We start from the raw sequence: 55,957 nt of genomic DNA on the forward strand, positions 1-55,957 counted from the left end.
CTGTTTCGCAGGAAAAACTCGATATCGCTTTCCTGCTGCAACAACGCCTTGACCATCGGTAGCAGCCGCGCACCTTCGTCACTGACCGTCAGGCGGCGCCCGCCCCGATAGAACAGCTCAACCGAATACTGGCTTTCCAGATGGCGAATCTGGGTGGTCACCGTGGGCTGGCTCAGGCCTAGCTTTTTCGCCGCCTGGGTAATGCTACCCAGGCGGGCGACCATATAAAACGCCTTCAGCTCAGCACTCAGCACACCACCCTCTCATCGACTATTTGCGCAACAAGCGCAGACCATTGAACACCACCAGCAGGCTCACGCCCATGTCGGCGAATACCGCCATCCACATGGTGGCCATTCCGAGGAAGGTCACCGCGAGGAAGATCGCCTTGATCACCAGCGCCAGGGCGATGTTCTGCTTGAGGATACTCGACGTTTGCCGCGACAGCCGTATGAATGCCGGAATCTTGCGCAGGTCATCGTCCATCAGCGCCACGTCGGCGGTCTCGATGGCGGTGTCGGTACCGGCGGCGGCCATGGCAAAACCGATCTCGGCACGGGCCAGCGCCGGGGCGTCGTTTATACCGTCGCCAACCATGCCGACCCGATAGCCCTTGCCGTAGAGGGCTTCAATCGCTTGCAGTTTATCGGTGGGCAACAGGTCGCCCTGGGCCTGATCGATGCCGACCTGGGCAGCAATCGCCTGGGCGGTGTGGGTATTGTCGCCGGTGAGCATCAGGGTTTTGATACCCAGGTCGTGTAACTGCTGGATCGCTTCGCGGCTGCTGTCCTTGACGGTATCGGCCACAGCGAACAGTGCCAGCGGGCCGGATTTGTCCAGCAGCAGGACCACGGACTTGCCCTGTTTTTCCAGGGCGAAGAGTTTTTCTTCCAGGGCCGGTGAACACAGGCCCAGTTCTTCCACCAGACGGTGGTTGCCCAGATAGTAGACTTCCCCGTTGATTTCGCCGCGTACACCACGACCGGTCAGGGCTTCGAAGTTATCCACAGCATGCACGGGCAGTTTTTTATCCACAGCCGCGTTGGCGATGGCCAGGGACACCGGGTGATCGGAACGACCGGCAAGGCTCGCCGCCAGTGCCGGCGCACTGTCTTCAAGGTTGGGGAACAGCGCCAGGTAATCGGTTTGCACCGGCTTGCCGTGGGTGATGGTGCCGGTCTTGTCCAGGGCCAGGTAGTCGAGTTTGTAACCGCCCTCCAGGTACACACCACCCTTGATCAGGATGCCTTTGCGGGCGGCTGCAGCCAGGCCACTGACGATGGTCACCGGGGTGGAAATCACCAGCGCACACGGGCAAGCCACTACCAGCAACACCAGCGCGCGGTAGATCCAGTCGAACCAGATGCCGCCCATGAACAGCGGTGGAATCACGGCCACACCCAAGGCAAAGAGGAACACTACCGGGGTGTAGATTTTGGAAAAACTATCGACAAAGCGCTGGGTCGGCGCCCGCGCCCCCTGGGCCTGCTCCACGGCGTGGATGATCCGCGCCAGGGTGGAGTTGTTGGCTGCCGCGGTGACTTTATATTCCAGGGAACCCGCCTGGTTGATAGTGCCGGCGAAAACCTTGTCGCCGACGGTTTTCTCGATGGGCAGGCTTTCACCGGTGATGGGCGCCTGGTCGATGGTCGACTGGCCGGACACCACCTCGCCGTCCAGGCCAATGCGCTCGCCGGGACGAACCCGCACGATAGCGTCCAGTTCGATGGTTTTAACGTCTTTTTCAATCCAGCTTCCGTCAGTCTGACGAACCGTGGCCTGCTCCGGAGTCATCTGCATCAAGCCGCTGATGGCGTTGCGCGCGCGGTCCAGGGACTTGGCCTCGATCAACTCGGCCACAGTGAACAGGAACATAACCATGGCCGCTTCCGGCCACTGGCCGATGAGGACCGCGCCAGTCACGGCGATGCTCATCAGGGCGTTGATGTTCAGGTTGAGGTTTTTCAGGGCTATCCAGCCCTTTTTATAGGTGGTGAGGCCGCCGCTGAGGATCGACACCAGCGCCACCAAGGCAATCACCCAAGTCGGTGCGGCGTTGGTGAAGTGCAGCACTTCGGCGCCCAAGGCACCGAGGCCGGACAGCGCCAATGGCCACCAGTGTTTCTTGGCCGGAGGCGCGGCGGCGGCGATACCTTCTTCGATCGGATCGGCCTGCATCCCCAGAGACTTGATGGCCTCGATGATCGGTGCCGTTGTCGGCAAGTCATGGGTCACACCGAGGACGCGGTTGATCAGGTTGAATTCCAGTTGTTGCACGCCAGCGAGCTTGCCCAGTTTGTTCTGGATCAGCGTCTGCTCGGTGGGGCAGTCCATGGCTTCGATGCGGAAGGTGCTCAACCTGGAGCCTGCGGTGGGCGCTTCGCTCAATTGCACCAAGGACGGTGCCGCGGCGCCGGAGCAGCAAGAGCTGCCATGATCATGCTTTTGCACAGGCTGAAGCTTTTCGCCGTGGTCATGATCATGCTTGTGCGGGGTGTGGATAGAGTCGCTCATTGGTCGGGTCCGGAAAGGTGCCTGTTGCCAAGTAAAGACCCTGTAGCCACTATAGGGTCAAGCACCCTTTTGGAGATTGCTGCGATGAAGATCGGTGAATTGGCAAAACTGACGGATTGTCAGGTGGAAACCATCCGTTATTACGAGAAGGAAGGCCTGCTGCCGCCGCCCGCGCGCAGCGAGGGCAATTACCGCTTGTACACCCAGGCCCACACCGAGCGGCTGACCTTTATCCGCAACTGCCGCAGCCTGGACATGACCCTTGAGGAAATTCGCAGCCTGCTGGGTTTGCGAGATAGCCCGCAGGACCAGTGCGAAAACGTCAATGCACTGATCGACGAGCACATCCACCACGTCAAGGCGCGGATCGATGGGTTGTTGGCGTTACAGGAACAGTTACTCGACCTGCGCCAGCGTTGTGGCGAAGGGCCGGATATTGATCAATGTGGGATTTTGAAGCGACTGGAGGTCAGCGGAGGTGTGGCGGCGAGTGAGGCGCAGCATTCCCATGTGGGCAGGAGCCACGGCCACTAAAATCGCCCCTGTGGCGAGCGGACTTGCCCGCTCGCCACAACAAGTCGGCCCTATGTCAGACCGCCATCGGCGCTGTCATCGGCGCATGGTGCTCGTAACCTTCCAGCGAGAAATCGCTCGGTTCGATCTGCTCCAGCCACTCCGGCTGGTACACACCCGTCTTGGCAAACTCCGGCACACGGTCACTGATCACCAGCTTGGGCGCCGCGAACGGCTCGCGCTTGAGCTGTTCGTTGAGCATGTCCAGATGGTTTTCGTAGACGTGGGCGTCACCGATAAAATAGGTGAACCAGCGCGGCGTGTAACCCGTCAGACGGCCGATCAGGCTCAACAGCGCGGCGCCCTCGGTGAGGTTGAACGGCGTGCCCAGGCCTAAATCGTTGGAGCGAATATAGAGCGTCAAGGATATTTCCCTGGTCTCAACGTTGGGATGGAACTGGTACAGCAGGTGGCACGGCGGCAAGGCCATTTCATCGAGCTGGGCGCAGTTCCAACCATGGAACAGGATACGCCGGCTGCCCGGGTCCTTGATGATGGTGTCGACGCACTGGCGAATCTGGTCAATGGCCTTGTACAGCACCACATAGGCCTGACCGTCTTCCTCGCCTTCGGCGATTTGGCGGTAACCCTGGCTTAGGGTCTGCTCGATGGCAGCCTGGTTGCTGACCGGAATCTGCTTGTACGCCGGCCATTTGCGCCATTGCACGCCGTAGATCTCGCCAAGGTCGTCATCGCCCTGGCGGAACGGGTTGGCCAGCCATTGGGCGTTTTCGTTGGCGTTCTGGTCCCAGACCTTGCAACCCAGGGCGCGGAATTCAGCAGCGTTGTTCACCCCACGCAGGAAGCCGACCATCTCGCCAATCGCCGATTTGAAGGCCATTTTTCGGGTGGTGATCGCCGGAAAACCTTCCTGCAGGTCAAAGCGCAGCATCGCACCGGGAAAGCTGATGGTATTCACGCCGGTACGGTTGGCCTGCTTGGTGCCGTTCTTGATGACGTGGGACACCAGATCGAGATATTGCTTCATGTCATTACCTGCATCGTTGAAGCCGAAGCCCTCAGGCCTCGGCGTTCGAATTTAAAGCGCGGTGTTCTTGATCGGTTGCGGGCGATTGTAAGCCCACCACAGCAGACCCAGGCCGGCGAGGATCATCGGGATACTGAGAACCTGACCCATGGTCACCCAACCAAACGCCAGGTAGCCCAGTTGCGCATCCGGTACCCGCACGAACTCGACGATAAAGCGGAAAATCCCGTAGAACAGCGCGAACATCCCCGATACCGCCATGGTAGGCCGCGGTTTGCGAGAGTAAATATAGAGGATCAGGAACAGCGCCACGCCTTCCAGGGCGAACTGGTACAGCTGCGACGGATGGCGCGGCAGTTGCGAAGGGTCGCTGAACGCCGGGAACACCATGGCCCACGGCACATCGGTCGGCTTGCCCCACAATTCGGCGTTGATGAAGTTGCCGATACGCCCGGCGCCCAGGCCAATCGGCACCATCGGTGCAACAAAATCCATCAGCTGGAAGAACGACTTGCCGTTGCGTCGGCCGAACCACCAGGCCGCGAGCATCACACCGATAAAACCGCCGTGGAACGCCATGCCGCCTTTCCACACTTCGAAAATCAGCGTCGGGTTGGCGATGTAGGCACTCAGGTCGTAGAACAGCACATACCCCAGGCGCCCGCCGACGATCACGCCCATCGACATCCAGAACACCATGTCGGAGAGCTTCTCCTTGGTCCAGGTCGGGTCGAAACGGTTCAGACGCCGGGAAGCCAGCAGCCATGCACCGCCGATGCCAATCAGGTACATCAACCCGTACCAGTGGATTTTCAGTGGACCAATGGCCAGAGCCACCGGGTCGATATGCGGGTAAGGCAGCATTGCGACTCCTCGTTAAATCATTCGTTATTGCGCACGGACCATGCCGGGACGCGATTAAGCCTGCGTTACATAAAATAAGCTTCGTTACAGCAGAAAACTTAAACCGACACAAAACAACAGGCCGGCAAACAGCCGCTTGAGCAAGCGCGGCGACAATCGGTGAGCCAGGCGCGCGCCGAAACGGGCGGCTAGCATACTGGTCAGGGCGATACCCAGCAGCGCTGGCAAATACACGAACCCGAGACTATGAGCGGGCAACAGCGGATCGTGCCAGCCCAAAATCATGAAACTTAATGCACTGGCCAGGGCAATCGGCAAGCCGCAGGCCGATGAGGTAGCCACAGCCTGGCGCATCGGCACACTGCGCCAGGTCAGGAACGGCACGGTCAGCGAGCCGCCGCCAATGCCGAAAATCGCTGAAGCCCAGCCGATCACCGTGCCCGCCAGGGTCAGTCCGACCTTGCCCGGAACCGTTCGGCTGGCCTTGGGCTTGACCTCCAGGGCCAATTGCACGGCGACGATCAGCGCGAATACGCCGATGATCTTCTGCAAGTGAGGCCCCGAGATGGCTTCAGCCGTCAACGCGCCAAAACCTGCGCCGATCAAAATACCGACGGTCATCCACACAAAAATCGGCCAACGCACCGCGCCAAGCCGATGGTGCTCACGCACGGCATTGACTGAAGTGAAAATAATGCTCGCCAGCGATGTGCCTACCGCCAGGTGAGTCAATACCTGCGGATCAAAACCCTGCAAAGTGAAACTGAACACTAGCACCGGAACAATAATAATCCCGCCGCCCACGCCAAACAGCCCAGCGAGCACGCCTGCACAGGCGCCCAGCAGCAAATACAGCAGAAATTCCATAGGCACCCTCAAAATCAGACCGGCATGTTAACGGATGCGGGGCGCAAGGCGGAACTGGATGCGATGGATAGCTATGGGTACAGTGGGAAAAACACAAAGGGATCGCCTTATGTGCCTGATTGTTTTTGCCTGGCGGCCGGGCCATGTCCAGCCGCTGATCGTCGCGGCCAACCGTGATGAGTTCTATGCCCGACCCAGCCTGCCGCTGGCCCAGTGGCTCGATGCACCGCAGGTTTACGCGGGGCGTGATCAGGAAGCAGGGGGCACATGGCTGGGGGTTGGCGCGGATGGGCGCTTTGCGGCGCTGACCAATATCCGCGATCCGCACCAGCCACCGGCGCGCAAGTCCCGGGGGGAGCTGGTGTCGCGTTTTCTCAGTGGTTCGCTGCCTATTGACGATTATTTGGCCGACGTTAACGGTAGGTCGATTGAATATGCCGGGTTTAACCTGTTGATCGGAACGCGGGATGAGCTGTGGCATTACAACGCCAATGATTCGGCGTCCACTCAGTTGGCGGCGGGGGTTTATGGGTTATCCAATGCAGGGCTGAATACGCCGTGGCCCAAGTTGCTCAAGGCCAAGGCGGCGCTGACAGAGGTGCTGGACGACCCGCAGCCGGAAGCCTTACTGGGAATTTTGAGCGACCCGCACACAGCGTCTTTCGCCGACTTGCCGGATACCGGCGTGGGATTGGCGACTGAGTATTTGTTGTCGAGTGTGTTTATTGCCAGCCCCAGTTATGGGACGCGAGCGAGTACGGCGCTGATTGTGAATGCCGATGGGACGCGGCACATCGTCGAGCGCAGCTTCGGGCCCTATGGTGGGCAACTGGGAGAAGTCGAGCTGAGGCTTTAGGCAGGCTTTTGTGGCGAGCGGGCTTACCCGCTCGCCACAAAAAAACCACTCGCTGCCAGGTTTAGAGGGTCTTCGCCGAAGCCGGATTGATCATCCGCGCCAACCCAAGGTTCTTCAGCGCCAGCTGCAGCGAGCTGTGGATAACTTGCGGGTTGTCGATGGTCATCAACTCTGCCAGTAGCTCCTTGGCCTTGCTCAGGTTGATCTGACGCAGCATCCATTTCACCTTCGGCAGGTTGGTGGCGTTCATCGAAAGGCTGTCAAAGCCCATCGCCATCAACAGCACTGCCGCCGCCGGATCGCCGGCCATTTCACCGCAAATACTCACCGGCTTGCCTTCGGCATGGGCGTCGCGCACCACGTTCTGCAAGGCTTGCAGCACTGCCGGGTGCAGATAGTCGTAAAGGTCGGCCACCCGTGGGTTGTTGCGGTCCACCGCCAGCAGGTACTGGGTCAGGTCGTTGGAGCCCACCGAAAGGAAGTCCACCTGCCGCGCCAGTTCCTTGGCCTGGTACACCGCCGCCGGAATTTCGATCATCACGCCAATGGGCGGCATCGGCACGTCGGTGCCTTCGTCGCGTACTTCGCCCCAGGCCCGATGGATCAGGTGCAGCGCTTCTTCCAACTCGTGGGTGCCAGAGATCATGGGCAGCAGGATGCGCAGGTTGTTCAGACCTTCGCTGGCCTTGAGCATGGCGCGGGTCTGGACGAGGAAGATTTCAGGATGGTCGAGGGTGACGCGAATGCCGCGCCAGCCGAGGAAGGGGTTGTCTTCTTTGATCGGGAAATACGACAGTGACTTGTCGCCGCCAATGTCCAGGCTGCGCATGGTCACTGGCAACGGATGGAAGGCGGAAAGTTGCTCGCGATAAATCGCCAGTTGCTCCTTTTCGCTGGGGAACCGTTGATTGATCATGAACGGCACTTCGGTGCGGTACAAACCGACCCCTTCAGCGCCACGCTGTTGCGCTCGGGCTACGTCCGCCAGCAAGCCGGTGTTAACCAGCAGCGGCATGCGGTGGCCGTCGAGGGTTATGCACGGCAGTTCCCGCAGGGCATCGAGCCCCTGGGACAACTGGCGCTCTTCTTCCACCACTTCGGCGTATTGCTTGCGCAGCACTTCGCTGGGGTTGGTGTAGACCTCGCCGTGGTAGCCGTCGACGATCATCTGAATGCCGTCGACCTTGGAATACGGCAGGTCCACCAGGCCCATCACCGTGGGGATGCCCATGGCCCGTGCCAGGATCGCCACGTGGGAGTTGCCCGAACCCAAGACCGAAACCAGGCCCACCAGCTTGCCCTCCGGCACTTCGCCGAGCATGGTGGCGGTCAGTTCCTCACTGATGAGAATGGTGTTGTCGGGGTAGACCAGCGTCGTGGAACGTTCTTCCTGCAGGTAAGCCAACAGACGGCGACCGAGGTCCTTCACGTCCGAGGCTCGCTCGCGCAGATAGGCGTCGTCCATCAATTCGAAACGGTTGACGTGATCGGTGACCACCTGGCGCAGTGCGCCCTGGGCCCACTGGCCAGTCTTGATCACGTCCTTGACTTCGCTGCCCAGGGACGCGTCGTCGAGCATCATCAGGTAAACGTCGAACAGTGCCCGCTCTTCGGGGCGCAGTTGGGTCGCCAGCTTGGTCGACAGGGTGCGCATGTCATTGCGCACGCCTTCGAGGGCGGTCTTGAACAGGCCGATCTCGGCCTCGATATCGGTAACCGTCTTGTCCGGTACCACGTCGAGGTCGGCCGGTGGCAACATGACCACGGCGGTGCCAATAGCAGCGCCTGGCGAACCGGGCACGCCGACGAACTTCGCTTCCTGGATGCCTTTGCCCTGACGGCCCAGGCCGCGGATCGAACCGGTGGCCTCGGCGTGGGCAATAACCCCGGCCAATTGCGCGCTCATGGTCACGAGGAAGGCTTCTTCACCTTCGTCGAACTGGCGGCGCTCTTTCTGCTGAATGACCAACACGCCAACAACGCGGCGGTGGTGAATGATCGGTGCACCGAGGAACGAGGCGTAACGCTCTTCGCCAGTTTCGGCAAAGTAGCGATAGCGCGGGTGATCGGCGGCATGTTCGAGGTTCAGGGGTTCTTCACGCGTCCCCACCAGGCCCACCAGACCTTCATTGGGCGCCATGCTGACCTTGCCGATAGAGCGCTTGTTCAAGCCCTCGGTGGCCATCAGGACAAAACGGTTGGTCTCGGGGTCCAGCAGGTAAACCGAGCAGACCTGGCTGCCCATGGCTTCCTTGACGCGCAACACAATAATCCCCAACGCCGCCTTGAGATCCTTGGCGGAGTTAACTTCCTGGACGATCTTGCGCAGCGTATTGAGCATGGCTCGGGGTCGAACTCCGTCGTCAGTCGCGCGCTAAAAGGCGCGGGGCAAGCTCTTTGAGAGCGCGACGATAAACCTCGCGCTTGAATGTCACCACCTGGCCCAACGGATACCAATAACTGACCCAGCGCCAGCCATCGAACTCCGGTTTACCGGTCAAATCCATCCGCACCCGCTGCTCGTTGGAGACCAGGCGCAGGAGAAACCATTTCTGTTTCTGGCCGATGCACAGCGGTTGGCTGTGAGTCCTGACCAGACGTTGCGGCAAACGATAGCGCAACCAGCCCCGGGTACAGGCGAGTATTTGCACATCTTCTCGCTCAAGGCCTACTTCTTCGTTCAACTCACGGTACAAGGCGTCTTCAGGGGTTTCGTCGGGGTTGATTCCGCCTTGAGGAAACTGCCAGGCATCTTGGTTGATACGGCGAGCCCATAGCACCTGTCCGGAATCATTCGTAAGAATAATCCCGACATTAGGACGGAAACCATCGGGGTCGATCACGGCAACAACCTCGCAAACGCATGTCGCCGCATTGTTCCACAAAGGTTGATCCAGCGGCAACGAGGCTGCTTACCTTATGTGCACTCTTGTGAAAAGACCGTATTCTGGACGCCTTTTTACAGACTTTTCAGCGAGTAACCGCAATGCGCCTGGCTTTATTCGACTTGGACAACACGCTTTTGGGCGGCGACAGTGACCACGCCTGGGGTGATTACCTATGTGAACGGGGCATCCTCGATGCCGTCGCCTATAAGGCCCGTAACGACGATTTCTACCAGGATTACCTGGCCGGCAAGCTCGACAACGCCGCCTACCTCAACTTCTGCCTGGAAATTCTCGGCCGCACCGAGATGGCCCAACTGGACGAATGGCACCGCGATTATATGCGCGACTGCATCGAGCCGATCATGTTGCCCCTTGCCGTTGAATTACTGGCCAAACACCACGCTGCTGGCGATAAGTTGGTAATCATTACCGCCACCAACCGTTTTGTCACCGCGCCGATTGCCGCACGCTTGGGCGTTGAGACGCTGATCGCGACGGAATGCGAGATGGCGGATGGCCGCTATACCGGGCGCAGTACCGATATCCCGTGCTTTCGCGAGGGCAAGGTGACGCGCTTGAATCGGTGGCTGGAAGAGACCGGGTACAGCCTGGAAGACAGCTATTTCTACAGTGATTCGATGAATGACTTGCCGTTGCTGGAGCAGGTGACACACCCAGTGGCGGTGGACCCAGACCCAAGTTTGCTGGCCGAAGCCAAGAAACGCGGCTGGCCCGTCATCACCCTGCGTAGCTGAGAACCCACTGTAGGAGTGAGCTTGCTCGCGAAGAACGTTAACGAAAACGCGGGGAATCTGATTCCCCGCTGCGTCCTCAGGTTTTTCGCGAGCAAGCTCGCTCCTACAGTGTCAGACAGGCTTGGCGCCCATCAACCCGGCAATCGCCACGAACCCCACCAGACTGACAACTGCCAGCGCCAAGGTGAAACTCAGGCTGCCTGTCCCTCCCAGTCGCAGTCGATTAAGCCGCGCCACTAACCAGAACCAGCTCAACGCCGCCACGGTGTAGATCACGCTGGAACCCAGGATCCAGGTCTGCCCCAGCGGCCAGCCGATCAGATGCGCCAACCACCAGCCGGTGAACGGCATGCTGACCAGGCAAATCCCCATCAACAACCAGACGAACACCCACGGCCGTTGCACGGTATAGGCAGGCCCTGCGCTGCGTTTGCGCCAGGCCAGCACGGCCAGCCCGATACCACTGAGTAGCAGTAATACGGTGGCTGCTATGTGGATAACTTTGAGGGTAGTCAGCGTTTCCATGTTCTCAATTCCTTAAAGGCCGCCCAATCAGCGTAGTCGTTCAACCGAGGAACAGTTGGTAGGCCGGGTTATCACTTTCATCCCAATACGGGTATCCGATGGCTTCCAGCGCCGCCTGCACCAGGTGACGCTCGCTCGCCGGCACTTGTAAGCCGGCGACCACACGCCCATCGGCCGCGCCGTGGTTGCGATAGTGGAACATCGAAATGTTCCAGCGCCCGCCCAACTTGTTAAGAAAGTTGAACAACGCCCCCGGACGCTCCGGGAATTCGAAGCGAAACACCACTTCATCGCTGACCTTCGCCGCATGGCCGCCGACCATATGACGGATATGCAGCTTGGCCAGTTCGTTTTCCGTCAGGTCCAGCACCGGGAAACCCTGGCTGGTCAGGCTGGAGATCAGGGCGCTGCGCGGGTCGTTTTCCGGGTGGGTCTGCACGCCGACGAAAATGTGCGCTTCGCTGCCGGAATGGTAGCGGTAGTTGAATTCTGTGATCTGGCGCTTGCCCACGGCTTCGCAGAAGGCTTTGAAGCTGCCCGGTTTCTCGGGGATGGTCACGGCAATAATGGCTTCGCGACCTTCACCCAACTCGGCACGCTCGGCCACATGGCGCAAGCGATCGAAGTTGACGTTGGCCCCGGAATCAATGGCGACAAAGGTCTGACCAGTGACGCCACGGGTCTCGACATACTTCTTGATCCCTGCCACGCCCAGGGCGCCGGCGGGCTCGGTGATGGAGCGGGTGTCGTCGTAGATGTCCTTGATCGCCGCGCAGATTTCATCGGTGCTGACGGTGATCACTTCGTCCACATAGTCTTTGCAGATATCGAAGGTGTGCTGGCCGATCTGCGCCACCGCAACGCCGTCGGCGAAGATGCCCACGGTCGGCAGTACCACACGCTCGCCCGCCGCCATGGCGGCTTGCAGGCAGTTGGAGTCGTCAGGCTCGACGCCGATGATCTTGATTTCCGGGCGCAGGTATTTCACGTAGGCCGCGATGCCAGCGATCAGGCCACCACCGCCCACCGGTACAAAAATCGCGTCCAACGGCCCTGGATGCTGGCGCAAAATCTCCATCGCCACGGTGCCCTGCCCGGCAATGGTGTGCGGATCATCGTAAGGGTGAATGTAGACAAAGCCTTTTTCGTCGACCAGTTTCAGCGAGTACGCCAACGCTTCCGGAAAGGAATCACCGTGCAGCACCACTTTGCCGCCACGGGAGCGCACGCCTTCAACCTTGATCTCCGGGGTGGTCTTGGGCATCACGATAGTGGCCTTGACCCCCAGCACCTTGGCCGCCAGGGCCAGGCCCTGGGCATGGTTGCCGGCAGACGCGGTGACAACGCCGCGGGCGCGCTCTTCAGCCGTCAATTGCGTGAGCTTGTTGTAAGCGCCGCGAATCTTGAAGGAAAACACCGGCTGCAAGTCTTCACGCTTGAGCCAGACCTTGTTACCCAGGCGCTCGGAAAGCTGGCGGGCGGTCTGCAATGGGGTTTCTACGGCAACGTCATAAACGCGCGAGGTGAGGATCTTCTTGACGTACTGTTCGAGCATCGGAAAGCATCACTGGGCGGTTTGGGCAGGGCCAAGGAGTCTAACCCAGCGTTTGGCCGGGCGACCACACGAATACAAAGGTTTTGTTGGGTTATACTCGCGTCCCTCTTTACTCCCCGCCCGTTCCGGAGCCCGCATGACCCAGGATCAACTCAAACAGGCAGTGGCCCAGGCCGCCGTCGATTTAATCCTTCCCAAGCTCGACGATAAAAGCATCGTCGGTGTCGGCACCGGCTCCACTGCCAACTGCTTTATCGATGCGCTGGCCCTGCACAAGGGCGCGTTCGACGGCGCCGTCGCCAGCTCCGAAGCGACCGCCGCACGCCTCAAGGGCCACGGAATTCCGGTGTACGAGCTCAACACCGTCAGCGACCTGGAGTTCTACGTGGACGGCGCCGATGAAAGCGACGAACACCTGAACCTGATCAAAGGCGGCGGCGCAGCCCTGACCCGCGAGAAGATCGTCGCAGCCGTGGCCAAGACCTTCATCTGCATCGCCGACGCCAGCAAGCTGGTACCGGTGCTCGGCGCGTTCCCGCTGCCAGTGGAAGTGATCCCCATGGCCCGCAGCCACGTGGCCCGCGAGCTGGTGAAGCTGGGCGGCGACCCGGTGTACCGTGAAGGTGTGCTGACGGATAACGGCAACATCATCATCGACGTGTTCAATATGCAGATCACCAACCCGGTGGAGCTGGAGCGTCAGATCAATGCCATCGTTGGCGTGGTCACCAATGGCTTGTTTGCAGCGCGTCCTGCGGATGTGTTGCTGCTGGGTACTGCCGAAGGCGTGAAGACCCTCAAGGCCTAAGTACACGCAGAACCCATGTGGGAGCGGGCTTGCTCGCGATGGCGGAGTGTCAGTCGATATCTTGATTGACTGATCCACCGCTATCGCGAGCAAGCCCGCTCCCACATTTTTGACCGCGCCTCATCCGATGGACATGTAACAAAAACGCTACTTTTCGCAGCAACCCTCCCCCCCGCCTGCCCCAACTTGTGCGCCAGATCACGGCATCCTCAGCCATATCTGGTATCAAATCCGTTACAACTTATAGCCAGGCGGCCCCCACTTCCAACAACGCGCCAATTCGCGACTGCCCCATGGAATGAGGCGCGCATTGTGCAATCGGTCCCGCCGAGCAACTCCCTCACCCCTTCAAGGAATATACCTTGTGATCAAGCCTCTAGCCCTCGCTATCAGCGTTGCCAGCGCCCTGCTGTCGACCCACACACTGGCCTACGATTACGGCCAACACGCCAACACCACCCTGGAAAAGCTGATCAACGACTACCCCGGTCGTTATCGCGGCACGGCCAATTTCGCCGGGGCAGCCGACTGGATGCAGAGCCAGATGGGCAGCGCCTACAACATCAGCCGTCAGGATTTCTCCTGGAGCGGTGGCAGCCGCGCCTCGCAAAACGTGGTCGCTTATGCCGCCGGCACAAAACCGCAATACGTGGTGATCGGCGCACACTTCGACACCTATTTCGGCCGCCCAACCTTGCAAGGCCTGGACGATAACGGCTCCGGCGCCAGCGTGCTGACGGAAGTGGCGAAGAACCTTGGCGGCCTGCAGCTGGAAAACGGCCTGCAAATCGTCGGCTTTGGCGCCGAGGAAGAAGGTTTGCGCGGCTCCAAGGCGTTCGTCGACTCGCTGAGCGCCAGCCAACGGGCCAACATGTTGGCGATGATCAACCTCGACAGCCTGATAACCGGCGACATGATGTATGCCCACGCCGGCCAGAACAGTACCGCCAACCCGGCCCTGGCTTCCCTGCGCGAACACACCTTACAGATCGCCAAGGAGTTGAACATCAATCTGTTCACCAACCCCGGCCTCGACCCGCAATACCCCGCTGGCACTGGCTGTTGCAGCGACGGGGAAGCCTTTGAAGGGCTGAATATCCCGATCCTCTATATCGAAGCCACCAACTGGGAGTTGGGGGACCTGGACGGCTACACCCAGACCGACAACCCGGCGATCCCCGGTGGCTCGACCTGGCACGATCCCAACGAAGACAACAAGGCCGTGCTGACCAACGCCTTCGGCCAGGAGCGCATCGACCAGCGCTTGCGAGACTATTCACGCCTGCTCAGCCGCCTGGTACTGGAGTTGACCAACGCCGACTTGATGGCATCCACCGCGTCGGGCGGCGCGGTTGCGCGCAATATGCAGGACAATCTGCAACGCCAGCACCAGTCCATGGTGCGTCTGCATGATCGCCGCTGGCTGACACTGCAATCGGCCAGCCGCGAGGTGGGCAGCTTCGATGGCGAGATTGGCATCGACGGCGAGTACAACCCGGACAGCGGTTTCGACACTGCGCCCAACCCCGAAGCCCGGCACTTGGGGCTGCACGCCTTGGGTGACTACCAGTTGAGTTCAAATCTGAATATCGGCGCCAGCCTCAGCTACCTCAACGGGCGCGACAAGCTGGAACATCGCGGCAAACTGGAAAGCGACACGTGGCAAGCAGCGGTCTACGCCCTGCTGAACGATGGCGGCCCGGCCTGGCTGGCGGGCGACCTGAGCGTCGGCCACAGCAGCTTCGATTCCCAGCGCAACCTGGTGATCCAGGCCAATGGCGGGCCAGTGCTACTCAATCAGCACCTGACCGGCGAAACCGATGCCTTGTCCCTGGGCACGCGGGTGCTCGGCGGCTACGACTTCGACTTCGGCGCCATCAAGAGTGGGCCGTTTGCCGGGCTGGACTACAGCCACTACCGCATCGATAAATTCCACGAGAAGCAGAACCTGCGAACTGCCCTTGAGTATCAGGAACAGTCCTTCGATTCCCTGGAAGCCAGCCTTGGCTGGCGCGTGCGTGGCGCAGTTGCCCTGCCCTATGGCTTGAGCCTGATGCCTTACGGCGATATCGCCTGGGTCAAGGAGCTGGCGGATGGTCGACTGGACGATCTTGACTTGATCGCCCGCGCCGATGGCCAGGCACGTACAGCCAAACTCGGTTCAGTGGACAAGACCTTTGGCCGGGCGCAAGTCGGCAGCCAACTGGCAATCACCCCGCAGCTTGGGGTGTACGCCGAAGTAAATGGCCGCCTGGGCCACGCCGAGGGCAGCCAGACCGGCTACTCATTAGGCGTGCAATGGATGTTTTGATTGAGGTGGCCCCTGCAGGGGCGAGGCGGGTTCGTTGGGTTCAGGGTGCCGGTTTCTTGAACACATAGAACAGGTTCGGCTCACTGACCATATAGAGCGTGCCGTGGTCGTCCATGGCAATCCCTTCGGCTTGGGGTACACGTTTTTTCAAACCATGGCGTCCCTTGAGCAGCGACAAACTGCTCAAGGGACGACCGTCGATATCCAGCTCCAGCACCAGAAACGACTCATCGGACAGCGCCAGCAAATGGCCGCTGCGCTCATCGTATTGCAGGCTGGACAGGTCGCGCACAAACAGCCCTGCATCGCGCTTGGGGTTGTTGATGACGTGTACCGAATAGGTTTTTTCTGGTTTGAAATGGGGAAAGCCGTGCACTTCGTAGATCAGCATCGGATCCTTTTCCTTGGCGACAAACAGCCGTTTGCCCACCGAGTCGTAGGCCAGGCCTTCAAAGCCCTTGTTGCTACCCAGGTGCAAACCCAAGGTCATTTGTTCGGCATCGGCGGCATCGAGAAACTGGGTATCGTCCTCCAGGTGAACCTTGATCAATCGTTGCTGGTCTTCGTCGCTGATGACGTAGGTGTTCTCGCTGATAAATTCCACCGCCTCGGCATCGCCAAAGCCCACCAAATGAATACGCCGCACAATCTTGCCGCCCAGGGACAGCTCGATCAGTTCGGCGTTTTTATTGGTGACAGTGAACAGACTGTTGCGCACCGGATCGTAGGTCAGCGCCGAGACGTCATCGTCCAGGCCGTCGATGACCTGGGCCTCCACAGCGACTTGGTAGCCCGCCAGGCCAATGGAGCGCTCGTCGGCAGGCTGGCGCCAGGACTGCCAGTTGAACCAGGCACGTTCAAACAGGCGGAACTGCTGAGCGAGCACCCCCACGGCAACGAGGGTGATCAGCAACAGGATAAAAAAAGCGGGCTTGGGGCGGGCAAGTCGACGCATGGGAGCGGGCTCAAAGTAAAAGCTGGCGAATGAATATCACGGCCGCCTGAATTTAAGCTTAAACGCACCTGACAGTCTGGTGAATGCCGCTGACAGAGAAGAGTCCGACGTAATCAGTCTGCTATTTCTGCTTCTCGAAACGATAGAACAGATTTGGCTCACTGACCATGTACAGGGTGCCGTTCTCGTCCATGGTCACACCTTCAGCACGGGGAATGGTGTTCTTCAAGCCGTTGAAGCCGCCGAGCAAGGTCATGAAGCTGACTTGCTCGCCTGTTTCATCCAACTCCAGCAGCAGGTGGGAATCGGCCGACAGCGCCAACATATGGCCGGTGCGCGGGTCGATGCTCAGGGCCGAAAGGTTGCGTATGTCCAATTCGGTGCTGGGATGCTTCTGTTTGTCGCCAACCAGGGCCTGGCTGCCGTCGCTTTTCCAGGTGAACAAGGCCGGTGGGCGCTCCTCACCCAGTACGAGCTGCTGGTTGCGTTTGTCCCAGGTGATGGCTTCGAACGCTTTGTTCTGGTCCTTGGACGGGCCAAGGTCATAGGTCGGGAAGTCGGCGAAGGTCAGTTGGCGGGTGTCTGCATCGACCTTGACCAGGGTCAGGGTGTGCATGCGCTCATCGACAATGGCCAGCACGCCGTTCTCCATCACGGTCACACCTTCCGCGTTGTTCCAGCCAAGCAGCGGCATCTTGCGCAGCACATCGCCTTGCAGGCTCAGCTCGACCAGGAACGGGTTCTTGCCCATGACCGAGAACAGCGTTTTGGTTTGCGGGTTGTAGGCCAGGTCCGAAGCTTCGTCCTTTTCCATCCCCGGCAGTAGCTTGGCGTCGATCACCGCGTGATAGTCCGGAAGCCAGACGCTTTCCTGGCGTTCTACCGGGCTTTCGAAGCGCTCCAGCACCCATAACACACCACGGTCGTCCCAGTGCATCGCCCAGGAGACGCCATAGATGATCGCCCCGGCCAGGAACAGCCAGGAATACCAGCGCATGGCGAAGCGGGAACGGCGAGAGAGGTTTACCGACGGAAGAGGCACGGCCATTGAGAACTTTCCAGAAAGTCAGCTATAGGTGATAGCACAGGATCGACAGGCCCGCGTACCGCAGGCTAGGGATTATCCAGATGAGGTGTGAAAAAAATGCAATAAGCCAACGCTGGGCAACCTGGGAGCGGGCTTGTCGTGGCGAGCGGGCAAGCCCGCTCGCCACAAGTGTTTAGCGAACGCTGCTTTCGAAGCGACTGATGCCCGGCAATTCCAGCACCAGTTCATCACCGGCATTCAACGGCCCCACGCCGGCAGGCGTACCGGTGAGGATTACATCACCCGCCTGCAGCGAAAAGCAGCCAGCCATGTGCTGGATCATTGGGATTATCGGATTGAGCATGCTGGCGCTATTACCATCCTGGCGCACCTCACCATTGATGGTCAGGCGAATGCCGATGTCGGCGATGTCCGCAAAACTGCTGCCCACTACAAACGGTGCAATCACCGCGGCGCCGTCGAAGGACTTGGCGATTTCCCACGGCAGCCCCTTGGCTTTGAGCTCTGCCTGTTTGTCGCGCAGGGTCAGATCCAGGGCCGGAGCGAAGCCAGAGATGGCGTCCAGCACTTCTTCACGGCTGGGCTTGGTCGACAAAGGTTTGCCGATCAGTACCGCAATTTCCGCTTCGTAGTGCACCGAACCACGCTCGGCAGGGATGGTGAAACCGCCTTCCAGCGCCACAACGCAACTGCCCGGCTTGATAAACAGCAGGGGCTCGGTGGGTACCGGGTTATCCAGTTCCTTGGCGTGTTCGGCGTAGTTGCGCCCGATACACACCACTTTCCCCAGGGGAAAGTGGATATTGGTCCCGTCGACGTACTTGTGCTGATAGCTCATTGACCCACTCCTGGTTCGTGACTGTTAAACAGCGAAGATCTTGCCTGGGTTCATGATCCCATTCGGGTCGAATACTGCCTTCACTGCCTTCATGTATTCGATTTCTACTGGCGAACGGGTGTAGCTCAGATAATCGCGTTTGGTCATCCCAACGCCGTGTTCGGCGGAGATCGAACCGTTGTACTTCTCGACGGTTTCGAATACCCACTTGTTGACGGTGGCGCACTTGGCGAAGAACTCATCCTTGCTCAGGTTTTCCGGCTTGAGGATGTTCAAGTGCAGGTTGCCGTCGCCGATGTGGCCGAACCAGACGATTTCGAAGTCTGGGTAGTGCTCGCCGACGATCGCGTCGATTTCCTTCAGGAAAGCCGGAACTTTCGATACGGTGACCGAGATGTCGTTCTTGTACGGCGTCCAGTGAGAAATGGTCTCGGAGATGTACTCGCGCAGCTTCCACAGGTTATGCAGTTGGGTTTCGCTCTGGCTCATCACGCCGTCCAGTACCCAGCCCTGTTCGACGCAGTGCTCGAAGGTTTCCAGGGCATCGTTGGCCACTTCTTCAGTGGTCGCTTCAAATTCCAGCAACGCGTAGAACGGGCAATCGGATTCGAACGGCGCCAGCACGTCGCCACGGGCAAGGACCTTGGCCAGGGCTTTGTCGGAGAAGAATTCGAAGGCGGTCAAGTCCAGCTTGCTCTGGAAGGCGTGCAACACGGGCATGATCGAGTCGAAATCGGTGGTACCGAGAACCATGGCAGTGAGGTTTTTCGGCGCCCGGTCCAGGCGCATGGTCGCTTCAACCACAAAGCCCAGGGTGCCCTCGGCGCCGATAAACAGCTGGCGCATGTCGTAGCCGGTAGCGTTCTTGATCAGGTCTTTGTTCAGCTCCAGCAGGTCGCCCTTGCCGGTGACCACTTTCATGCCCGCGACCCAGTTACGGGTCATGCCGTAGCGAATCACCTTGATCCCGCCGGCATTGGTGCCGATATTGCCGCCAATCTGGCTGGAACCGGACGACGCGAAGTCCACCGGGTAGTACAGGCCTTTTTCTTCGGCGGTGTTCTGCAACTGCTTGGTGACCACGCCCGGTTGGCACACGGCGGTGCGATCGGTGAGGTTCACGTCGAGGATCTGGTTCATATAGTCGAACGACACCACCACTTCGCCATTGGAGGCTACCGCTGCGGCCGAAAGTCCCGTGCGACCACCGGACGGCACCAGCGCGACCTTGTGTGCATTGGCCCAGCGAACAATGGCCTGCACCTGTTCAGTGGTCTTCGGGAAGACAATGGCGGTAGGGGCCGGGGCGAAATGCTTGGTCCAATCCTTGCCGTAAGCATTCAGGGAGTCGGCATCGGTCAGGACCTTGCCAGGCTCAACCAGGGTCTTTAGCTCATCAATCAGGGCAGGATGGGTCATCGACAGAACTCTCGAACAATTCATGGTCATCCTGAGAACGCTTCACGTCGCAGGAATGGGTGTTTAGCGGGGCACGTATGCTAGCATACCGCCCCCGCAGGATAGTGCCCAAGGGCGTTCTGCGGTGACGGCTTTCCTGCCGTCCGGGTCAGCTTGCGCTGCTCGACTCCCTGCCAATTTTCTCCGGGATACAGGTTTACGCAGATGAGCAAGACTTCTCTCGATAAGAGCAAGATCAAGTTCCTTCTTCTGGAAGGCGTCCACCCATCGGCCGTCGACGTCCTGAAGGCCTCCGGGTACACCAGCATTGAGTACATCACCAGTTCTCTGCCGGAATCCCAGCTCAAGGAAAAGATCGCCGACGCGCACTTTATCGGCATCCGCTCCCGCACCCAGTTGACCGAAGAAATCTTCGACCATGCCAAGAAGCTTGTGGCTGTAGGGTGTTTCTGCATCGGCACCAACCAGGTCGACCTCAACGCTGCGCGCGAGCGCGGCATCGCGGTGTTCAACGCACCGTACTCCAACACCCGTTCCGTTGCTGAACTGGTGCTGGCCGAGGCCATCCTGCTGCTGCGCGGTATCCCTGAGAAGAACGCTTCCTGCCACCGTGGCGGCTGGATCAAAAGCGCGGCCAACTCCTTCGAAATCCGTGGCAAGAAGTTGGGTATCGTCGGTTACGGCTCGATCGGCACGCAATTGTCGGTCCTGGCCGAAGGCCTGGGCATGCAGGTGTACTTCTACGACACCCTGACCAAATTGCCGCTGGGCAACGCCACTCAGGTCTCCAGCCTGACTGAGCTGCTGGGCATGTCGGACATCGTCACCCTGCACGTTCCGGAAACCGCTGAAACCCAGTGGATGATGGGCGAGAAAGAAATCCGCGCCATCAAGAAGGGCGGAATCTTGATCAACGCTGCTCGCGGCACCGTGGTCGAACTGGACGCCCTGGCCGACGCGATCAAGGACAAGCACCTGATCGGCGCCGCCATCGACGTGTTCCCGGTAGAGCCTCGCTCCAACGACGACATCTTCGAAAGCCCGCTGCGTGGCCTGGACAATGTGATCCTGACCCCACACATCGGCGGTTCCACCGCTGAAGCCCAGGCCAACATCGGCCTGGAAGTGGCGGAGAAGCTGGTCAAGTACAGCGACAACGGTACGTCGGTGTCCTCGGTCAACTTCCCGGAAGTGGCGCTGCCGGCTCACCCTGGCAAGCACCGCCTGCTGCACATCCACAAGAACATTCCGGGTGTGATGAGCGAGATCAACAAGGTCTTCGCGGAAAACGGCATCAACATTTCCGGTCAGTTCCTGCAGACCAACGAGAAAGTCGGCTACGTCGTCATCGACGTCGACGCCGAGTACTCGGACCTGGCGCAAGAGAAGCTGCAGCACATCAACGGCACGATTCGTAGCCGCGTGTTGTTCTAGGTTTCAAGCGCCCACGAAAAAGGGAGACCCTCGGGTCTCCCTTTTTTTGTCTGAACAAATCTTACTTAACGTTAACCGTAATGACTTTAGACGCTACAGTCGGGTTGAACTGCATGTGCAGCTTGTCGCCGGCCACCAGTTGCAAGGTGTGCTTACCTGGAGTGAGGGTCAGTTCGGTTTCCGTCTGGGCCTTGCCGTAGTGGATCACGGTGTCGGTAGCCGGAATCGGCACGCTGGCGTCAGGCAGTGCTTTCTGGTCGACCAGCAGGTGGTGGTGACCGGTGCCTGGGGTCTGGTCGGTGGCTGGGGCCAATTTCAGGCCTCCCATGCCGAACTTGACGGTGAAAGTCTTATCGACAGTGGCGCCGTCTTTGGGCGAGACGATGAAGACTTTGGCATCAGCCGGTGGTTCGCTGCGGGGGATACCGTCTGCGGCTGTCGCCAGCATCGAAGCACCCAGCAATAGGCTGGCCAGGGTTGCACGGGACAAAAAGGCTTTCATTAACTTCTCCAGTTTTTTTGTGAAATCTGTAGGGTTATGACAACTTAGCGACAAATCGTTGTCCAAGGCACTCAACACCATAGCAAAGCGAGTCTGAACGACGCCTCGCACATTCGAATTCTTTAGGAGTGACCATGCATTTTTTGCCTGGCCTGTTACTTTTGCTACCCCTGATGAGCCCCCTAGCTCATGCCGAAATGTTCGATGATGTGTTTGATCGCGGTGAATTGCGCATTGCCCTGGAGGCCAACACACCGCCCTTCAACTTCAAGGAAGGCGACAAGCTCACCGGCTTTGAAGTGGAACTGGGTGAGTTGCTGGCCAAAGAGATGGACGTACGCGCCTCCTTTATCACCACCGATGCCACGGACATGCTGCCCGGCGTGGAAAGCGGCAAGTACGACGTGGCGATCAACCATATCGCTGTGACTCCTGAACTGCAGGATCGTTTCGATTTCAGCGAACCCTATAGTTATTCCAGTGCCCAGTTGATTGTGCGCAAGCAGGAAAACCGCCCATTGGGCAGCCTTGACGCGTTCAAGGGCAAGGTGCTGGGCGTGGCCCAAGGCAGTCAGTTTGTGGAGCAGGCGCGCACCGCAGAAGGTGTCGACCTGCGCAGCTACGCCGACGCCAAACAACCGATCAAGGACGTGGCCGACCAGCAGATCGATGCGGCCATCAGTGATCGGCTGCTGATTCCCTACGCGATTCGCGACAGTCAGTTACCGGTCAAGGAAGGTGCAACCGTCGGCCCGACCTTGAGCCTGGCGATTCCCTTCCAGAAGGGCAACCCGGCGTTCAAGTCGAGCCTGGACAAGGCGCTGCAACGGATCAAGGCGGATGGCCGGCTGACGGCGTTGTCAGAGAAATGGTTCGGGATGGATGCGAGCAAGCCGGTGGCGAGGGCTGACTAAACTCGATCAATGTGGGTGCTGTCGAGCCCACATTAGGTCAGTGCGGATTTGAGAGGTATGCCAGCGCCTGTGCCGCCTCGGGCAGCTCCAGCTCACTGAACACCAACACTCCATGGCGCTTGAGCAACGCCGCTGTCACTCCTTCGCCGCTTACCTTCACGCCGGTGAAGGTGCCGTCATAGGTCAGCAGATTGCCGCATGACGGGCTATTGGCCTTGAGCACCGCAATACGAATACCGTGGCGCTGCACCAACGCCAACGCCTGACGCGCGCCGTCGAGGAAGGCTTCGCTGAAGTCTTCACCTTCAGCCGTCAGCACCTTAGCGCGGCCTTCCCAGACATCAACGCCCTGCCCGCCCGGAATTTCGGCAGACGGACGTGGCGTCGGCAAGCCACCGGCTACTTCTGGGCACACTGCAACCACGCGGCCTTCGGCCTGCCAAGCGGCCAGTTGATCAAAAGGCCCGCTGGCCCCGCCGTCGTATCGCACGCGATGCCCGAGCAGGCAGCGGCTGATCAAGATTTTTTCCATGATTAAAACGGCTCGTTGCCCCGCCGGCGAAACCAGCCCGTCAAGGACAGGCGCTCGCGGGTGGCGGGCAGGACTTCATGGGGCACTTCACCCGACAGGAACACCACCAGGCAACCGCCGGTGGGCACCACATCGTGCTCCACACCCTCGTCAAGGTACATGCGCAACTGGCCACCATGCTCAGGCAGCCAGGCATTGTTCAAGTAGATCACCGCAGAGACCATACGCCGGTCGTCGTCGCGAAAGCGGTCAATATGCCTGAGGTAAAACGCTCCCGGCGGGTACAGGGCGAAATGGCTTTCAAAATCTTCCAGACCGAGGAACAGGCCTCGATTCATCGCCACCCGCAGGCTGTCCATCAGGTCGAGGTAATTGTCGCAGGCAGCGACCTGGCCGGCTTCCAGCCATTGAATGTGATCACCGCGAATACCCTCGCGAATCTCCTGAAACGGCCCGCGCCCAACGGCCGCTGGTGCCAATTCACCTTCAGCGGCACGTTTATGGCACTCAGCCGCCAGTTCCAGGGTCAGAGCCTCTGGCAGGAAGATGTTCTGCTGCGACCAGCCCTTCACAGCCAGGTCGTCGACGATGCGTAACAACAGCGGGTGATCAGAGGGTATTTGCATGGCGCGCATAGTATCCATACGCCTGTGAATCCGACAGCGCCGCTGAGCATCTGAATACACTTTAGTCAGGTGACTGATAGGACTTCTCGACAAATCCTACGCCCGACACGGACAATAGTGGCCGACTGACAGGAGTCCATATGCGTCGTTTGTTTTTTTCCTTGCTGATGTTCTGCGTTTTACCCGCTTGGGCAGACAGCCATGACCAGTTGTACACGGTCGCCGGCTGGCCAGAACAACGCGCGCATTTTAATGACGCCTTGAGTGCTGCCCAGCAACGCTATCGCAACAGCTTGCCGCCCGCCGTATATCAGGCGCTGGTGGACAACAGCAGTAAGCGCTTCAACCCCAAGGCCATGGATCAGCGGGCCGAGGCGCAGTTGCGCAAAAATCTGGTGGACCCAAAACCTGCACTGGCCTTCTTCCAGTCGCCCTTGGGCAGCAAGATCGTCGCCGCCGAATTGCTCGCGACCCGTCGGGATCAGTTGGCGAAAAACGCCCAGGGCCTGCCGCAAATCCAGGCCGATGCCACCCGTAGCCTGATCATCGGCCACCTGGCCCAGGCGCTGCCCGCCCGAGAAGCCGGCGCCGAGGTCAGCCTGGCGATTGCCGGTGTGGCGGCCGACAGCTTGAGCCAGATGATTCCCGGCCTACTGGGCGGCGGTCAGGCCCAAGGCATGTTGAACGGCCAGCGCGAGCGTTTGATGCAGCAGATTGGCAATGACTTGCACAACACGCTGTTGTACGTCTATCGCGATTTGTCCGACCCAGAATTGGAAGAATTCGCTACGTTTGCCGAGTCGCCGGAAGGCAAGGCTTACTATCAAGCGGCCTTGGCCGCGATCCGCGCCGGCCTGGCCGTCGGCCAAAGTACATCGAGCCTCGCACCGTAATAAATGTGGAGCGGGCAAGCCCGCTCCCACCTGTAGATTTCGGTCAGCTCAGGTGGTCGGTGAGGAACTTGAAATACTCTTGGCGAATCTGCGGAATCTCATTGGCCAAATGATGCCTGCCGCGCGGCAACATCAGAATCTCAGGCTGATCAAACTTCCCCTGCAACACTTGCAAATTGTGCTGCCAATCCACCGTCATATCGTCTTCCCCCTGCACAATCAGCGGCCGCCGACTGCTGCGCGGTGCGGCTTCGATACGCTTGATCCAGAGTGCCAGCGCGCCCACCCAGGCGGTGGGCAATTGCCGCGACTGCAACGGGTCCGCTTCCAGGAACGGCCTGAACCCAGGGTCGTTGGTGTTATCGCTGAAGCGTCGGGCAATGCCTTTGACGAACGGCTTGAGCAAGTAATAGCTGAGCTGCGACCAACCCCAGGCCCGAGGCCGGACCAGCGGTGACAACAGGAACGTCTTGCCTTGTGCCGGGCTGTCGACGCCGTGGTTGAGCAGGTGGTCCACTACAATCGCCCCGCCGGTGCTTTGCCCGAATAGGTGCCACGGCTGAGGCAGTTGCAACGCCTTGGCCTGCTCGAACAGCACCTGCACCACGTTCTGGTACACCGCGAAGTCGTCGATGCTGGCCCGCTCGCCACTGGACAGCCCGTGGCCCGGCAGGTCGCAGGCGATCACCACGAAACCCTGGTCCAGGCCCCAGTCCACCACGTTGCGGTACAGCCCCATGTGATCGTAGAAACCGTGAAACAGGAACATCGTTGCCACAGGTTGCCGTGGCCACCAGACCTGGCTGACCACCTCGAACCCGTCGACCTCAAAACGCCCCAGGCGGCTGACAACCGGCTCCTTGCGGGCCGCCAGGTCCAGACCATAGAAGCGCTGATAAACCCGGGCCTCGGCTGAGAGCGGCTGCGCATCCACCAACGGCCGCAAGCTTTCGCGAAGGTGATCGGGGTCAAAGGTCACGGGCATAAGAGGTTCCAGACTAGAGGCTTGGTGCGCTGCACAGGTTTTATCGAGCTGCGATATTCATCTGTCAGGGCAAGCATGGCAAGCTACGCGTCCTTCGAGGATTGATCTGAATGCGAAAGCCTTACCGCACGGCCCTGTTCGCCAGCCTGATCGTACTGATCTGCGCAGTGGTGTTGTGGGCGGCGTATGACTGGTTCCAGGATCGCTACCTGCGGGCCTTCAGCGAACACACGGCGGTGTTTTCCGGGGACATGCTCAAGCTGCCCGACGACCTCGCCGGGCCGGGCCCGATTCGCCTGGTACATTTCTGGGACCCAGCGTGCCCGTGCAACGTCGGCAATCAACAGCACCTCAGTGAATTGATCGAGCAATACGCACCCCAGGGCGTGGAGTTCTACGCCCTGCAAAAAGCCGGCAGCCACGGCCAGTTGCCCACGACCCTCGGCGCAATGAAAGTCCTCACGGCCCTGCCCGGCGCCGAACACGTGCCCGCCAGCCCCGCCGTGGGGATTTGGGATCGCACGGGCAAGCTGGCCTATTTCGGGCCTTACAGCGAAGGGCTGACCTGTAATTCCAGCAACAGCTTTATCGAACCTATCCTGCAGGCACTCAAGGGTGGACGCGACGTGAACGCGACCCACACTCTGGCGGTGGGCTGCTATTGTTCCTGGTCGGAAGGTTTGTAGTCTGCTGTCCCATTCTCACTAAGGAATTTCCATGAAGCGCGTGTTGTCGGTCCTCGCAGCCCTACTGGTGCTGATCGCCCTCAGCGCCGGCTGGTACGTCTACAGCAAGCAGCCGACCCGCCAGGGCACGGTAGAGATGGCCAACCTGCAAGGCTCGGTCACTGTTCGCTATGACGACCGTGGCGTACCCCATATACGCGCCGAGAACGAAGCCGACCTGTACCGCGCCCTTGGCTATGTGCATGCCCAGGACCGGCTGTTCCAGATGGAAATCATGCGCCGCCTGGCCCGTGGCGAACTGGCCGAAGTGCTCGGCCCCAAGTTGCTGGACACCGACAAACTGTTTCGCAGCCTGCGTATCCGTGACCGCGCCACTACTTATGCAGCGCAGATGGACCGCCAGTCGCCCCACTGGAAAGCCCTGCAAGCCTACCTGGACGGTGTCAACCAGTATCAGGACAGCCACGCCAAACCCATGGAGTTCGACGTACTGGGTATTCCCAAGCGCCCGTTTACCGCCGAAGACACCATCAGCATCGCCGGCTACCTGGCCTACAGCTTTGCCGCCGCCTTTCGTACCGAGCCCTTGCTGACTTACGTACGCGATCAACTCGGCAGCGACTACCTGAAGGCTTTCGACCTTGATTGGAAACCCAGGGGCGATCTTGGCCTGGCCGCCGGCGACTGGAAAGACCTTGGCGCCATCGCCCGCCTGAGCGAGCAGGCTTTGGCCGATAACGGCCTGCCGCAGTTCGAGGGCAGCAACGCCTGGGCCATCAGCGGCGCACGCACCAAGAGCGGCAAGCCGTTGCTGGCTGGCGACCCGCATATCCGCTTCTCGGTGCCGTCGGTGTGGTACGAGGCGCAGTTGTCGGCGCCGGGCTTTGAACTCTACGGTTATCACAATGCGCTGGTGCCGGTAGCGTTCCTGGGGCACAACAAGGATTTCGGCTGGAGCCTGACCATGTTCCAGAACGATGATCTGGACCTGATCGCCGAGCAGGTCAACCCGGACAACGCCAATCAGGTCCGCTACCACGACCAGTGGGTCGACATGACCAGCAGCGAGCAGCAGATCGCCGTCAAGGGCCAGGCCCCGGTGACGCTGACCCTGCGTCAATCGCCCCACGGCCCGATCATCAATGACGTGCTCGGCGCAAACGCTGGCAAGACGCCGATCGCCATGTGGTGGGCGTTCCTCGAAACCGAGAATCCGATCCTCGACGGCTTCTACCAGCTCAATCGTGCCAACACCCTGGCCAAGGCTCGCAGCGCCGTTGCCAAGGTCCACGCACCGGGACTGAATATCGTCTGGGCTAACGCCAAGGGCGATATCGGCTGGTGGGCGGCGGCGCAGTTGCCAATCCGCCCGGCCGACGTCAAGCCCGGCTTTATCCTCGATGGCAGCACCACCCAGGCCGACAAGCTCGGCTTCTACCCGTTCAGCGCCAACCCCCAGGAAGAAAATCCGGCGCGTGGCTACGTGGTCTCCGCCAACGCCCAGCCCGTGTCGCCCACCGGCATGGAGATCCCTGGCTATTACAACCTGGCGGATCGCGGCCAACAGTTGAACGCGCAATTGAGCGACAACCGCGTGAAATGGGATCTGGAAAACAGCCAGGCCTTGCAGCTCGGCACCACCACCGCCTACGGGCCAAGGCTGCTGGCGCCGCTGTTGCCAGTACTGCGTGATGTGGTCAAGGACCCGGCAGAGTTGAAACTGGTGGAGCAACTGGCCGCGTGGAAAGGTGATTACCCGCTCGACTCCACCAGCGCCACGCTGTTCAACCAGTTGCTGTTTGATCTTGCTGATGCCGCGATGCGTGACGAGCTGGGCGACGCCATGTTCCAAACACTGCTCTCGACCCGAGTCATCGACTCCGCCCTGCCGCGCCTCGCCGCTGCCACCGACTCGCCGTGGTGGGACAACCGCACCACCCCACTCAAGGAAACCCGCGCCGACACCGTCCGGATCGCCTGGCAAGCCAGCCTGAAGCACCTCAAGGCCACCTTCGGCGATAACCCGGCGCAGTGGCAGTGGGGCAAGGCGCATACCCTGACTCATGGCCATCCGCTGGGCTCGCAGAAGCCGTTGGACCAGATCGTCAATGTCGGCCCCTTCGCGGCCCCCGGCACCCACGAAGTGCCAAATAACCTGTCTGCCGCCATCGGGCCGGCGCCCTGGCCGGTGACTTATGGGCCGTCAACCCGGCGCCTGATCGACTTCGCCGACGCCGCGCACGCCCTGACCATCAACCCGGTAGGGCAAAGCGGCGTGCCGTTCGACAAGCACTACGCCGACCAGGCAGAAACGTATATCGAGGGTGGGTATGAGCAGGCGCACTTCAATGATGAGGAAGTGACGGCCAATACCCGAAGTACGCTCAAACTGTTGCCGGCCAGAGCCGCGCAATAGCGCTCAAACTGGCGCCGCGAAATTCAGCCTGAATTGTTGCGGCGTCACTCCAAGCCTGCGATTGAACACGCTGCGCATGTGCTGGGCTTGTGGCGAGGGGGCTTGCCTGCAATGGCGGTGTATCAGTCAACCAATCAGTCGACTGACAGAGCCTCATCGCAGGCAAGCCAGCTCCCACATTTTGATCCAGTTTCTTCAGGTAGACCTGATTAAACCGGCGCAGGCGCCCGACGCGCATCTGGCTGCTTCCAACCGTCCGCTGCCGCTTCTTCAATCGCCTGCTGGATCGCCTTCTTGCGGCGCTCTTCGGCACGGCGGCTGAAGAACCACACCAGGAAGGTCACCAGCGACACCGCCAACAGGATCAGACTGGCCACGGCATTGATCTCGGGTTTAACCCCCAGACGCACCGCCGAGAACACTTCCATCGGCAACGTGGTGGAACCCGGCCCCGAGACAAAGCTGGCCAATACCAAGTCATCCAGGGACAGCGCGAAGGACATCATCCCACCCGCCGCCAACGACGGCGCGATCATCGGGATGGTGATCAGGAAGAACACCTTCCACGGCCGTGCGCCCAGGTCCATCGCCGCTTCTTCGATCGACAGGTCCAGCTCACGCAAGCGCGCCGACACCACCACCGCCACATACGCCGAACAGAACGTGGTGTGAGCGATCCAGATGGTGACGATGCCACGTTCCTGGGGCCAGCCGATCATCTGCGCCATGGCTACAAACAGCAGCAACAGCGACAGACCGGTGATCACTTCTGGCATCACCAGAGGCGCCGTCACCAGGCCGCCGAACAGCGTACGGCCCTTGAACTGGCTGATGCGCGTCAGCACAAATGCCGCCAACGTGCCCAACGCCACTGCCGCCACCGCCGTGTAGCAGGCGATTTCCAGGGAGCGCGCTACCGAGCCCATCAGTTGGGTGTTATCCAGCAGGCCGACATACCACTTGATCGACCAGCCGCCCCACACCGTCACCAGTTTCGACTCGTTGAACGAATAGATCACCAAGATCAGCATCGGCAGGTAGATGAACAGCAGCCCGACGACCAGCATAAAGCTGGAGAAACTGAAGCGCTTCATATCTTGCCCTCCATCTCTTTGGCTTGGCTGCGGTTGAACAGGATGATCGGCACGATCAGGATCGCCAGCATCACCACCGCCAGGGCAGAAGCCACCGGCCAGTCACGGTTGTTGAAGAATTCCTGCCACAACACTTTACCGATCATCAGGGTTTCCGGACCGCCCAGCAGTTCAGGGATCACGAACTCGCCCACCACCGGGATAAACACCAGCATGCAGCCGGCGATGATGCCGTTCTTGGACAGCGGCACGGTGATTTTCCAGAAACTGTTGAAGGTACTCGACCCCAGGTCCGACGCGGCTTCCAGCAGACTCTGGTCATGTTTGACCAAGTTGGCGTAGAGCGGCAGGATCATGAACGGCAGGTAGGAATAGACCACGCCGATATACACCGCGATGTTGGTATTGAGTATCTGGAACGGCTCGTTGATCAGTCCGATGGACATCAGGAAGCCATTGAGCAAGCCGTTGTTGCTGAGGATGCCCATCCACGCATAGACGCGGATCAGGATCGCCGTCCAGGTCGGCATCATGATCAGCAGCACCAGCACGGTCTGCATTTCCTTGCGGGCGCTGGCGATGGCATAGGCCATCGGATAACCGATCAGCAGACACAACACTGTGCTGAAAAACGCCATCTTCAGCGAGCCAAGGTAGGCTGCGATGTACAACTCGTCGTCGCCCAGCATCGCGTAGTTGGCCAGGTTGAGCACCAACTGCAGCTTCTGTTCAACGAAGGTGTAGATCTCGGTGTACGGCGGGATCGCTACGTCGGCTTCGGCAAAGCTGATCTTCAGGACGATGAAGAACGGCAGCATGAAGAACAGGAACAGCCAGAGGAAAGGTATCCCGATGACCAAATGCCGGCCACCGGGGGTTATTCGTTGCAACTGGCGCTTGAATTTCTTCATATTCATGAACGAAGTACCACGCCGCTGTCGTCTTCCCACCACACGTAGACCTGGTCACCCCAGGTCGGCCGTGCGCCACGGCGTTCAGCGTTGGCGACGAAGGACTGCACCAGCTTGCCGCTGGGCAGCTCAACGTAAAACACCGAGTGCCCGCCCAGGTAGGCGATATCGTGGACCTTGCCGCTGGACCAGTTGTGCTCGCAGGTCGGCATTTCGGAGGTCACCAGCAGCTTTTCCGGGCGGATGGCGTAGGTCACCGACTTATCTTCTAGCGAGGTGGCGATGCCGTAGCCGACGTAGATGTCGCGGTCCAGGTCAGGGCACTTGAGCAGCGCGTGGCCTTCGGCGTCGTCCACAACCTGGGTTTCGAAGATATTGACGTTGCCGATGAACTCGCACACCAGGCGGCTGGTTGGCGTCTCGTAGATGTCGATGGGGCTGCCGATCTGCGCGATCCAGCCCAGGTGCATGATCGCAATGCGCTCGGCCATGGTCATGGCCTCTTCCTGGTCGTGGGTCACCATCACGCAGGTCACACCCACGCGCTCGATGATTTCCACCAGCTCCAGTTGCATTTGCGAACGCAGCTTCTTGTCCAGGGCGCCCATCGGCTCATCGAGCAACAGCAACTTCGGCCGCTTGGCCAGGGAGCGGGCCAGGGCCACGCGCTGACGCTGGCCGCCAGACAGTTGGTGCGGTTTGCGCTTGGCGAACTGGCTCATCTGTACCAGCTTGAGCATTTCCGCGACGCGGGCATCCACCTCGGCCCTGGGGATCTTGTCCTGTTGCAGGCCGAAAGCGATGTTCTGCGCCACCGTCATGTGCGGGAACAAGGCGTAGGACTGGAACATCATGTTGATCGGCCGCTCGTAGGGCGGCATGTCGGTGATGTCCACTCCGTCGAGGAAAATCCGGCCCTCGGTCGGGCGCTCGAAACCTGCGAGCATGCGCAGCAGGGTGGACTTGCCTGAACCCGAACCGCCGAGCAAGGCGAAGATCTCGCCTTTTTTGATTTCCAGGGACACATCGTCCACGGCAATCGTCTCGTCGAATTTCTTCGTGACCCGGTCGATTTTGACCAACACCTTTTTCGGTGTCTGGTCGCCCTCGAGGGCTTTCTTATAGGCGCCGGAGGCAACTGCCATTTACGAAACTCCCAACAAAATTTGCAGTTCGCCCAATAAGGGCAAATCTTGGATAGTTTGAGCCTTACTTGCCCGACTTGACCTTGGTCCAGCTGCGGGTCATTAAACGTTGCACCTTCGGGGGTAGCTCGCCGTTGACAAAGGTCCGGTCGAGAACCGCCTGCGGAGGGTAAACCGCTTCGTCGGTGCGTATCGATTGCTCCATCAGTATGTCCGCCCCTGGGTTAGGGTTGGCGTAACCGACGTAATCACTGACCTGAGCGATCACTTCAGGTTTCAGCAAATAGTTGATGAAAGCGAGGGCTTCCTTGACGTTGGTGGAGTCCTTGGGGATCGCCAGCACGTCGAACCAGAGGTTGCCGCCTTCTTTCGGGATGACGTAGGCGATGTTCACACCCTTGCCCGCTTCGGCCGCACGAGCCTTGGCCTGGAAGACGTCGCCGGAGAAGCCGGCGGCGACACAAATCTCGCCATTGGCCAGATCGGAAACGTACTTGGAGGAGTTGAAGTAAGTGACGTACGGACGCACCGCCATCAGCTTGGCTTCAGCCTTTTTATAGTCTTCGGGGTTCTGGCTGTTGGGGTCCAGGCCCATGTAATTGAGCACAGCCGGCAACATTTCATCGGCCGAATCAAGGAACGCCACGCCGCACTTGGAGAGCTTCTTGATGTTTTCCGGCTCAAACAGCACCGCCCAGGAATCGATCTTGTCGACGCCCAGCGCCGCTTTGACTTTCTCGACGTTGTAACCGATGCCATTGGTGCCCCACAGGTAGGGCACTGCGTACTGGTTGCCTGGATCGTTCTTTTCCAGCCGCTTGAGCAGCGCCGGGTCCAGGTTGGCGTAGTTGCTCAGTTGGGACTTGTCTAGCTTCTGGAATGCACCGGCCTTGATTTGCTTGCCGAGGAAGTGGTTGGACGGCACTACCACGTCATAGCCGGTACGACCGGCCAGCAACTTGCCTTCCAGGGTTTCGTTGGAATCGAACACGTCGTAGACGGGCTTGATGCCGGTGGCCTTTTCAAAGTTGGCCAGGGTGTCGGGACCGATATAGTCCGACCAGTTATAAACATGCACGGTTGAAGCGGCCTGCACGCTGACTGCCAACGTGACGCCCGCACCGACCAGCAAGGCTTTGCGAAATAAAGAAATTGGCAAGTGGAGGTCCTCTCAACTAGTTGGGCCAAGTTGCCCGAGCTGCATGGCAGCAACACTGCGCGGCAACAAAACCGGCGCGCAACTTACCCTCGATAAACCGATCCGGCAAAACTTTCTGTCATTTAATTGTTTCGTTAACCACCGCGCGCACCGCGGCGGTTAACGAAGACCTGATCAAACCGGCTTATTTGCCCGATTTGATCTTGGTCCAGCTGCGAGTCAGCAAACGCTGAGTGGCGGCCGGCAAGTCAGCAATTGCATACAGCTTGGCCATGACGTCCGCTGGCGGATAAACACCTGGGTCGCTGGTGATTTCCTTGTCGACCAGTGGCGTCGCCGCCGCGTTACCGTTGGGGAAACGTACCGCGTCGGTGATCTCGGCCATAATTTCTGGCTTCATCAGGAAGGTCATGAACTTGTAGGCGCCGTCGACGTTTTCGGCATCTTTAGGGATGGCGACCATGTCGAAGAAGCTGCCAGCACCTTCCTTGGGAATGTTGTAGCTGACTTTGACCTTGTCACCCGCTTCGGCGGCACGGGCCTTGGCCTGGTAGATATCACCCGAGTAACCGACTGCCACGCAGATGTTGCCGTTGGCCAGGTCCGAGATGTACTTGGAGGAGTGGAAGTAACCGACCGAAGGACGGATCTTCAGGAACAGTGCTTCGGCTTCGGCCAGTTGTTTCTTGTCCTGGCTGTCGGTCGGGTAACCGAGGTAATGCAGGGCAATCGGCAACATTTCGGTTGGCGAGTCGAGGAAGCTGATACCGCAGGATTTCAGCTTGGCCGCATTTTCCGGCTTGAACAGCAAATCCCAGGAATTGGTCGGTGCGTCGGCACCCAGTGCGGCCTTGACCTTATCGGCGTTGAAGCCAATACCGATCGAGCCCCACATGTAAGGGAACGCGTGTTCGTTGCCCGGGTCGCTTACTGAGACGGCCTTGAGCAATTCAGGATTGAGGTTTTTCCAGTTTGGCAGCTTGGACCTGTCCAGCTTCTGGTAAACACCGGCCTTGATCTGCTTGGCCAGGAAGTTGTTGGAAGGTACGACGATGTCATACCCGGATTTGCCCGCCAGCAGCTTGGCTTCCAGGGTTTCGTTGCTGTCGAATACGTCGTAGACCACCTTGATGCCCGACTCCGCTTCGAACTTCTTCACGGTGTCCGGTGCGATGTAGTCAGACCAGTTGTAGACGTGCAGCACTTTGTCGTCTGCCTGGGCCGCGCCCACCATCACGCCCATCAGGGACAAGGCCAGGAGGGTCTTGCCAGCGTTCTTCAAACCTAATGCCTTCATTCGGTCATGCTCCAATTTTTCTTTTTGGGCCACATTCTTTATCTATAAACAGCTGCAAAGTGTTGAGTGGCCCCTCGAAGGGCAACAAAACAGGGCGACAGTCTGGCAAGTTCAAGGGCCGGCTTTCAACCAAAGCCCTGCATTTATAACGGAGCGGCCAAAGGCCACTCCGTACTGAGCCTAGCACTTAGCCCTGCAATGCCGCCAAAGTCAGGTCCAGGCACTTGCGCGCCTTGGTCACCAACTCGTCAATCTCGGCCTTGCTGATCACCAGCGGCGGCGAAATGATCATGGTGTCGCCGACAGCGCGCATGATCAGGCCATTCTCAAAACAGAAGGTGCGGCAGATCATACCAACGCCTTTACCTTCGTAACGCTTGCGCGTCGCTTTGTCCTGCACCAGCTCAATGGCACCCAACAGGCCGACACCGCGGACTTCGCCCACCAGAGGATGATCACTCAGCTCTCGTAGGCGTTGTTGCAAATAGGGTGCCGTTTCGTTGTGGACACGCTCGACAATTTTTTCATCGCGCAGGATGCGGATGTTTTCCAGGGCCACTGCGGCGGCCACCGGATGACCTGAGTAGGTGAAACCGTGGTTGAAGTCGCCACCTTCATTGAGCACGACAACCACTTCGTCGCGCACGATTAGACCGCCCATAGGGATATAACCCGAGGTCAGACCCTTGGCGATGGTCATCATGTCCGGCTTGAGGTTGTAGAAATCGCTACCGAACCACTCACCGGTACGGCCGAAACCACAGATCACCTCATCGGCGACAAACAGGATGTCGTACTTGGCGAGGATTTCCTTGATGCGCGGCCAGTAGCTGTCGGGCGGAATGATCACGCCACCGGCACCCTGGATCGGCTCGGCAATAAAGGCGCCGACGTTGTCCACGCCCAGTTCCAGAATCTTCTCTTCCAGTTGGTTGGCGGCCCAGATGCCGAACTCTTCGGGGCTCATGTCGCCGCCTTCGCCGAACCAGTACGGCTGGGCGATGTGGACGATGCCCGGGATCGGCAAGTCGCCCTGTTCGTGCATGTAGGTCATGCCGCCCAGGCTCGCGCCGGCAACGGTGGAACCGTGGTAGCCGTTCTTGCGGCTGATGATGATTTTCTTGTTCGCCTGGCCCTTGATCGCCCAGTAGTGACGAACCATTCGCAGCATGGTGTCGTTGCCTTCGGAGCCGGAGCCGGTGAAGAACACGTGGTTCATGCCTTGAGGGGCAACGTCAGAGATGGCCTTGGCCAATTCCAGTACCGGCGGGTGGGCGGTCTGGAAGAACAGGTTGTAGTACGGCAGCTCTTTCATCTGCTTGGCGGCGGCGTCAGCCAGTTCATCGCGGCCATAACCGATGGCCACGCACCACAGGCCGGCCATGCCGTCGAGGATCTTGTTACCTTCGCTGTCCCACAGATAGACACCATGGGCTTTGGTGATGATTCGCGGGCCTTTCTCTTTCAACTGTTTGAAGTCGCTGAACGGCGCCAGGTGGTGATCGCGGCTCAAGGCTTGCCATTCACGGGTTTGCGGGTTGTTGCTGGTCATACCAATCTCCAAAAATAGCAGGTGGAGGTGCGGCGTGTGACGGCCGCACCCGGCGCATCAGACGGCAAAGAGCAGGAATTCCCGCTCCCACGAACTGATCACGCGCTTGAAGTTTTCATGCTCGGCCCGCTTGACCGCGACATAGCCTGTGATGAATTTTTGACCCAGGTATTTCTCGATGGTCTTGCTGTTTTCCATCCGCTCCAGGGCGTCCTCGATGGTCAACGGCAGGCGCAGGTTGCGACGTTCGTAACCACGACCGACCACCGGTGCACTTGGGCTGATGCCTTCGACCATACCGATGTAGCCGCACAACAAGCTGGCGGCAATCGCCAGGTACGGGTTGGCATCGGCGCCCGGCAGGCGGTTTTCCACCCGACGGTTCTGTGGGCCGGCATCCGGCACCCGCAGGCCGACGGTGCGGTTTTCTTCGCCCCACTCCACGTTAACCGGTGCCGAGGTGTCCGGCAGGAAACGGCGGAACGAGTTGACGTTGGGCGCAAACAGCGGCAACAGCTCGGGGATGAATTTTTGCAGGCCGCCAATGTGGTAAAGGAACAGCTCGCTCTTGGACCCGTCTTCGTTGGAGAAGACGTTTTTGCCGGTGGCAATGTCGATGATGCTCTGGTGCAGGTGCATGGCGCTGCCGGGCTCGCCGGTCATCGGCTTGGCCATGAACGTGGCGGCCACGTTGTGCTTGAGCGCCGCCTCACGCATGGTGCGCTTGAACACCAGGATCTGGTCGGCCAAAGACAGGGCATCGCCGTGACGGAAGTTGATTTCCATCTGTGCCGTGCCGTCCTCGTGGATCAGGGTGTCGAGGTCCAGCTCCTGCAGTTCGCACCAGTCGTAGACGTCTTCGAACAACGGGTCGAATTCGTTGGCCGCTTCTATAGAGAAGGACTGACGACCGGTTTCCGGGCGGCCAGAGCGGCCAATCGGCGGTTGCAGCGGAAAGTCCGGGTCTTCGCAGCGCTTGGTCAGGTAGAACTCCATCTCCGGCGCCACGATGGGCTGCCAGCCTTTGTCGGCGTAGAGCTTGAGGACTTTCTTGAGCACGTTGCGCGGCGACAACTCAATAGGGTTGCCTTGCTTATCGTAGGTGTCGTGGATCACCTGGGCCGTGGGCTCTATGGCCCAAGGCACAAGGAATACCGCGTTCTCGTCCGGGCGGCAGATCATGTCAATGTCGGCCGGGTCGAGCAGTTCGTAATAGATGTCGTCTTCGACATAGTCGCCGGTCACGGTCTGTAACAGGACGCTCTCGGGCAGGCGCATGCCTTTTTCGGCGATGAACTTGTTGGTCGGCGAGATCTTGCCCCGGGTGATACCGGTGAGGTCGCCAATCATGCATTCGACTTCTGTGATCTTATGGTCTTTCAACCAATCGGTGAGCTGGTCGAGGTTGTTACTCATAAATGCCTCTGGGCTGAGTTTCCTGACATCCATTAAAGGTCAGGCGTTGGTTGACGCATCATCCGCGTCGCGTTGTGTTGCCCGCTTTCGACAGGCATTGCCAAATGCCTGGAAGATCGCGAGATAGTGCGGGTTAGAGCTTACCTGCCATTCGGGGTGCCATTGCACTCCCAAAGCAAAAGCCTTGCCGTCTGTCACCGAAAAGGCTTCGACCAAGCCATCGGGGGCTGTTGCTTCAACATGTAGCCCAGGCGCCAGACGATCAACGCCCTGCCCGTGAATCGAGTTGACCTGGATCGTTTCTGGCAAACCCAGGCTTGCCAATACACCACCTGCAGAGATCGTCACCGGGTGAGCCGGGCCGTACTGGACGTCCAGCGGCTGGGTGTCGTCTTCGCGATGATCCATCATGCCCGGCACCTCATGAACCTTCTGGTGCAGGCTGCCGCCAAACGCCACGTTCATTTCCTGGAAGCCACGGCAAATCCCCAGCACCGGAACGCCTGCAACAATCGCGGCGCGAATCAACGGCAAGGTGGTTTGGTCCCGTGCAGGATCATGAGCAGTCCCGGGCGCGCTGGCCGGACCGTCGTAATAAAAAGGTTCGATATTGGAGGGTGAGCCGGTAAAGAGAATGCCGTCCAGACCGTCAAGAATATTGGCCGGGTCGAGCAAATCCGCCAGAGACGGAATAATCAATGGCAAGCCCTTGGCAGCGGTGGCCACTGCACGGACGTATTTGTCGCCACTGATGTGATAAGCATGCAGACCGACCTGTTTGGAACAGGCGGTGACGCCGATTAACGGCAGGCGAGACATGAAGCACCCCGGTATTATTGCTGTTATGGGTTTGAATCGAGCTTAGCCTTGTTCATTTTTTTACACAACACCCCCGTAAAAAATACAACACGGCCCGCTCAAACGTGCTGGTTCCAAGAGACCCAAATACAAAAAAACGCCCCAAAAAGCCTCGAAAATGCCCTCAGGGCGCTTTTTTAGGGCAAAAAAGGCCTCGCTTGACTTCGGCATGCCGTTCGGGTTGACTGAAACCCGAAGATTTCAATGATTGATATTTTTAACAACAAAGGTGTTGCATCATGTCGGTACCCCCGCGTGCCGTTCAGCTTAACGAAGCGAACGCGTTCCTTAAGGATCATCCTGAGGTTCTGTACGTAGACCTTCTAATTGCGGATATGAATGGTGTGGTGCGCGGCAAGCGCATCGAACGCACCAGCCTCCACAAGGTTTACGAGAAAGGCATCAATTTGCCGGCCTCTCTATTTGCCCTGGATATCAATGGCTCGACGGTGGAAAGCACCGGCCTGGGTCTGGACATCGGTGATGCTGACCGAATCTGTTATCCAATCCCTGACACCCTGTGCAATGAACCCTGGCAAAAGCGCCCAACCGCGCAACTGCTGATGACCATGCACGAAATCGAAGGTGAACCTTTCTTCGCGGATCCTCGCGAAGTGCTCCGCCAAGTTGTGAGCAAGTTTGATGACCTCGGTCTGACCATCTGCGCCGCATTCGAGTTGGAGTTCTACCTGATCGACCAGGAGAACGTGAATGGCCGGCCACAACCGCCCCGCTCGCCGATCTCCGGCAAACGCCCGCACTCGACACAGGTCTACCTGATCGACGACCTCGACGAATACGTCGACTGCCTCCAGGACATTCTGGAAGGTGCAAAAGAGCAAGGCATCCCTGCCGACGCCATCGTCAAGGAAAGTGCCCCGGCGCAGTTCGAAGTGAACCTGCACCACGTTGCCGACCCGATCAAGGCCTGCGACTACGCGGTACTGCTCAAGCGTTTGATCAAGAACATCGCCTACGACCATGAGATGGATACCACCTTCATGGCCAAGCCTTACCCAGGCCAGGCAGGCAACGGTTTGCACGTACACATTTCGATCCTGGACAAGGAAGGCAAGAACATCTTTGCCTGCGAGGATCCCGAGCAGAACGCCGCACTGCGACATGCGATCGGCGGTGTGCTGGAGACCCTACCCGCCCAAATGGCGTTCCTGTGCCCCAACGTCAACTCCTACCGTCGTTTCGGCGCACAGTTCTACGTGCCGAACGCGCCGTGCTGGGGGCTGGATAACCGCACTGTTGCGGTACGCGTACCCACCGGTTCCGCCGACGCGGTCCGCCTGGAACACCGCGTGGCTGGCGCCGATGCCAACCCGTACCTGCTGATGGCTTCGGTCCTGGCGGGCGTGCACCACGGTCTGACCAACAAGATCGAACCGGGTGCTCCGGTGGAAGGCAACAGTTACGAGCAGAACGAGCAAAGCCTGCCGAACAACCTGCGCGATGCATTGCGCGAGCTGGACGACAGTGAAGTGATGGCCAAGTACATCGATCCGAAATACATCGATATCTTCGTCGCCTGTAAGGAAAGTGAGCTGGAAGAGTTTGAACACTCCATCTCCGACCTTGAGTACAACTGGTACCTGCATACCGTGTAAGCGGTTGCGACAGTAAAAGGAACGCCGCAGGCTTTTGGCTGTGGCGTTTTTTTTTATCAGTTTTTCGGAGTGCTCGCCACAGGTATGGATCATCTTCAGGCTCTGCGTACAATGCCCACTGCCCTGTAGGAGACTTCCATGACCCGCCCCGCAGCCCCTCGCAAACCCCGCGCCCGCAGCCAGGCCCGGATCGACGCGATCCTCGACGCCGCCCGCACCTTGCTGGCCGCCGAAGGCGTGGCCAGTTTGTCGATCTACAGCGTGGCCGAACGGGCGCAGATTCCGCCGTCGTCGGTCTACCACTTCTTCGCCAGCGTCCCGGCGCTGCTGGAAGCGCTGACGGCTGATGTTCACGCCGCCTTCCGCGCCGCCCTGCAAGCGCCTATCGATCATGAAAAACTCAACCATTGGCGCGATCTGTCACGCCTGGTGGAACTGCGCATGCTGAGCATCTACAGCAAGGATGCCGCTGCCCGCCAGTTGATTCTCGCCCAGCACGGGCTGACCGAAGTGACCCAGGCTGACCGTCAGCATGATCTGGAGTTGGGGGGCTTGATGCTCACCGTGTTCGACCAGCACTTCCAACTGCCGGCCCTGCCCACAGACGTCGACGTGTTCGCCCTGGCCATGGAACTGAGCGACCGGGTCTACGCCCGCTCGGTGCAACAAAATGACCACATTACGCTGCGTATGGCCGAGGAAGGTATGCGCGTATTTGATGCGTACTTAGGGCTTTACCTGCCGCCCTACCTGCCCAAGCGCAGCCACTGAAATTCCAGGATGGGTTTATGCAGCAAGTCCCCGAACACTATCTGGGCGTGTGGAAACGGCGCCTGATCAGCTATCAGAACGGCGAAATCGATCAACACACCTCGGTGTACTGGCTGCAAACACCGCGCCTGTTCGCCGACCTGCGCATCCCGACAGGCATGCCTGCTCACTCCATCAGTCATGCCGACCACCTGGCCCTGTGCGAACAAAAAGGCTTTGCCGGCGTGACCCAGGTCGACGGCGATATCTGCCAATGGCATCGACACATCGACTTTCAGCCCGCCAGCGATGAGGCCGATATCGGCCGGATGCATTTTGAAACCCGCGACCGCCTGATCGAAACCGCCCTGGACGATGATTATTACGAAATCTGGGAGCGGCTTGCCGACTCTAAAGGTCTGTGTCGCAGCCAATGGCTACAAGCCAACGACAACCCGACCCGCAACGCGTGCCTGGTGCTCGCGGGCGACTATTTTTTGTTCGCCGCCGACCGGCCTGCACCACTGACACCCAACGGCCACTTGCGTGAACGTATCAACAGTGAAAATCCGCAAGCACTGCTGGCCTGTGAACTGTCCTTCGGCCAACATCGTGCTGGCACCATGCCCTGGCACATCGACTACTCCACCCTGCCCGCGCAGATCGGCCAGCGGCTACTGCCGGCCAGCGTGGAACCGTTAGCCGACGATCTGTTCAGCCATGCCATGGGTTATTTCGCCCCAACCAACGGCTGGAAACTCGCTTCAGATCCCTCCCCAAAACGCTGAAAACCCCGAAGGGCTCATGCCGTCCGGGGTCGTCTGTCGCCCATCGATCACAACTTGGCGATCGACACCTCGGTGGACTTAACGAACGCAATCACTTCACTGCCAATCACCAACTCCAGCTCTTTTACCGAGCGAGTAGTGATCACCGAAGTAACGATGCCCGAAGCGGTCTGCACGTCGATTTCCGACAGTACGTCGCCTTCGACGATTTCCTTGATGGTGCCTTTGAACTGGTTACGCACGTTAATGGCTTTAATAGTCATGTTGTTCTTCCTTCATTGGGCAAGTGAGTTATTGCGCCCAACGCAATTGCGTAGGCAGCGGTGCAACAGGTTCGGGTTCCGGCGCAGTACCAGGTAGTAACAGCACCCGGTTGAGCACTTCGGCTTCCAGTGCTGCCAGGCGGTGCGAACCACGGGCCCGTGGACGTGGCAGGTCGACGAGCATGTCGAGGCCGATTTCGCCGTCTTCAATCAGGATCACCCGGTCGGCAATGGCCACGGCTTCGCTGACGTCGTGGGTCACCAGCAACACAGTAAAACCGTGCTTCTGCCAAAGGTTCTCGATCAGTTGCTGCATCTCGATCCGGGTCAGGGCATCCAGCGCACCCAGCGGCTCATCGAGCAGCAGCAAGCGCGGCTGATGAATCAAGGCACGAGCGAGGGCGACGCGCTGCTTCTGGCCACCGGACAAGGCCGCCGGCCATTCATCGGCGCGTTCGGCCAAGCCGACGGCCTCCAACGCGTCCAATGCCTTGTCGCGCCAGTTACCCTTAAGCCCAAGGCCCACGTTGTCGATGACTTTTTTCCACGGCAGCAGACGCGCTTCCTGGAACATCAAACGCGTGTCTTCAATGGCTTCGCTCAGCGGCGCAGAACCTGCCAGCAATTCACCGCTGCTGGCTTTATCCAGACCGGCAAGCAGGCGTAGCAAGGTGCTTTTACCGCAACCACTACGGCCGACCACTGCGACGAATTGGCCTGCCGGAATGTGCAGATCAATCTCACGCAGTACTTCCCGCGCGCCAAAGGATTTACGTAGCTTGCGCACTGCCAGCGCAATACCGCGCAGCAGGCGTGGAGGTTGTTGAGCGGTCATGCTGCACCTCCCTTGGCCACTTGATAAGCCGGATGCCAGCGCAACCAGACACGCTCCAGGCCGCGAGCGGCCAGGTCGGCGAGCTTGCCGAGCACGGCGTACAGCACAATCGCCAGCACCACGACGTCGGTTTGCAGGAACTCGCGGGCATTCATTGCCAGGTAACCAATACCGGAACTGGCGGAAATGGTTTCTGCGACGATCAAGGTCAGCCACATAAAGCCCAGGGCAAAACGCACGCCCACCAAAATCGAAGGCAAGGCACCCGGCAGAATCACCTGGCGAAACAGACTGAAACCAGACAGGCCATAACTGCGGGCCATCTCCACCAGCGCCGGGTCGACGTTGCGAATGCCGTGGTAAGTGTTGAGGTAGATCGGGAACAACGTGCCGAGGGCGACCAGGAAAATCTTTGCCGTCTCATCAATGCCGAACCACAGGATCACCAGTGGGATCAGCGCCAGGTGCGGCACGTTGCGGATCATCTGCACCGAGCTGTCCAGCAGGCGCTCACCCCACGTCGACAGGCCGGTGATAAAGCCCAGGGCCAGGCCGATACCGCCACCGATGATAAAACCAAGGCCCGCACGCCAACCACTGATGGCCAGGTGCGTCCAGATTTCGCCGCTGCGTACCAGGTTGATACCCGCTTCGATCACCGCGCTAGGGGCCGGCAGGATGCGTGTCGATAACCAGCCTGCCGAGACCGACAACTGCCACACCGCCAGCAACAAAATCGGTAGTGCCCAGGGCGCCAGTCGATGGCCTAACTTTTCAATATTCATGGCAACACTTCAGCTCTGGGACGCAGCTTTGGGGAGGATATTGTTGGCCACGCCGTGGGTAGGCAGGAACCAGAAAATATTGAGGCCCATGGAGTTGTCTCCTGAAGAAGTCGGATTACGGCGCTTTGGCAACGGTCGCAGGCGGCGTCCAGATCACGTCCTTGATGCTCAAGTGTTTCGGGATCAGTTTGAGTTGGTAGAAGGTGTCGGCGATTTTCTGTTGGGCGGCGACTACTTCCGGCGTCAGGAACAGCGCGCCGTAGCCCTGGCGTTTCACGGAGGTCAGGGTGATGTCGGCGGGCAGGCCGAGCAGCGGCGCGACTTGGGTGGTGACTTCTTCAGGGTTGGCCTTGGACCACTCGCCCACGGCGCGCACTTCTTCCACCAACGCCTTGATCACTTCAGGGTGTTTTTCGGCGTAAGGCTGGGTCGCCAGGTAGAACTGATGGTTGTCGGCGATGCCGGAGCCGTCACGCAGGGTGCGGGCTTGCAGTTGTTTCTCGGCGGCGGCCTGATATGGGTCCCAGATCACCCAGGCGTCGACGCTGCCACGCTCGAATGCGGCGCGGGCGTCGGCGGGCGGCAGGAATACGGTCTGCACGTCGGTGTATTTCAGGCCAGCATCTTCCAGGGCACGCACCAGCAGGTAGTGCACATTGGAGCCTTTGTTTAGCACGATTTTCTTGCCCTTGAGGTCCTGCACCGATTTGATCGGTGAGTCCTTGGGCACCAGGATCGCTTCACTGGTGGGGGCCGGCGGTTCGTAGGCGACGTAGAGCAGATCGGCACCGGCGGCCTGGGCGAACACCGGAGGGGTTTCACCGGTGACGCCGAAATCGATGGAACCGACGTTTAGCCCTTCCAGAAGCTGCGGGCCGCCGGGAAACTCCGTCCATTGCACCTGCACGCCCTGCTCAGCCAGGCGCTTTTCCAGCGAGCCCTTGGCCTTTAGCACTACCAGAGTGCCGTATTTTTGATAGCCGATACGCAAGGTTTCGGCCGCTTGAGCTTGAACAATGGCGCCGAAGGACACAGCCGCAGCAAACAGTGCGACCAGACCACGACGCAAGATGACAGTGCGCATGGCGCTCTCTCCAATTATGCGATTAGGATTTTGGCGGCACCTGCTTGGCCGTTGGCGGCTGAGTAAGGTGAGTGTTTCTAGATCCGGGTGAAGCTCAGATACTCCAGCGAGCACTCAACAAACGTTCATTCAACACATGAGGGTCAAGGGGCTTGGGGCGGCGGGCCATGGCGCTGTAGAACTGATCCAGGGCCTCGCTCAAGCGTTTTTCGAGAATCGGCACCAATTGCGCCTGGGCACTGCCTTCGCCGTACGCGATCTGACTGTCTTCGGCAAAGATCCCGTGGAGCAACTCCTGGGCTTTCAGGGCTGACAGCACCGGCTTCAAGGCGTAGTCCACCGCGAGCATGTGGGCGATGCTGCCGCCGGTAGCCATCGGCAATACCACTTTGTGGGCCAGGGCGCGCTCGGGCAGCAGGTCAAGAATGGTTTTCAACGCGCCCGAAAACGAAGCCTTGTACACCGGCGTGGCGATCACCAGGCCATCCGCGTTTGCCACTTGCGCCAGCAGGTCGATGACCTTGGGGCTGTCGAAGCGCGCATGCAGCAAGTCTTCGGCCGGGAAGTCCCGTACCTGATAACTCACCACTTCCACGCCTTGCTGCTGCAACCAGCGCCGGGAATGATCCAGCAAGACCCCAGAGCGGGAGCGCGGGCTGGGACTGCCACCAAGTGTTACGACCAGCATCTAGAGAATTCCTTGAGCAAGTGTCAGCGGTTCGCTGTGCGGCGATAGGCGCCAAGATGGGACAGACCTTATCAGTAGATTTATATATCCATAAATCTCATTTTTTCATTTGTTTATTCTTAAAATGTATATGCGGATATTCAATCGCCAAACGAAAAAAAGGCCGTAAAAACGGCCTGAAAACCCCTGCTTTCCTGTAGGAGCGAGCTTGCTCGCGAAGAACGCACAGGCACCGCGGGCAACCCGACACGCTGCGTTATCGTTGACGTTCTTCGCGAGCAAGCTCGCTCCTACAGTTGATCCAATTGATCCAGTTGATTCGGCTGATCTCAACGGTTGGGTTGAGGTGTCAGTCGCAGGTACGGTTTCACCGCGCGATAGCCCTTCGGAAAGCGTTTCTTGATCTCTTCCTCATCCTTGAGCGAAGGCACGATCACCACTTCATCACCGTCCTGCCAGTTGGCCGGAGTGGCGACTTTGTAGTTGTCGGTCAGCTGCAACGAGTCGATAACCCGCAGGATTTCGTGGAAATTACGGCCGGTGCTGGCCGGGTAGGTGATGGTCAGGCGAATCTTTTTGTTCGGGTCGATCACGAACAATGAACGCACAGTGAGGGTGTCGTTGGCGTTCGGGTGGATCAGGTCATACAGATCGCTGACCTTACGGTCAGCGTCGGCCAGGATCGGAAAGTTGACGACGGTGTTCTGGGTTTCGTTGATGTCTTCGATCCATTTGTGGTGCGAATCCACCGGGTCTACCGACAGGGCAATGGCCTTGACACCGCGCAGGGCAAATTCGTCCTTGAGCTTGGCGGTGAAACCCAACTCGGTGGTGCATACCGGGGTGAAGTCCGCCGGGTGGGAAAAGAGCACGCCCCAGCTATCGCCCAACCACTCGTGAAAGCGGATCTTGCCGGCACTGGAATCCTGTTCGAAGTCGGGGGCGATATCGCCCAGTCTGAGGCTCATGGTGTGGCTCCTGATGAGTGCTTATGGAGCCCACTGTGCCTGCGTTAGGGATTATTTAAAAAGAATAAATATCGATTTATCTAGACGATAAAGGAATATTAAAAATCTGTTCACTGGACCGTGAAAAAGGCGCAGGCCAACATGCACCCAAGGTTCGAGAAGGCCTTGAGACGCTGTAGAAAAGAGGGCTCAGGAAGGGCTTGCGGGGGTTGAGCCCGACTTGTGCAAAACGAGCAAAAAAAAACCTCGCGTTTATCGCGAGGTTTTTTTCTTAACTTGGCTTACAGGAAGCTGTAAGTGTAGTTAAAGATCAGACGAGTCTGATCCTGGTCCTGAATGCCGGTACCGCTGCCGCGATAGGCACCGTGACGCAGCGTGGTGCCAAAGCCTTTCAGTGCGCCCTGCTGAATGGTGTAGTCGATGCGCATATCGCGCTCCCACTCAGACTGGTCACTGCCACCGTTCTTGGCTTTGATATTGTCGCCATACAGGTAAGCAATCGAGGTTTTCAAACCTGGAACGCCCAATGCAGCGAAGTCATAGGAGTACTGACCGAAGGTGGTGTTTTCACCCGCACGCACGAAAGAGTTGATCATGCTATCGGTGAAGAGGTAGAAGCTGGAACCACCGGCACCTTCGTTACGACCATTGCCGTCGACAACGCCGCCCTGGTTCAACCAGACGAAACCACCGTCATCATTGACACGCTGATGCCCGACCATGAACGCACTGCCACCCAGGGAGTAGGTGAACATGGCGCTCCAGGTTTTGTTATTAACCTCGCCAGTATCCTTCGCGTAACCACCATTGTTGTTGAACTGGTAGCCAGCCTGGCCATTCTTGCCATCGGAGCTGCTGTCAAAGTAACGCAGGTCGGTTTTGAACGACTGACCTTCGGTGATCGGGTAGACGTGGACCAGACCCAGGAAGTGTTGCTTATAGAAGTCTTCCAGGTTGGCGTAGTAGTACTGCAATGTCAGGTCTTTAGTGACTTTCCAATCAGCACCGCCAAAGCGGAACTGGTTGCTTTCCTGACTAGCGCCGGCGATAGACAGGCCCGTGCTGTTGGTCGAAGCACGCCCGGTGGCGTGCTCAAGTTGACCGGCGTTGAAGGTCACATTGTCGATTTCTTTGGAGGTGACAGTGCCGCCTTCAAAGGTCTGTGGCAGCAGACGACCGTCGCTTGCAATCAGAATCGGCAGGTTTGGCGCCAGAGCGCCACCCAGGTGAGCTTCGGTCTTGGAGAAGCGGGCCTTAACGTTGGCACTCGCGCTACTCCAGCTACTCACGGCAGAGCCGTCAGTGTCGCTTGGAACGAAGGAGTTGCTATCTGGGTGATGGCCCCGGCCACCGTCAAGGTGAAGACCGACCAACGCCTGAGCATCAATACCAAAGCCAACGGTGCCTTGAGTGAAACCAGACTGGTAGTTGAATTTCAAGCCTGTAGCCGTTTCGCGTTGGTCCGACCCGCCTTCACGCTGGTCGTTATCAAAATAAAGGGTCCGGGAACTGACGGATGCCTTGCTGTCCTCAACGAAACCTGCGGCGCCTGCTTGTTGAGCCAGAACCCCAGCCGCGACGGCGATCGCCAATGTGTACTTCTTCATGTACCGCTCCTCTCATTTCTAATTTTTGTAGTTCTTGGTCTCGGGTCTGACGCCCTTGATCCACAGATGCGCGATTAGCGCCAGATCGTGACTGACAAGTCAACGTAACCTTGTGCGTCTACGACCTTGGTCTAACCGCAGTTATTTGGTCCCTGCAGGGTAATGAGTTTTTCATACACCCAAAAAGAATTATTTCGTCCTTTTTCATACGATCTAGGAATAAGTCTTTTCATGGGGCGATAGACCCGACAACGGGGACACCGCTCCATAAGCTAATTCCTAAAGGGTATTTGTTGGCCATTTTTTAGATCGCTTAGTGTGAACGTACAGTTGCATACGTCACTCACGATCAAAAAGGCGACGCCATCATGGCCAAACGCACATCCTCTCGTCAATTTGTTACAGTTTTTGTATCGCTAGCGCTTTCTTTTAGCGTGCAGGCGGCCAACCTCACCATTGGTTATCAAACCGGCATCGACCCCAGCAAAGCGCCCCAGGCAGACGGCTTGTACGAAAAAGCCATCGGCGAAAAGATCGACTGGCGTCGTTTCAACAGCGGCCCGCAAGTAATCACCGCGATTGCCTCCGGCGATGTGCAGATCGGTAACCTCGGCTCAAGCCCATTGGCAGCAGCCACTTCGCGCAATCTACCCATCGTGGCGTTCATCGTATCGGCCCAGATCAATAGTTCTGAAGCTTTAGTCGTGCGTAACGGCAGCGGCATTGACACACCCCAGGACCTGATCGGCAAAACCATTGCCACGCCGTTCGTCTCAACCTCCCATTACAGCCTGCTTGGCGCCTTGAAGCATTGGGGGCTGGACACCTCGAAAGTCAAAGTGGTGAACCTGCAACCGGCCGAGATTGCTGCCGCGTGGAAACGTGGGGATATCGACGGCGCATTTGTCTGGTCGCCGGCGCTGGGGGAGATCCGCAAGACCGGGAAAACCCTGACAGATGCGGCGCAGGTGGGTCAGTGGGGCGCGCCGACGTTCGAGGTGTGGGTAGCGCGCAAGGATTTCGCCGAAAAACATCCTGACGTCCTGGCCAAGTTTGCCAAGGTCACCCTGGATTCATTTGCCGACTATGCGGCCCATAAATCCGAGTGGACGGTCGACTCCGCACCTGTGCAAAAAATAGCCAAATTGACAGGTGCCAATGCTGCTGACATCCCTGAGTTGCTGACCGGCTCGACGTTCCCCGATGCCAGGGCGCAGCAAACCGACGCTTTACTTAACGGCGGAACGGCCAAGGCGCTTGGGGAAACGGCGAAGTTTCTCAAGGAACAAGGAAAGGTGGAGACGGTGCTGCCGGATTATTCGGCGTTTGTGACGGGGAAATTTGTCAGTGATTAAAGAAAAGCTAAATGGAGCGAGCGTGCTCGCTCCTGACCAGCAAGGGAGTTACAGCGTTTTTTCGAAGATCTTCGAATTACGCTGAAAGTTGTACAGCGAAGCCCGCGCCGACGGCAGGCGATCTACGCTGCTGGGCACAAAACCCCGCTCGCGGAACCAGTGGGCGGTGCGGGTCGTCAGCACGAATAGCGTCTTCAACCCCTGGGCCCGGGCGCGGGTCTCGATGCGTTCCAGCAGTTCATCACCCCGACCACCATGACGGTACTCCGGGTTGACCGCCAGGCACGCCAGCTCGCCGGCATCAGACTCGGCGATTTGATACAGCGCCGCACAGGCGATAATCATGCCTTCACGCTCGACCACGCTGAACTGCTCGATCTCCCGCTCCAGCACTTCGCGCGAGCGACGCACCAGAATCCCCTGCTCTTCCAGTGGGCTGATCAGGTCCAGCAAGCCGCCGACGTCTTCAATCGCCGCCTCGCGCACCAGTTCGAACTGCTCCTGGGCCACCAGCGTACCGCCGCCGTCACGGGTAAACAGTTCGGTGAGCAAGGCGCCGTCTTCGACGTAGCTGACGATATGGCTGCGCCCAACTCCGCCACTACACGCCTGGGCGGCGGCATCCAGCAATTCGCCCTGGTAGTCGCTGCCCAGGCGCTGCAAGTGCGCGGGCACTTGTTGCGGCCGCAGTTCACGCACCAGGCAACCGTTTTCATCGATCAGGCCCAAGTCGGCGCCAAACAGCAGCAATTTGTCAGCACCCAGGTCGATGGCCGCACGGGTGGCGACGTCTTCGCAGGCCAGGTTGAAAATTTCCCCGGTAGGCGAGTAGCCCAACGGCGACAACAGCACGATGGAACGCTCGTCCAGCAGGCGGTTGATGCCCTTGCGGTCGACCCGGCGCACTTCGCCGGTGTGCTGGTAATCGATGCCATTCAGCACGCCGATGGGACGCGCTGTCACCAGGTTGCCACTGGCCACCCGCAGGCGCGAGCCCTGCATCGGCGAAGAGGCCATGTCCATGGACAGGCGTGCTTCGATGGCGATGCGCAAGTGGCCAACCGCGTCGATCACACACTCCAGGGTCGTAGCATCGGTGATGCGCAAGCCTTCGTGGTAATGCGGGGTCAAGCCACGAGCGATGAGGCGGGTTTCGATTTGCGGGCGCGAACCGTGAACCAGCACCAGTCGCACGCCAAGGCTGTGGAGCAGTACCAGGTCATGAACGATGTTGCCGAAGTTCGGATGGTCCACACCATCGCCCGGCAGCATGACCACAAAAGTGCAGTCGCGGTGGGCGTTGATGTAGGGCGAAGCATGACGAAGCCAATTGACGTATTCGGGCATAAAACCTGGGCCTGTAATAAAAAGCAGCCGAAAAAGGATGAATCGTGAAAACACACAGCGGGCTGTTGCTTATCGTCGGAACAGGCTTGGCGACACGCTCACTCTCCTTTATGTACGGGATGGTCAGTGGTTAATTTATGCAGGTTTCAGGCAGTAATGTTCAATCAGTTCCCGCAATAGACGCACTGTAGGCGTCAAGCGTGACATTTCGAGGTACTCGCCCGGCTGGTGGGCGCAGGCGATGTCGCCAGGGCCAAGCACAATGGTTTCGCAACCAAGGCGCTGAAGATAAGGCGCTTCGGTGCCGAACGCTACTGCTTCGGCACGATGGCCGGTCAGTCGCTCTGCAACGCGCACCAATTCAGCGTCCTCAGCCTGCTCGAACGGCGGCACTTCGGGGAACAGCGGCGCATAGTCGATCTTCACCTGATGGCGCTCGGCCAAGGGTTCCAGTTTCTGTCGGATGGCGGCGCGCAAGACTTGCGGGTCCATGCCCGGCAAGGGCCGCAGATCAAACTCCAGGGAGCACTGGCCGCAGATGCGGTTGGGGTTGTCGCCGCCATGAATGCAGCCAAAGTTCATGGTCGGTTGCGGCACGCTGAACTGCGGGTTGCGGTATTCACGCTGCCAGGCCAGGCGCAGGCCGCGCAGTTCGCCAATGGCATCGTGCATGGCTTCCAGGGCGCTGTGACCCAGGCTTGGGTCCGACGAATGGCCGCTGCGTCCGAGAATATCAATGCGCTCCATCATCACACCCTTGTGCAGGCGGATTGGCTTGAGGCCCGTCGGCTCGCCAATCACCGCCGCGCGGCCCAGCGGGCGCCCCGCCTCAGCCAACGCCCGGGCACCGGCCATAGAGCTTTCTTCATCACAGGTGGCGAGGATCAGCAGCGGTTGCTTGAACGGTTGATCCAACAGCGGTTGCACGGCTTCGATCACCAGGGCGAAAAAACCCTTCATGTCGCAGCTGCCCAAGCCTACCCAGCGACCGTCCACTTCCGTCAGCTTGAGCGGATCGGTCTGCCACAGCGCGCCGTCGTAAGGCACCGTATCGCTGTGCCCCGCCAGTACCAGGCCACCAGGTCCGGTACCGAAGCTGGCCAGCAGGTTAAATTTGCCGGGGCTGACCTGCTGGATGTCGCAGGCAAAACCCAGGTCGCCGAGCCAGGTCGCCAGCAAGTCGATCACCGGCCGGTTAGTTTGATCGAGAGACGCCTGAGTACAACTGACCGAAGGCGCGGCAATCAGCGCGGCAAATTGATCTTTCATGGGTGGTAAAGGCATGCGCTGTCTCTCAACTTCCACAGATGAAACCCATCATAGAGCCATCTGCGCCGAGGAATAAACCGTTGCGGCACGTTGCCGGGCTCAGTCCTGTACACTGCTCGACTTTGGCAGCCACACATTTCCCCGGCTGCGCTCCCGATCCTGGATTTTCCGGCCATGCAGAAAGAAACCGAAATCAAGCTCCGCGTCAGCCGCGAAACCCTCGCCGCGCTGCGTGAGCACCCGTTACTGAAAAAACGCAACAAAAGTGGCTGGGAACGCCGTGAGCTGATGAACCAGTACTTCGACACGCCTGAGCGTGACCTGGCCCAGGCCAAGGTGGCCCTGCGCCTGCGCAAGGATGGCGACGAAGTGATCCAGACCCTCAAGACCCGTGGCCAGAGCGTCGCCGGCTTGTCGGAACGTAACGAATACGACTGGAAACTGGCCAAAGCCAAGCTCGACGTGAAGAAGCTCGACGGCGAATACTGGCCCGAGCAACTGGCCGATCTGGACAAGAAGACCCTCAAGCCGATCTTCACCACCGATTTCGTCCGCGAACGCGCCGAAATTGCCTGGGGCCGTGGCAAGGCCAAGGTGGTAATCGAAGCCGCCCTGGACCTGGGCCACGTGATTGCCGGCAAACAGAAAGAAGAAATCTGCGAACTGGAACTGGAACTGCGCGAAGGCGAACCCGCCGCGCTGCTGGAACTGGCTGCGGAATTGGCGGCGACCCTGGCGCTGATGCCCTGCGATATCAGCAAGGCCGAGCGTGGTTATCGCCTGTTCGACGCCAACAGCTATTCCCTGAGCCTGCCAGCGCCGGTGCTGCACGCCGAAACGCCGCTGGACGACGCTTTCGCCGCCGTGATGTGGCATTTGCTGGGCAGCAGCCAGCGCCTGGCCGAGCAGTATCGTTTCAACGGTCACTGGCGCCTGTTGCAAGACTGGGTGGAAAACCTCGGCGAACTGCGCGCCTTGATCGGCAGCCTCGGCCAAGCCGCGCCACGCCAATCCACCAGTGAACTGCGCAGTGCGCTGGACGCCTTGCTGGAAGACTGGCGCCCGTTGGTCCAGGCCGGCGACGAAGATGAAGACGTGCGCAAAGCTGCGCCGGAACAGTTCGCCGATGAATTGGAAGACGTGCGCTGGGGCCTGTTCTCACTGAACACTTCCCGCTGGCTGCTGGCCCGCACCTGGGCTGCTGATCGCAACGTACGCGGCAACCGTCAGGGCGCGGCACAGGTCGCCAACTGGCTACCGCGCCTGCTGGCCGACGAAGCCGTCGCCCTGCAACTGCAGCGCTACCAGCAGCAGCCGGAAGACTTGGCAGAGCAACTGCCACGCATCGAACGCATCCTGGCCTGGTTGCACCATGCACGTCAGGTACTGGAAATCCCGGAGATGGATCGCTTGTACGGTGAGCTGAATAAATTGGCGCACCTGGCCAATCAGCCGATCACCGATGAATCGTTGGATGCGCGGATGCACCAAGCGATTGCGGTGTATCAGAATCGGGCGTGGAAGACTTTACTGCGCCTGTAAAAAATCTGTGGCGAGTGGGCTTGCCCCGCTCGCCACAAGGGCCACCTAGCGCAACACCGGTAAGCTCGTCGTTGATTTGATCTCCGACAGGGCCACAATCGAATTGACCTCCTGAATTCCCGGCACCATCGACAGTTTTTCGAAGAAAAACCGCTCATACGCCTCGATGTCCGAGGTGACGATCCGCAGCAGAAAATCCACCGCCCCCATCAGCACATAACACTCCAGAACTTCCGGGAAACCGCGAATCGCCTCGGTGAATTCGGTGAAGTTGGAGCGCCCGTGCGCATTGAGTTTGACCTCGGCGAAAATTTGCGTGTTCAGGCCGATTTTCTTGCGGTCGAGCAAGGTCACCTGTCCACGGATCACCCCTTCCTCCTTGAGCCGCTGAATCCGCCGCCAGCACGGCGACTGCGAGAGGCCGACCTGTTCGGCAATCTGCGCGCTGGAAAGCGAAGCGTCTTCCTGTAGCAGCGCCAGAATCCGGCGGTCGTATATGTCCAACTCACTGTGCATAAAAATACCCGTCAGCGTCATATCTACGAATTGATTTATTCATTTATAAGCCAATACGTCCAAACATAGATAAGAAATACCCGCTGCCGAATGTAAAAATTTCTCCAGTCGAATCCGGAGAATTGCCATGCACTCAGTCGAAGCTACTCGCCCAGCCACCCGCGTCGATGCCTGGGCAGTCAACAACAGCCATTGCCGGGCCCACTATCAAATCCTCGCCGAGGCGGAACCCGACGTGTTGTGCCGGGTGCTCAACTACTTCGCCCTGCAGTTTCTGGTGCCGCAGCAGGTGAGTGTGATGCGCGACGATGACCTGTTGACCATCGACGTGGTCATGGACGGTTTGAGCTGGCATCGGGCCCAGGTGATCGGTGAAAAACTTCGTAACCTGATCAGCGTCTGTTCGCTGGAGCTACAACCGCTTGAATCCACGCGGCTACAAGCGGTACAGGCGGTGGCTCAGTAAAAGCCTGCAATACCCTGCTGGACGACAAGGTCCAAGGCGCAACTAGCCTTGTGGAACCTCTCGATATCGTCCAGGAAACTCACCATGCCCGTTGCGCCAACCCCTCAGGATCGCAGGCTGACGCTTGATGAGCTGCTACCCGCGTTGATCACACAAGGACTGATCAGCGAAGACATGGCCAAGCGGTTGTCGAACGAGACGAACAACGGACTACATCCCCTGGAGTTTCTCGCCAGCCGGCAGCTCGCCGATCCCGCCCACCCTGGCCAGTCGCTGTCCCTGGAAACCCTGACGCAATGGCTCGCCTGTCACCTTGGCCAACCCTACCTGCGCATCGACCCGTTGAAGATTGACGTGGCGACGGTGGTGCCACTGATGTCCTACGCCTTTGCCCAGCGGCATAAAATCCTCGCCATCGCCCTCGACTCCCAAAGCGTGACGGTCGCCAGCGCCGAGCCTTATCTGTGCAGTTGGGAAATAGGTCTGGCCCATGTACTGAAACGCTCGATCAAACGCGTGCTGGCCAATCCCCAGACCATCCAGCGCTGTAGCGTGGAGTTTTTCAGGCTGGCCAAGTCAGTCAGCGGCGCTGATCAAAAAACGCTCAGCGCGTTCAATCCCGAACAGCTGCTCAACCTCGGCGCCAGTGACCAGGAGCCCGACGCCAACGATGCGCACATCGTCAACATCGTCGATTGGCTGCTGCAATACGCCTTTGATCAGCGCGCCAGCGATATTCATGTCGAACCCTGTCGCGATCAGGGCCACGTGCGCTTTCGCATCGACGGGCTGTTGCACGATGTCTATCAATTCCCACCCCAGGTGACGACGGCCGTGGTCAGCCGCCTGAAAAGCCTCGGGCGGATGAACGTGGCGGAAAAGCGCAAACCCCAGGACGGCCGTGTGAAGACCAAAAGTCCGACCGGAACAGAAATGGAACTGCGCCTCTCGACCTTGCCCACAGCCTTTGGCGAAAAGCTGGTCATGCGGATTTTCGATCCCCTGGTGCTGCTCAAGGACTTCCACCAACTGGGGCTCTCAAGTAACGACCTGCAACGCTGGAAAAGTATGACCGGCCAGACCAACGGCATCATTCTGGTCACCGGTCCCACCGGCTCGGGCAAGACCAGTACGCTGTACACCACCCTCAAACAGCTGGCGACCCGCGAGGTCAACCTGTGCACCGTGGAGGACCCGATCGAGATGGTAGAGCCGGCCTTCAACCAGATGCAGGTCCAGCACAACATCGACCTGACCTTCGCCAGTGGCATACGCGCGCTGATGCGCCAGGACCCGGACATCATCATGATCGGTGAGATCCGCGACCTGGAAACCGCCGAAATGGCGATCCAGGCCGCGCTGACCGGGCACCTGGTGCTGTCGACGCTGCACACCAACGACGCGCCGAGCGCCATCAGTCGCCTGCTGGAACTGGGAATTGCTCATTATTTGATCAAGGCAACCTTGCTGGGTGTCATGGCTCAGCGTCTGGTGCGCCTGCTGTGCCCGCACTGCAAACAGGCCACCGCCCTGACGCAAGAGGATTGGCAAAGCCTGACCCAGACTTGGCCGGTCCCGCACCCAGAGCAGGTTTATCAGGCCGTCGGCTGCCCGGAATGCCGGGAAAGCGGTTATCGCGGACGGGCCGGCGTTTACGAAATCATGCGGATGAGCGATGACGTCAAGGCACTGATCAGCCCGGACACCGATGTGCAGGCCCTGCGGCGCGAGGCGCTCAAGGGCGGCATGCACAGCCTGCGCTTATCGGGCGCGCTCAAGGTGGCCGAAGGGCTCACAACCCTTGAAGAAGTGTTGCGGGTAACGCCCCAGAACGAAGTGCGATAAAGATTACGCAGCCAAAGATGCCAGTAACATCAGCACACTTATTTAACAA

At 59.2% G+C, this 55,957-nt stretch carries 52 protein-coding genes and 1 pseudogene (1 of these 53 cut by a window edge); 18 read left to right on the forward strand and 35 right to left on the reverse strand.

Going from position 1 to position 55,957, the window contains the following annotated elements:
• Both ACZRJ6_RS07260 and ACZRJ6_RS07265 read right to left on the reverse strand, forming a co-directional pair.
• Window positions 1-254, reverse strand: partial view of a LysR family transcriptional regulator gene (locus ACZRJ6_RS07260; RefSeq protein ID WP_463967738.1) — the 5' portion only. It extends 613 nt beyond the left edge of the window; the window shows 254 of its 867 coding nt (coding positions 1-254); the start codon lies at window positions 252-254; its stop codon lies beyond the left edge, outside the window.
• Window positions 255-270: 16 nt separating this feature from the next.
• Window positions 271-2,514 carry a heavy metal translocating P-type ATPase gene (locus tag ACZRJ6_RS07265; protein ID WP_463967737.1) on the reverse strand — a complete coding sequence of 748 codons (2,244 nt, stop codon included), beginning with the start codon at window positions 2,512-2,514 and terminating at the stop codon, window positions 271-273.
• 84 nt (window positions 2,515-2,598) lie between these two features.
• Here ACZRJ6_RS07265 and cadR point away from each other — a divergent pair, with 84 nt between their 5' ends.
• A complete protein-coding gene (gene cadR, locus ACZRJ6_RS07270; RefSeq protein WP_463967736.1) occupies window positions 2,599-3,048 on the forward strand; it encodes a Cd(II)/Pb(II)-responsive transcriptional regulator in 450 nt (149 codons plus the stop codon).
• 55 nt (window positions 3,049-3,103) lie between these two features.
• Here cadR and ACZRJ6_RS07275 read toward each other — a convergent pair whose 3' ends face one another.
• The 3 genes from ACZRJ6_RS07275 to ACZRJ6_RS07285 form a co-directional block, all read right to left on the reverse strand.
• Window positions 3,104-4,075, reverse strand: coding sequence for a thymidylate synthase (locus ACZRJ6_RS07275; protein ID WP_463967735.1), 972 nt, complete (start codon window positions 4,073-4,075; stop codon window positions 3,104-3,106).
• 51 nt (window positions 4,076-4,126) lie between these two features.
• Window positions 4,127-4,939, reverse strand: a complete 813-nt coding sequence (lgt, locus tag ACZRJ6_RS07280; protein WP_149412250.1) for a prolipoprotein diacylglyceryl transferase — start codon at window positions 4,937-4,939, stop codon at window positions 4,127-4,129.
• Between the two features lie 84 nt (window positions 4,940-5,023).
• Complete coding sequence (locus ACZRJ6_RS07285; protein ID WP_463967734.1) at window positions 5,024-5,806, reverse strand: sulfite exporter TauE/SafE family protein; 783 nt, start codon at window positions 5,804-5,806, stop codon at window positions 5,024-5,026.
• 109 nt (window positions 5,807-5,915) lie between these two features.
• Between ACZRJ6_RS07285 and ACZRJ6_RS07290 the strand changes: the two genes are divergently transcribed.
• Complete coding sequence (locus ACZRJ6_RS07290; protein ID WP_463967733.1) at window positions 5,916-6,662, forward strand: NRDE family protein; 747 nt, start codon at window positions 5,916-5,918, stop codon at window positions 6,660-6,662.
• A 61-nt stretch (window positions 6,663-6,723) separates the two neighbouring features.
• On the opposite strand, the gene ptsP is transcribed toward ACZRJ6_RS07290, so the two are convergent.
• Together ptsP and ACZRJ6_RS07300 are read right to left on the reverse strand one after the other, a co-directional pair.
• A complete protein-coding gene (ptsP, locus tag ACZRJ6_RS07295) occupies window positions 6,724-9,003 on the reverse strand; it encodes a phosphoenolpyruvate--protein phosphotransferase (protein WP_463967732.1) in 2,280 nt (759 codons plus the stop codon).
• 22 nt (window positions 9,004-9,025) lie between these two features.
• On the reverse strand, window positions 9,026-9,505 hold the full coding sequence (locus ACZRJ6_RS07300; RefSeq protein WP_133100907.1) for an RNA pyrophosphohydrolase: 480 nt from the start codon (window positions 9,503-9,505) through the stop codon (window positions 9,026-9,028).
• Window positions 9,506-9,648: 143 nt separating this feature from the next.
• Between ACZRJ6_RS07300 and ACZRJ6_RS07305 the strand changes: the two genes are divergently transcribed.
• Window positions 9,649-10,305: a histidinol-phosphatase gene (locus tag ACZRJ6_RS07305; RefSeq protein WP_463967731.1), complete on the forward strand. Its 657-nt coding sequence runs from the start codon at window positions 9,649-9,651 to the stop codon at window positions 10,303-10,305.
• Window positions 10,306-10,326: 21 nt separating this feature from the next.
• Window positions 10,327-10,416, forward strand: a pseudogene (locus tag ACZRJ6_RS07310) (outer membrane lipoprotein carrier protein LolA); the annotation flags it as partial.
• Here the strand turns inward: ACZRJ6_RS07310 and ACZRJ6_RS07315 are convergent.
• A complete protein-coding gene (locus tag ACZRJ6_RS07315) occupies window positions 10,417-10,830 on the reverse strand; it encodes a DUF2269 family protein (protein ID WP_463967730.1) in 414 nt (137 codons plus the stop codon). It abuts the pseudogene before it with no gap.
• Between the two features lie 40 nt (window positions 10,831-10,870).
• On the reverse strand, window positions 10,871-12,385 hold the full coding sequence (gene ilvA, locus ACZRJ6_RS07320; protein ID WP_463967729.1) for a threonine ammonia-lyase, biosynthetic: 1,515 nt from the start codon (window positions 12,383-12,385) through the stop codon (window positions 10,871-10,873).
• Window positions 12,386-12,521: 136 nt separating this feature from the next.
• Here ilvA and rpiA point away from each other — a divergent pair, with 136 nt between their 5' ends.
• Both rpiA and ACZRJ6_RS07330 read left to right on the forward strand, forming a co-directional pair.
• A complete protein-coding gene (gene rpiA / locus ACZRJ6_RS07325) occupies window positions 12,522-13,193 on the forward strand; it encodes a ribose-5-phosphate isomerase RpiA (protein ID WP_463967728.1) in 672 nt (223 codons plus the stop codon).
• Window positions 13,194-13,557: 364 nt separating this feature from the next.
• Window positions 13,558-15,504, forward strand: coding sequence for an autotransporter domain-containing protein (locus tag ACZRJ6_RS07330; RefSeq protein WP_463967727.1), 1,947 nt, complete (start codon window positions 13,558-13,560; stop codon window positions 15,502-15,504).
• A 40-nt stretch (window positions 15,505-15,544) separates the two neighbouring features.
• Here the strand turns inward: ACZRJ6_RS07330 and ACZRJ6_RS07335 are convergent, their stop codons facing one another.
• The 4 genes from ACZRJ6_RS07335 to ACZRJ6_RS07350 all read right to left on the reverse strand — a co-directional run bounded on the left by ACZRJ6_RS07335 (window position 15,545) and on the right by ACZRJ6_RS07350 (window position 19,764).
• Window positions 15,545-16,459 (reverse strand): SdiA-regulated domain-containing protein, encoded by a 915-nt coding sequence (locus tag ACZRJ6_RS07335; RefSeq protein WP_463967726.1) that lies wholly within the window; start codon window positions 16,457-16,459, stop codon window positions 15,545-15,547.
• 121 nt (window positions 16,460-16,580) lie between these two features.
• Entirely contained in the window at window positions 16,581-17,507 is a 927-nt protein-coding gene (locus ACZRJ6_RS07340) for an SdiA-regulated domain-containing protein (RefSeq protein WP_463967725.1), read from the reverse strand.
• A gap of 172 nt (window positions 17,508-17,679) precedes the next feature.
• Entirely contained in the window at window positions 17,680-18,345 is a 666-nt protein-coding gene (locus ACZRJ6_RS07345) for a fumarylacetoacetate hydrolase family protein (RefSeq protein ID WP_463967724.1), read from the reverse strand.
• 24 nt (window positions 18,346-18,369) lie between these two features.
• Window positions 18,370-19,764, reverse strand: a complete 1,395-nt coding sequence (locus tag ACZRJ6_RS07350; protein WP_463967723.1) for an FAD-binding oxidoreductase — start codon at window positions 19,762-19,764, stop codon at window positions 18,370-18,372.
• Between the two features lie 204 nt (window positions 19,765-19,968).
• Between ACZRJ6_RS07350 and serA the strand changes: the two genes are divergently transcribed.
• Window positions 19,969-21,198 carry a phosphoglycerate dehydrogenase gene (serA, locus tag ACZRJ6_RS07355; RefSeq protein WP_463967722.1) on the forward strand — a complete coding sequence of 410 codons (1,230 nt, stop codon included), beginning with the start codon at window positions 19,969-19,971 and terminating at the stop codon, window positions 21,196-21,198.
• A gap of 61 nt (window positions 21,199-21,259) precedes the next feature.
• On the opposite strand, the gene ACZRJ6_RS07360 is transcribed toward serA, so the two are convergent.
• Window positions 21,260-21,700, reverse strand: a complete 441-nt coding sequence (locus ACZRJ6_RS07360) for a DUF4399 domain-containing protein (RefSeq protein ID WP_133100896.1) — start codon at window positions 21,698-21,700, stop codon at window positions 21,260-21,262.
• 134 nt (window positions 21,701-21,834) lie between these two features.
• Between ACZRJ6_RS07360 and ACZRJ6_RS07365 the strand changes: the two genes are divergently transcribed.
• Window positions 21,835-22,614 carry a transporter substrate-binding domain-containing protein gene (locus ACZRJ6_RS07365; RefSeq protein ID WP_463967721.1) on the forward strand — a complete coding sequence of 260 codons (780 nt, stop codon included), beginning with the start codon at window positions 21,835-21,837 and terminating at the stop codon, window positions 22,612-22,614.
• Window positions 22,615-22,651: 37 nt separating this feature from the next.
• Here the strand turns inward: ACZRJ6_RS07365 and ACZRJ6_RS07370 are convergent, their stop codons facing one another.
• Window positions 22,652-23,146, reverse strand: coding sequence for a 2-thiouracil desulfurase family protein (locus ACZRJ6_RS07370; protein ID WP_463967720.1), 495 nt, complete (start codon window positions 23,144-23,146; stop codon window positions 22,652-22,654).
• 2 nt (window positions 23,147-23,148) lie between these two features.
• Window positions 23,149-23,781 carry a 2OG-Fe(II) oxygenase gene (locus ACZRJ6_RS07375; RefSeq protein WP_463967927.1) on the reverse strand — a complete coding sequence of 211 codons (633 nt, stop codon included), beginning with the start codon at window positions 23,779-23,781 and terminating at the stop codon, window positions 23,149-23,151.
• 131 nt (window positions 23,782-23,912) lie between these two features.
• On the opposite strand from ACZRJ6_RS07375, the gene ACZRJ6_RS07380 reads away from it, so the two are divergent.
• Window positions 23,913-24,665 (forward strand): DUF2059 domain-containing protein, encoded by a 753-nt coding sequence (locus ACZRJ6_RS07380; RefSeq protein ID WP_463967719.1) that lies wholly within the window; start codon window positions 23,913-23,915, stop codon window positions 24,663-24,665.
• Between the two features lie 43 nt (window positions 24,666-24,708).
• On the opposite strand, the gene bipL is transcribed toward ACZRJ6_RS07380, so the two are convergent.
• Window positions 24,709-25,650 carry a phospholipase BipL gene (gene bipL, locus ACZRJ6_RS07385; RefSeq protein ID WP_463967718.1) on the reverse strand — a complete coding sequence of 314 codons (942 nt, stop codon included), beginning with the start codon at window positions 25,648-25,650 and terminating at the stop codon, window positions 24,709-24,711.
• A 110-nt stretch (window positions 25,651-25,760) separates the two neighbouring features.
• Between bipL and ACZRJ6_RS07390 the strand changes: the two genes are divergently transcribed.
• Window positions 25,761-26,336 (forward strand): DUF6436 domain-containing protein, encoded by a 576-nt coding sequence (locus ACZRJ6_RS07390; protein WP_463967717.1) that lies wholly within the window; start codon window positions 25,761-25,763, stop codon window positions 26,334-26,336.
• Between the two features lie 31 nt (window positions 26,337-26,367).
• A complete protein-coding gene (locus ACZRJ6_RS07395) occupies window positions 26,368-28,752 on the forward strand; it encodes a penicillin acylase family protein (protein ID WP_463967716.1) in 2,385 nt (794 codons plus the stop codon).
• 209 nt (window positions 28,753-28,961) lie between these two features.
• Here ACZRJ6_RS07395 and ACZRJ6_RS07400 read toward each other — a convergent pair whose 3' ends face one another.
• The 8 genes from ACZRJ6_RS07400 to ACZRJ6_RS07435 all read right to left on the reverse strand — a co-directional run bounded on the left by ACZRJ6_RS07400 (window position 28,962) and on the right by ACZRJ6_RS07435 (window position 38,145).
• Window positions 28,962-29,846 (reverse strand): ABC transporter permease subunit, encoded by an 885-nt coding sequence (locus ACZRJ6_RS07400; protein ID WP_133100887.1) that lies wholly within the window; start codon window positions 29,844-29,846, stop codon window positions 28,962-28,964.
• Window positions 29,843-30,763: an ABC transporter permease subunit gene (locus tag ACZRJ6_RS07405; RefSeq protein ID WP_463967715.1), complete on the reverse strand. Its 921-nt coding sequence runs from the start codon at window positions 30,761-30,763 to the stop codon at window positions 29,843-29,845. The genes ACZRJ6_RS07400 and ACZRJ6_RS07405 overlap by 4 nt, the downstream gene beginning before the upstream one ends.
• Window positions 30,760-31,902: an ABC transporter ATP-binding protein gene (locus tag ACZRJ6_RS07410; RefSeq protein ID WP_149412270.1), complete on the reverse strand. Its 1,143-nt coding sequence runs from the start codon at window positions 31,900-31,902 to the stop codon at window positions 30,760-30,762. The genes ACZRJ6_RS07405 and ACZRJ6_RS07410 overlap by 4 nt, the downstream gene beginning before the upstream one ends.
• Window positions 31,903-31,966: 64 nt before the next feature.
• Window positions 31,967-33,061, reverse strand: coding sequence for a polyamine ABC transporter substrate-binding protein (locus ACZRJ6_RS07415; RefSeq protein ID WP_463967714.1), 1,095 nt, complete (start codon window positions 33,059-33,061; stop codon window positions 31,967-31,969).
• Window positions 33,062-33,245: 184 nt separating this feature from the next.
• Window positions 33,246-34,358, reverse strand: coding sequence for a polyamine ABC transporter substrate-binding protein (locus tag ACZRJ6_RS07420; RefSeq protein WP_463967713.1), 1,113 nt, complete (start codon window positions 34,356-34,358; stop codon window positions 33,246-33,248).
• 187 nt (window positions 34,359-34,545) lie between these two features.
• The gene (locus tag ACZRJ6_RS07425) at window positions 34,546-35,910 is read right to left on the reverse strand and encodes an aspartate aminotransferase family protein (protein ID WP_463967712.1); all 1,365 of its coding nucleotides are present in this window, start codon (window positions 35,908-35,910) and stop codon (window positions 34,546-34,548) included.
• Window positions 35,911-35,967: 57 nt separating this feature from the next.
• The gene (locus ACZRJ6_RS07430) at window positions 35,968-37,326 is read right to left on the reverse strand and encodes a glutamine synthetase family protein (RefSeq protein ID WP_463967711.1); all 1,359 of its coding nucleotides are present in this window, start codon (window positions 37,324-37,326) and stop codon (window positions 35,968-35,970) included.
• Between the two features lie 39 nt (window positions 37,327-37,365).
• Window positions 37,366-38,145: a gamma-glutamyl-gamma-aminobutyrate hydrolase family protein gene (locus ACZRJ6_RS07435; protein WP_463967710.1), complete on the reverse strand. Its 780-nt coding sequence runs from the start codon at window positions 38,143-38,145 to the stop codon at window positions 37,366-37,368.
• Window positions 38,146-38,423: 278 nt separating this feature from the next.
• On the opposite strand from ACZRJ6_RS07435, the gene ACZRJ6_RS07440 reads away from it, so the two are divergent.
• From ACZRJ6_RS07440 to ACZRJ6_RS07450, 3 genes are all read left to right on the forward strand, one after another.
• Window positions 38,424-39,800, forward strand: a complete 1,377-nt coding sequence (locus ACZRJ6_RS07440) for a glutamine synthetase family protein (protein ID WP_133100880.1) — start codon at window positions 38,424-38,426, stop codon at window positions 39,798-39,800.
• A gap of 138 nt (window positions 39,801-39,938) precedes the next feature.
• Window positions 39,939-40,571: a TetR/AcrR family transcriptional regulator gene (locus ACZRJ6_RS07445; RefSeq protein ID WP_463967709.1), complete on the forward strand. Its 633-nt coding sequence runs from the start codon at window positions 39,939-39,941 to the stop codon at window positions 40,569-40,571.
• A gap of 17 nt (window positions 40,572-40,588) precedes the next feature.
• Window positions 40,589-41,338 carry a hypothetical protein gene (locus ACZRJ6_RS07450; RefSeq protein ID WP_463967708.1) on the forward strand — a complete coding sequence of 250 codons (750 nt, stop codon included), beginning with the start codon at window positions 40,589-40,591 and terminating at the stop codon, window positions 41,336-41,338.
• A 47-nt stretch (window positions 41,339-41,385) separates the two neighbouring features.
• Here the strand turns inward: ACZRJ6_RS07450 and ACZRJ6_RS07455 are convergent, their stop codons facing one another.
• The 7 genes from ACZRJ6_RS07455 to ACZRJ6_RS07485 all read right to left on the reverse strand — a co-directional run bounded on the left by ACZRJ6_RS07455 (window position 41,386) and on the right by ACZRJ6_RS07485 (window position 47,568).
• Window positions 41,386-41,601, reverse strand: a complete 216-nt coding sequence (locus ACZRJ6_RS07455; protein WP_003213899.1) for a TOBE domain-containing protein — start codon at window positions 41,599-41,601, stop codon at window positions 41,386-41,388.
• 28 nt (window positions 41,602-41,629) lie between these two features.
• Entirely contained in the window at window positions 41,630-42,436 is an 807-nt protein-coding gene (gene ssuB, locus ACZRJ6_RS07460) for an aliphatic sulfonates ABC transporter ATP-binding protein (RefSeq protein WP_463967707.1), read from the reverse strand.
• Entirely contained in the window at window positions 42,433-43,221 is a 789-nt protein-coding gene (ssuC, locus tag ACZRJ6_RS07465) for an aliphatic sulfonate ABC transporter permease SsuC (RefSeq protein ID WP_463967706.1), read from the reverse strand. Before ssuC ends, ssuB begins: the two co-directional genes overlap by 4 nt.
• Window positions 43,222-43,336: 115 nt before the next feature.
• Complete coding sequence (locus ACZRJ6_RS07470) at window positions 43,337-44,305, reverse strand: sulfonate ABC transporter substrate-binding protein (protein WP_463967705.1); 969 nt, start codon at window positions 44,303-44,305, stop codon at window positions 43,337-43,339.
• 94 nt (window positions 44,306-44,399) lie between these two features.
• Window positions 44,400-44,993: an NADPH-dependent FMN reductase gene (gene ssuE / locus ACZRJ6_RS07475; protein WP_463967704.1), complete on the reverse strand. Its 594-nt coding sequence runs from the start codon at window positions 44,991-44,993 to the stop codon at window positions 44,400-44,402.
• A gap of 329 nt (window positions 44,994-45,322) precedes the next feature.
• Entirely contained in the window at window positions 45,323-45,961 is a 639-nt protein-coding gene (locus ACZRJ6_RS07480; RefSeq protein WP_463967703.1) for a peroxiredoxin, read from the reverse strand.
• 281 nt (window positions 45,962-46,242) lie between these two features.
• Window positions 46,243-47,568: an OprD family outer membrane porin gene (locus ACZRJ6_RS07485; protein ID WP_463967702.1), complete on the reverse strand. Its 1,326-nt coding sequence runs from the start codon at window positions 47,566-47,568 to the stop codon at window positions 46,243-46,245.
• A 368-nt stretch (window positions 47,569-47,936) separates the two neighbouring features.
• Between ACZRJ6_RS07485 and tauA the strand changes: the two genes are divergently transcribed.
• Window positions 47,937-48,923, forward strand: a complete 987-nt coding sequence (gene tauA / locus ACZRJ6_RS07490) for a taurine ABC transporter substrate-binding protein (protein WP_463967701.1) — start codon at window positions 47,937-47,939, stop codon at window positions 48,921-48,923.
• A gap of 48 nt (window positions 48,924-48,971) precedes the next feature.
• Here the strand turns inward: tauA and argA are convergent, their stop codons facing one another.
• Both argA and argE read right to left on the reverse strand, forming a co-directional pair.
• Window positions 48,972-50,270, reverse strand: a complete 1,299-nt coding sequence (argA, locus tag ACZRJ6_RS07495; RefSeq protein WP_149412283.1) for an amino-acid N-acetyltransferase — start codon at window positions 50,268-50,270, stop codon at window positions 48,972-48,974.
• A 135-nt stretch (window positions 50,271-50,405) separates the two neighbouring features.
• Window positions 50,406-51,554: an acetylornithine deacetylase gene (gene argE / locus ACZRJ6_RS07500; protein ID WP_463967700.1), complete on the reverse strand. Its 1,149-nt coding sequence runs from the start codon at window positions 51,552-51,554 to the stop codon at window positions 50,406-50,408.
• A gap of 159 nt (window positions 51,555-51,713) precedes the next feature.
• Here argE and ACZRJ6_RS07505 point away from each other — a divergent pair, with 159 nt between their 5' ends.
• A complete protein-coding gene (locus ACZRJ6_RS07505) occupies window positions 51,714-53,081 on the forward strand; it encodes a CYTH domain-containing protein (RefSeq protein ID WP_463967699.1) in 1,368 nt (455 codons plus the stop codon).
• A 45-nt stretch (window positions 53,082-53,126) separates the two neighbouring features.
• Here the strand turns inward: ACZRJ6_RS07505 and ACZRJ6_RS07510 are convergent, their stop codons facing one another.
• Window positions 53,127-53,597, reverse strand: coding sequence for an Lrp/AsnC family transcriptional regulator (locus ACZRJ6_RS07510; protein ID WP_133100867.1), 471 nt, complete (start codon window positions 53,595-53,597; stop codon window positions 53,127-53,129).
• 127 nt (window positions 53,598-53,724) lie between these two features.
• Here ACZRJ6_RS07510 and ACZRJ6_RS07515 point away from each other — a divergent pair, with 127 nt between their 5' ends.
• Complete coding sequence (locus ACZRJ6_RS07515; protein WP_149412286.1) at window positions 53,725-54,063, forward strand: hypothetical protein; 339 nt, start codon at window positions 53,725-53,727, stop codon at window positions 54,061-54,063.
• 84 nt (window positions 54,064-54,147) lie between these two features.
• On the forward strand, window positions 54,148-55,908 hold the full coding sequence (gene tfpB / locus ACZRJ6_RS07520; protein WP_463967698.1) for a type IV pilus assembly ATPase TfpB: 1,761 nt from the start codon (window positions 54,148-54,150) through the stop codon (window positions 55,906-55,908).
• Window positions 55,909-55,957 lie beyond the last annotated feature (49 nt).

The sequence above is a fragment of the Pseudomonas sp. C321 genome (assembly GCF_055407105.1).

What these genes read in the sequence shown, in the direction of transcription:
- ACZRJ6_RS07455 (WP_003213899.1), bottom strand. Translation starts at nt 41,601, where the DNA reads ATGACTATTAAAGCCATTAACGTGCGTAACCAGTTCAAAGGCACCATC.
- ssuE (WP_463967704.1), bottom strand. Translation starts at nt 44,993, where the DNA reads ATGCTGGTCGTAACACTTGGTGGCAGTCCCAGCCCGCGCTCCCGCTCT.
- ACZRJ6_RS07435 (WP_463967710.1), bottom strand. Translation starts at nt 38,145, where the DNA reads ATGTCTCGCCTGCCGTTAATCGGCGTCACCGCCTGTTCCAAACAGGTC.
- ACZRJ6_RS07305 (WP_463967731.1), top strand. Translation starts at nt 9,649, where the DNA reads ATGCGCCTGGCTTTATTCGACTTGGACAACACGCTTTTGGGCGGCGAC.
- ACZRJ6_RS07285 (WP_463967734.1), bottom strand. Translation starts at nt 5,806, where the DNA reads ATGGAATTTCTGCTGTATTTGCTGCTGGGCGCCTGTGCAGGCGTGCTC.
- ACZRJ6_RS07390 (WP_463967717.1), top strand. Translation starts at nt 25,761, where the DNA reads ATGCGAAAGCCTTACCGCACGGCCCTGTTCGCCAGCCTGATCGTACTG.
- lgt (WP_149412250.1), bottom strand. Translation starts at nt 4,939, where the DNA reads ATGCTGCCTTACCCGCATATCGACCCGGTGGCTCTGGCCATTGGTCCA.
- ACZRJ6_RS07365 (WP_463967721.1), top strand. Translation starts at nt 21,835, where the DNA reads ATGCATTTTTTGCCTGGCCTGTTACTTTTGCTACCCCTGATGAGCCCC.
- ACZRJ6_RS07515 (WP_149412286.1), top strand. Translation starts at nt 53,725, where the DNA reads ATGCACTCAGTCGAAGCTACTCGCCCAGCCACCCGCGTCGATGCCTGG.
- ACZRJ6_RS07350 (WP_463967723.1), bottom strand. Translation starts at nt 19,764, where the DNA reads ATGACCCATCCTGCCCTGATTGATGAGCTAAAGACCCTGGTTGAGCCT.
- ACZRJ6_RS07430 (WP_463967711.1), bottom strand. Translation starts at nt 37,326, where the DNA reads ATGAGTAACAACCTCGACCAGCTCACCGATTGGTTGAAAGACCATAAG.
- ACZRJ6_RS07360 (WP_133100896.1), bottom strand. Translation starts at nt 21,700, where the DNA reads ATGAAAGCCTTTTTGTCCCGTGCAACCCTGGCCAGCCTATTGCTGGGT.
- ACZRJ6_RS07445 (WP_463967709.1), top strand. Translation starts at nt 39,939, where the DNA reads ATGACCCGCCCCGCAGCCCCTCGCAAACCCCGCGCCCGCAGCCAGGCC.
- rpiA (WP_463967728.1), top strand. Translation starts at nt 12,522, where the DNA reads ATGACCCAGGATCAACTCAAACAGGCAGTGGCCCAGGCCGCCGTCGAT.
- ACZRJ6_RS07375 (WP_463967927.1), bottom strand. Translation starts at nt 23,781, where the DNA reads ATGCGCGCCATGCAAATACCCTCTGATCACCCGCTGTTGTTACGCATC.
- bipL (WP_463967718.1), bottom strand. Translation starts at nt 25,650, where the DNA reads ATGCCCGTGACCTTTGACCCCGATCACCTTCGCGAAAGCTTGCGGCCG.
- ACZRJ6_RS07505 (WP_463967699.1), top strand. Translation starts at nt 51,714, where the DNA reads ATGCAGAAAGAAACCGAAATCAAGCTCCGCGTCAGCCGCGAAACCCTC.
- ACZRJ6_RS07425 (WP_463967712.1), bottom strand. Translation starts at nt 35,910, where the DNA reads ATGACCAGCAACAACCCGCAAACCCGTGAATGGCAAGCCTTGAGCCGC.
- ACZRJ6_RS07395 (WP_463967716.1), top strand. Translation starts at nt 26,368, where the DNA reads ATGAAGCGCGTGTTGTCGGTCCTCGCAGCCCTACTGGTGCTGATCGCC.
- argE (WP_463967700.1), bottom strand. Translation starts at nt 51,554, where the DNA reads ATGCCTTTACCACCCATGAAAGATCAATTTGCCGCGCTGATTGCCGCG.
- ACZRJ6_RS07470 (WP_463967705.1), bottom strand. Translation starts at nt 44,305, where the DNA reads ATGCGCACTGTCATCTTGCGTCGTGGTCTGGTCGCACTGTTTGCTGCG.
- tfpB (WP_463967698.1), top strand. Translation starts at nt 54,148, where the DNA reads ATGCCCGTTGCGCCAACCCCTCAGGATCGCAGGCTGACGCTTGATGAG.
- ACZRJ6_RS07340 (WP_463967725.1), bottom strand. Translation starts at nt 17,507, where the DNA reads ATGGCCGTGCCTCTTCCGTCGGTAAACCTCTCTCGCCGTTCCCGCTTC.
- ptsP (WP_463967732.1), bottom strand. Translation starts at nt 9,003, where the DNA reads ATGCTCAATACGCTGCGCAAGATCGTCCAGGAAGTTAACTCCGCCAAG.
- argA (WP_149412283.1), bottom strand. Translation starts at nt 50,270, where the DNA reads ATGCCCGAATACGTCAATTGGCTTCGTCATGCTTCGCCCTACATCAAC.
- ACZRJ6_RS07410 (WP_149412270.1), bottom strand. Translation starts at nt 31,902, where the DNA reads ATGGCAGTTGCCTCCGGCGCCTATAAGAAAGCCCTCGAGGGCGACCAG.
- ACZRJ6_RS07335 (WP_463967726.1), bottom strand. Translation starts at nt 16,459, where the DNA reads ATGCGTCGACTTGCCCGCCCCAAGCCCGCTTTTTTTATCCTGTTGCTG.
- tauA (WP_463967701.1), top strand. Translation starts at nt 47,937, where the DNA reads ATGGCCAAACGCACATCCTCTCGTCAATTTGTTACAGTTTTTGTATCG.
- ssuC (WP_463967706.1), bottom strand. Translation starts at nt 43,221, where the DNA reads ATGAATATTGAAAAGTTAGGCCATCGACTGGCGCCCTGGGCACTACCG.
- ACZRJ6_RS07265 (WP_463967737.1), bottom strand. Translation starts at nt 2,514, where the DNA reads ATGAGCGACTCTATCCACACCCCGCACAAGCATGATCATGACCACGGC.
- ilvA (WP_463967729.1), bottom strand. Translation starts at nt 12,385, where the DNA reads ATGCTCGAACAGTACGTCAAGAAGATCCTCACCTCGCGCGTTTATGAC.
- ACZRJ6_RS07370 (WP_463967720.1), bottom strand. Translation starts at nt 23,146, where the DNA reads ATGGAAAAAATCTTGATCAGCCGCTGCCTGCTCGGGCATCGCGTGCGA.
- ssuB (WP_463967707.1), bottom strand. Translation starts at nt 42,436, where the DNA reads ATGACCGCTCAACAACCTCCACGCCTGCTGCGCGGTATTGCGCTGGCA.
- ACZRJ6_RS07485 (WP_463967702.1), bottom strand. Translation starts at nt 47,568, where the DNA reads ATGAAGAAGTACACATTGGCGATCGCCGTCGCGGCTGGGGTTCTGGCT.
- ACZRJ6_RS07400 (WP_133100887.1), bottom strand. Translation starts at nt 29,846, where the DNA reads ATGAAGCGCTTCAGTTTCTCCAGCTTTATGCTGGTCGTCGGGCTGCTG.
- ACZRJ6_RS07380 (WP_463967719.1), top strand. Translation starts at nt 23,913, where the DNA reads ATGCGTCGTTTGTTTTTTTCCTTGCTGATGTTCTGCGTTTTACCCGCT.
- ACZRJ6_RS07290 (WP_463967733.1), top strand. Translation starts at nt 5,916, where the DNA reads ATGTGCCTGATTGTTTTTGCCTGGCGGCCGGGCCATGTCCAGCCGCTG.
- ACZRJ6_RS07420 (WP_463967713.1), bottom strand. Translation starts at nt 34,358, where the DNA reads ATGAAGGCATTAGGTTTGAAGAACGCTGGCAAGACCCTCCTGGCCTTG.
- ACZRJ6_RS07480 (WP_463967703.1), bottom strand. Translation starts at nt 45,961, where the DNA reads ATGAGCCTCAGACTGGGCGATATCGCCCCCGACTTCGAACAGGATTCC.
- ACZRJ6_RS07450 (WP_463967708.1), top strand. Translation starts at nt 40,589, where the DNA reads ATGCAGCAAGTCCCCGAACACTATCTGGGCGTGTGGAAACGGCGCCTG.
- ACZRJ6_RS07510 (WP_133100867.1), bottom strand. Translation starts at nt 53,597, where the DNA reads ATGCACAGTGAGTTGGACATATACGACCGCCGGATTCTGGCGCTGCTA.
- ACZRJ6_RS07275 (WP_463967735.1), bottom strand. Translation starts at nt 4,075, where the DNA reads ATGAAGCAATATCTCGATCTGGTGTCCCACGTCATCAAGAACGGCACC.
- cadR (WP_463967736.1), top strand. Translation starts at nt 2,599, where the DNA reads ATGAAGATCGGTGAATTGGCAAAACTGACGGATTGTCAGGTGGAAACC.
- ACZRJ6_RS07315 (WP_463967730.1), bottom strand. Translation starts at nt 10,830, where the DNA reads ATGGAAACGCTGACTACCCTCAAAGTTATCCACATAGCAGCCACCGTA.
- ACZRJ6_RS07345 (WP_463967724.1), bottom strand. Translation starts at nt 18,345, where the DNA reads ATGAGCTATCAGCACAAGTACGTCGACGGGACCAATATCCACTTTCCC.
- serA (WP_463967722.1), top strand. Translation starts at nt 19,969, where the DNA reads ATGAGCAAGACTTCTCTCGATAAGAGCAAGATCAAGTTCCTTCTTCTG.
- ACZRJ6_RS07440 (WP_133100880.1), top strand. Translation starts at nt 38,424, where the DNA reads ATGTCGGTACCCCCGCGTGCCGTTCAGCTTAACGAAGCGAACGCGTTC.
- ACZRJ6_RS07405 (WP_463967715.1), bottom strand. Translation starts at nt 30,763, where the DNA reads ATGAATATGAAGAAATTCAAGCGCCAGTTGCAACGAATAACCCCCGGT.